The sequence below is a fragment of the Acinetobacter sp. ACNIH2 genome (assembly GCF_002934965.1).
In the GTDB taxonomy this organism is placed as follows: Bacteria; Pseudomonadota; Gammaproteobacteria; order Pseudomonadales; family Moraxellaceae; genus Acinetobacter; species Acinetobacter tandoii.
Window position 1 is genome coordinate 3,513,293 of sequence record NZ_CP026412.1, and the last position, 55,869, is coordinate 3,569,161.

66 protein-coding genes, 1 tRNA gene and 1 pseudogene (2 of these 68 only partly in view) are annotated in these 55,869 nt (G+C 38.4%); 28 read left to right on the forward strand and 40 right to left on the reverse strand.

Annotated elements, in window-relative coordinates; all coding sequences use genetic code 11:
• A protein-coding gene (locus tag C3F34_RS16685) for an amino acid ABC transporter ATP-binding protein (protein WP_044740672.1) crosses the window boundary here: on the forward strand, nucleotides 1-257 show its end. The gene continues 532 nt to the left of window position 1, outside the view; the window shows 257 of its 789 coding nt (coding positions 533-789); the start codon falls outside the window, past its left edge; its stop codon occupies nucleotides 255-257.
• A gap of 182 nt (nucleotides 258-439) precedes the next feature.
• Entirely contained in the window at nucleotides 440-1,612 is a 1,173-nt protein-coding gene (locus tag C3F34_RS16690) for a cysteine desulfurase family protein (protein WP_104442143.1), read from the forward strand.
• 294 nt (nucleotides 1,613-1,906) lie between these two features.
• On the opposite strand, the gene C3F34_RS16695 is transcribed toward C3F34_RS16690, so the two are convergent.
• Both C3F34_RS16695 and lipA read right to left on the reverse strand, forming a co-directional pair.
• Nucleotides 1,907-2,998 (reverse strand): helix-turn-helix domain-containing protein, encoded by a 1,092-nt coding sequence (locus C3F34_RS16695; protein WP_104442144.1) that lies wholly within the window; start codon nucleotides 2,996-2,998, stop codon nucleotides 1,907-1,909.
• Nucleotides 2,999-3,231: 233 nt separating this feature from the next.
• Entirely contained in the window at nucleotides 3,232-4,206 is a 975-nt protein-coding gene (lipA, locus tag C3F34_RS16700) for a lipoyl synthase (protein WP_104442145.1), read from the reverse strand.
• Between the two features lie 342 nt (nucleotides 4,207-4,548).
• On the opposite strand from lipA, the gene C3F34_RS16705 reads away from it, so the two are divergent.
• The 9 genes from C3F34_RS16705 (at nucleotide 4,549) to C3F34_RS16750 (ending at nucleotide 14,635) form a co-directional block, all read left to right on the forward strand.
• Nucleotides 4,549-5,511, forward strand: coding sequence for a thiamine pyrophosphate-dependent dehydrogenase E1 component subunit alpha (locus C3F34_RS16705; protein ID WP_044740668.1), 963 nt, complete (start codon nucleotides 4,549-4,551; stop codon nucleotides 5,509-5,511).
• 15 nt (nucleotides 5,512-5,526) lie between these two features.
• A complete protein-coding gene (locus C3F34_RS16710) occupies nucleotides 5,527-6,546 on the forward strand; it encodes an alpha-ketoacid dehydrogenase subunit beta (protein ID WP_004979604.1) in 1,020 nt (339 codons plus the stop codon).
• 1 nt (nucleotide 6,547) lies between these two features.
• Nucleotides 6,548-8,080, forward strand: a complete 1,533-nt coding sequence (locus C3F34_RS16715) for a 2-oxo acid dehydrogenase subunit E2 (protein ID WP_104442146.1) — start codon at nucleotides 6,548-6,550, stop codon at nucleotides 8,078-8,080.
• Between the two features lie 11 nt (nucleotides 8,081-8,091).
• Nucleotides 8,092-9,492: a dihydrolipoyl dehydrogenase gene (gene lpdA / locus C3F34_RS16720; protein WP_104442147.1), complete on the forward strand. Its 1,401-nt coding sequence runs from the start codon at nucleotides 8,092-8,094 to the stop codon at nucleotides 9,490-9,492.
• 11 nt (nucleotides 9,493-9,503) lie between these two features.
• Complete coding sequence (locus tag C3F34_RS16725) at nucleotides 9,504-10,289, forward strand: acetoin reductase (protein ID WP_104442148.1); 786 nt, start codon at nucleotides 9,504-9,506, stop codon at nucleotides 10,287-10,289.
• A 21-nt stretch (nucleotides 10,290-10,310) separates the two neighbouring features.
• Nucleotides 10,311-11,369, forward strand: coding sequence for a 2,3-butanediol dehydrogenase (locus tag C3F34_RS16730; RefSeq protein ID WP_044740664.1), 1,059 nt, complete (start codon nucleotides 10,311-10,313; stop codon nucleotides 11,367-11,369).
• 453 nt (nucleotides 11,370-11,822) lie between these two features.
• A complete protein-coding gene (locus tag C3F34_RS16735; RefSeq protein WP_044740663.1) occupies nucleotides 11,823-12,995 on the forward strand; it encodes a Fic family protein in 1,173 nt (390 codons plus the stop codon).
• Nucleotides 12,996-13,654: 659 nt separating this feature from the next.
• Nucleotides 13,655-14,209: a TetR/AcrR family transcriptional regulator gene (locus tag C3F34_RS16745; RefSeq protein WP_044740661.1), complete on the forward strand. Its 555-nt coding sequence runs from the start codon at nucleotides 13,655-13,657 to the stop codon at nucleotides 14,207-14,209.
• A 132-nt stretch (nucleotides 14,210-14,341) separates the two neighbouring features.
• The gene (locus C3F34_RS16750) at nucleotides 14,342-14,635 is read left to right on the forward strand and encodes a hypothetical protein (protein ID WP_044740750.1); all 294 of its coding nucleotides are present in this window, start codon (nucleotides 14,342-14,344) and stop codon (nucleotides 14,633-14,635) included.
• Nucleotides 14,636-14,939: 304 nt separating this feature from the next.
• On the opposite strand, the gene C3F34_RS16755 is transcribed toward C3F34_RS16750, so the two are convergent.
• Complete coding sequence (locus C3F34_RS16755) at nucleotides 14,940-15,176, reverse strand: VF530 family DNA-binding protein (protein WP_044740660.1); 237 nt, start codon at nucleotides 15,174-15,176, stop codon at nucleotides 14,940-14,942.
• A 255-nt stretch (nucleotides 15,177-15,431) separates the two neighbouring features.
• On the opposite strand from C3F34_RS16755, the gene C3F34_RS16760 reads away from it, so the two are divergent.
• The gene (locus C3F34_RS16760; protein WP_044740659.1) at nucleotides 15,432-16,076 is read left to right on the forward strand and encodes a TetR/AcrR family transcriptional regulator; all 645 of its coding nucleotides are present in this window, start codon (nucleotides 15,432-15,434) and stop codon (nucleotides 16,074-16,076) included.
• Nucleotides 16,077-16,157: 81 nt separating this feature from the next.
• On the forward strand, nucleotides 16,158-17,135 hold the full coding sequence (locus C3F34_RS16765) for an MDR family oxidoreductase (protein ID WP_044740658.1): 978 nt from the start codon (nucleotides 16,158-16,160) through the stop codon (nucleotides 17,133-17,135).
• Nucleotides 17,136-17,392: 257 nt separating this feature from the next.
• On the opposite strand, the gene C3F34_RS16770 is transcribed toward C3F34_RS16765, so the two are convergent.
• The 3 genes from C3F34_RS16770 to C3F34_RS16780 are packed head-to-tail and all read right to left on the reverse strand — an operon-like array spanning nucleotide 17,393 to nucleotide 19,085.
• Nucleotides 17,393-17,710 carry a hypothetical protein gene (locus C3F34_RS16770; RefSeq protein ID WP_104442149.1) on the reverse strand — a complete coding sequence of 106 codons (318 nt, stop codon included), beginning with the start codon at nucleotides 17,708-17,710 and terminating at the stop codon, nucleotides 17,393-17,395.
• Nucleotides 17,710-18,867 (reverse strand): replication initiation factor domain-containing protein, encoded by a 1,158-nt coding sequence (locus C3F34_RS16775; RefSeq protein WP_104442150.1) that lies wholly within the window; start codon nucleotides 18,865-18,867, stop codon nucleotides 17,710-17,712. The genes C3F34_RS16770 and C3F34_RS16775 overlap by 1 nt, the downstream gene beginning before the upstream one ends.
• Complete coding sequence (locus tag C3F34_RS16780; RefSeq protein WP_104442151.1) at nucleotides 18,867-19,085, reverse strand: hypothetical protein; 219 nt, start codon at nucleotides 19,083-19,085, stop codon at nucleotides 18,867-18,869. The genes C3F34_RS16775 and C3F34_RS16780 overlap by 1 nt, the downstream gene beginning before the upstream one ends.
• A 111-nt stretch (nucleotides 19,086-19,196) precedes the next feature.
• Between C3F34_RS16780 and C3F34_RS16785 the strand changes: the two genes are divergently transcribed.
• On the forward strand, nucleotides 19,197-19,391 hold the full coding sequence (locus C3F34_RS16785) for a hypothetical protein (protein ID WP_104442152.1): 195 nt from the start codon (nucleotides 19,197-19,199) through the stop codon (nucleotides 19,389-19,391).
• A gap of 236 nt (nucleotides 19,392-19,627) precedes the next feature.
• On the opposite strand, the gene C3F34_RS16790 is transcribed toward C3F34_RS16785, so the two are convergent.
• The 10 genes from C3F34_RS16790 to C3F34_RS16835 form a co-directional block, all read right to left on the reverse strand.
• Nucleotides 19,628-19,816, reverse strand: coding sequence for a hypothetical protein (locus tag C3F34_RS16790; RefSeq protein ID WP_104442153.1), 189 nt, complete (start codon nucleotides 19,814-19,816; stop codon nucleotides 19,628-19,630).
• Between the two features lie 127 nt (nucleotides 19,817-19,943).
• Complete coding sequence (locus C3F34_RS16795; protein ID WP_104442154.1) at nucleotides 19,944-20,198, reverse strand: hypothetical protein; 255 nt, start codon at nucleotides 20,196-20,198, stop codon at nucleotides 19,944-19,946.
• Nucleotides 20,199-20,290: 92 nt separating this feature from the next.
• The gene (locus tag C3F34_RS16800) at nucleotides 20,291-21,448 is read right to left on the reverse strand and encodes a zonular occludens toxin domain-containing protein (RefSeq protein WP_104442155.1); all 1,158 of its coding nucleotides are present in this window, start codon (nucleotides 21,446-21,448) and stop codon (nucleotides 20,291-20,293) included.
• Between the two features lie 68 nt (nucleotides 21,449-21,516).
• Entirely contained in the window at nucleotides 21,517-21,792 is a 276-nt protein-coding gene (locus tag C3F34_RS16805) for a DUF2523 family protein (protein ID WP_104442156.1), read from the reverse strand.
• Nucleotides 21,785-23,068, reverse strand: coding sequence for a virulence factor TspB C-terminal domain-related protein (locus tag C3F34_RS16810; protein ID WP_104442157.1), 1,284 nt, complete (start codon nucleotides 23,066-23,068; stop codon nucleotides 21,785-21,787). The genes C3F34_RS16805 and C3F34_RS16810 overlap by 8 nt, the downstream gene beginning before the upstream one ends.
• Before the next feature lie 120 nt (nucleotides 23,069-23,188).
• Complete coding sequence (locus tag C3F34_RS16815; protein WP_104442158.1) at nucleotides 23,189-23,440, reverse strand: hypothetical protein; 252 nt, start codon at nucleotides 23,438-23,440, stop codon at nucleotides 23,189-23,191.
• Between the two features lie 2 nt (nucleotides 23,441-23,442).
• Nucleotides 23,443-23,640 (reverse strand): hypothetical protein, encoded by a 198-nt coding sequence (locus tag C3F34_RS16820; protein WP_104442159.1) that lies wholly within the window; start codon nucleotides 23,638-23,640, stop codon nucleotides 23,443-23,445.
• A 211-nt stretch (nucleotides 23,641-23,851) separates the two neighbouring features.
• Nucleotides 23,852-24,169 (reverse strand): hypothetical protein, encoded by a 318-nt coding sequence (locus tag C3F34_RS16825; protein ID WP_104442149.1) that lies wholly within the window; start codon nucleotides 24,167-24,169, stop codon nucleotides 23,852-23,854.
• A complete protein-coding gene (locus tag C3F34_RS16830) occupies nucleotides 24,169-25,326 on the reverse strand; it encodes a replication initiation factor domain-containing protein (RefSeq protein ID WP_104442150.1) in 1,158 nt (385 codons plus the stop codon). Before C3F34_RS16830 ends, C3F34_RS16825 begins: the two co-directional genes overlap by 1 nt.
• Nucleotides 25,326-25,544, reverse strand: coding sequence for a hypothetical protein (locus C3F34_RS16835; protein WP_104442151.1), 219 nt, complete (start codon nucleotides 25,542-25,544; stop codon nucleotides 25,326-25,328). Before C3F34_RS16835 ends, C3F34_RS16830 begins: the two co-directional genes overlap by 1 nt.
• A 111-nt stretch (nucleotides 25,545-25,655) precedes the next feature.
• On the opposite strand from C3F34_RS16835, the gene C3F34_RS16840 reads away from it, so the two are divergent.
• Nucleotides 25,656-25,850, forward strand: a complete 195-nt coding sequence (locus C3F34_RS16840; protein WP_104442152.1) for a hypothetical protein — start codon at nucleotides 25,656-25,658, stop codon at nucleotides 25,848-25,850.
• A 301-nt stretch (nucleotides 25,851-26,151) separates the two neighbouring features.
• Here C3F34_RS16840 and C3F34_RS16845 read toward each other — a convergent pair whose 3' ends face one another.
• The 5 genes from C3F34_RS16845 to C3F34_RS16865 all read right to left on the reverse strand — a co-directional run bounded on the left by C3F34_RS16845 (nucleotide 26,152) and on the right by C3F34_RS16865 (nucleotide 29,890).
• Nucleotides 26,152-26,913, reverse strand: a complete 762-nt coding sequence (locus tag C3F34_RS16845) for an alpha/beta fold hydrolase (RefSeq protein WP_104442160.1) — start codon at nucleotides 26,911-26,913, stop codon at nucleotides 26,152-26,154.
• Nucleotides 26,914-27,058: 145 nt separating this feature from the next.
• Nucleotides 27,059-27,940 carry an MBL fold metallo-hydrolase gene (locus C3F34_RS16850; protein WP_044740648.1) on the reverse strand — a complete coding sequence of 294 codons (882 nt, stop codon included), beginning with the start codon at nucleotides 27,938-27,940 and terminating at the stop codon, nucleotides 27,059-27,061.
• Nucleotides 27,934-28,359, reverse strand: a complete 426-nt coding sequence (locus tag C3F34_RS16855; protein ID WP_044740647.1) for a YeeE/YedE family protein — start codon at nucleotides 28,357-28,359, stop codon at nucleotides 27,934-27,936. The genes C3F34_RS16850 and C3F34_RS16855 overlap by 7 nt, the downstream gene beginning before the upstream one ends.
• Before the next feature lie 2 nt (nucleotides 28,360-28,361).
• Nucleotides 28,362-28,775 (reverse strand): YeeE/YedE family protein, encoded by a 414-nt coding sequence (locus C3F34_RS16860; RefSeq protein WP_104442161.1) that lies wholly within the window; start codon nucleotides 28,773-28,775, stop codon nucleotides 28,362-28,364.
• Between the two features lie 215 nt (nucleotides 28,776-28,990).
• Nucleotides 28,991-29,890, reverse strand: a complete 900-nt coding sequence (locus tag C3F34_RS16865; protein ID WP_044740645.1) for a LysR family transcriptional regulator — start codon at nucleotides 29,888-29,890, stop codon at nucleotides 28,991-28,993.
• A gap of 101 nt (nucleotides 29,891-29,991) precedes the next feature.
• Here C3F34_RS16865 and C3F34_RS16870 point away from each other — a divergent pair, with 101 nt between their 5' ends.
• Together C3F34_RS16870 and C3F34_RS16875 are read left to right on the forward strand one after the other, a co-directional pair.
• A complete protein-coding gene (locus C3F34_RS16870; protein ID WP_104442162.1) occupies nucleotides 29,992-30,426 on the forward strand; it encodes a CidA/LrgA family protein in 435 nt (144 codons plus the stop codon).
• Complete coding sequence (locus tag C3F34_RS16875; protein WP_104442163.1) at nucleotides 30,423-31,118, forward strand: LrgB family protein; 696 nt, start codon at nucleotides 30,423-30,425, stop codon at nucleotides 31,116-31,118. Before C3F34_RS16870 ends, C3F34_RS16875 begins: the two co-directional genes overlap by 4 nt.
• An 18-nt stretch (nucleotides 31,119-31,136) precedes the next feature.
• Here C3F34_RS16875 and C3F34_RS16880 read toward each other — a convergent pair whose 3' ends face one another.
• From C3F34_RS16880 to ybaK, 12 genes are all read right to left on the reverse strand, one after another.
• A complete protein-coding gene (locus C3F34_RS16880) occupies nucleotides 31,137-31,895 on the reverse strand; it encodes an adenosylcobinamide-GDP ribazoletransferase (protein WP_104442164.1) in 759 nt (252 codons plus the stop codon).
• Nucleotides 31,892-32,509, reverse strand: a complete 618-nt coding sequence (locus C3F34_RS16885) for a histidine phosphatase family protein (protein ID WP_104442165.1) — start codon at nucleotides 32,507-32,509, stop codon at nucleotides 31,892-31,894. The genes C3F34_RS16880 and C3F34_RS16885 overlap by 4 nt, the downstream gene beginning before the upstream one ends.
• 10 nt (nucleotides 32,510-32,519) lie before the next feature.
• Nucleotides 32,520-33,572 (reverse strand): nicotinate-nucleotide--dimethylbenzimidazole phosphoribosyltransferase, encoded by a 1,053-nt coding sequence (cobT, locus tag C3F34_RS16890; RefSeq protein WP_044740640.1) that lies wholly within the window; start codon nucleotides 33,570-33,572, stop codon nucleotides 32,520-32,522.
• Nucleotides 33,569-34,090 (reverse strand): bifunctional adenosylcobinamide kinase/adenosylcobinamide-phosphate guanylyltransferase, encoded by a 522-nt coding sequence (gene cobU, locus C3F34_RS16895; RefSeq protein ID WP_044740639.1) that lies wholly within the window; start codon nucleotides 34,088-34,090, stop codon nucleotides 33,569-33,571. Before cobU ends, cobT begins: the two co-directional genes overlap by 4 nt.
• The gene (locus tag C3F34_RS16900) at nucleotides 34,072-34,716 is read right to left on the reverse strand and encodes a 2'-5' RNA ligase family protein (protein WP_044740638.1); all 645 of its coding nucleotides are present in this window, start codon (nucleotides 34,714-34,716) and stop codon (nucleotides 34,072-34,074) included. The genes cobU and C3F34_RS16900 overlap by 19 nt, the downstream gene beginning before the upstream one ends.
• A gap of 106 nt (nucleotides 34,717-34,822) precedes the next feature.
• Nucleotides 34,823-36,964, reverse strand: a complete 2,142-nt coding sequence (gene mtlD, locus C3F34_RS16905; protein WP_044740637.1) for a bifunctional mannitol-1-phosphate dehydrogenase/phosphatase — start codon at nucleotides 36,962-36,964, stop codon at nucleotides 34,823-34,825.
• Nucleotides 36,965-37,222: 258 nt separating this feature from the next.
• On the reverse strand, nucleotides 37,223-37,459 hold the full coding sequence (locus C3F34_RS16910; RefSeq protein ID WP_016167907.1) for a hypothetical protein: 237 nt from the start codon (nucleotides 37,457-37,459) through the stop codon (nucleotides 37,223-37,225).
• A 336-nt stretch (nucleotides 37,460-37,795) separates the two neighbouring features.
• Nucleotides 37,796-37,872 (reverse strand) — tRNA-Met (locus C3F34_RS16915).
• A 181-nt stretch (nucleotides 37,873-38,053) separates the two neighbouring features.
• On the reverse strand, nucleotides 38,054-38,263 hold the full coding sequence (locus C3F34_RS16920; protein ID WP_016167826.1) for a cold-shock protein: 210 nt from the start codon (nucleotides 38,261-38,263) through the stop codon (nucleotides 38,054-38,056).
• Between the two features lie 170 nt (nucleotides 38,264-38,433).
• Nucleotides 38,434-38,655, reverse strand: a complete 222-nt coding sequence (locus C3F34_RS16925; protein WP_104442166.1) for a transposase — start codon at nucleotides 38,653-38,655, stop codon at nucleotides 38,434-38,436.
• 249 nt (nucleotides 38,656-38,904) lie between these two features.
• The gene (locus C3F34_RS16930) at nucleotides 38,905-39,672 is read right to left on the reverse strand and encodes a hypothetical protein (RefSeq protein WP_104442167.1); all 768 of its coding nucleotides are present in this window, start codon (nucleotides 39,670-39,672) and stop codon (nucleotides 38,905-38,907) included.
• 110 nt (nucleotides 39,673-39,782) lie between these two features.
• Nucleotides 39,783-40,250 carry a Cys-tRNA(Pro) deacylase gene (gene ybaK / locus C3F34_RS16935; protein ID WP_044738488.1) on the reverse strand — a complete coding sequence of 156 codons (468 nt, stop codon included), beginning with the start codon at nucleotides 40,248-40,250 and terminating at the stop codon, nucleotides 39,783-39,785.
• Between the two features lie 156 nt (nucleotides 40,251-40,406).
• On the opposite strand from ybaK, the gene C3F34_RS16940 reads away from it, so the two are divergent.
• Genes C3F34_RS16940 through C3F34_RS16965 form a run of 6 tightly spaced genes read left to right on the forward strand, consistent with a single transcriptional unit; the run spans nucleotide 40,407 to nucleotide 46,275 of the window.
• Nucleotides 40,407-41,057, forward strand: a complete 651-nt coding sequence (locus C3F34_RS16940) for a CDP-alcohol phosphatidyltransferase family protein (RefSeq protein ID WP_044738487.1) — start codon at nucleotides 40,407-40,409, stop codon at nucleotides 41,055-41,057.
• A 22-nt stretch (nucleotides 41,058-41,079) separates the two neighbouring features.
• Nucleotides 41,080-42,834, forward strand: a complete 1,755-nt coding sequence (locus C3F34_RS16945) for a bifunctional alpha/beta hydrolase/class I SAM-dependent methyltransferase (protein ID WP_104442168.1) — start codon at nucleotides 41,080-41,082, stop codon at nucleotides 42,832-42,834.
• 6 nt (nucleotides 42,835-42,840) lie between these two features.
• On the forward strand, nucleotides 42,841-44,193 hold the full coding sequence (locus tag C3F34_RS16950; RefSeq protein ID WP_104442169.1) for a phosphatase PAP2/dual specificity phosphatase family protein: 1,353 nt from the start codon (nucleotides 42,841-42,843) through the stop codon (nucleotides 44,191-44,193).
• Nucleotides 44,190-44,633: a hypothetical protein gene (locus tag C3F34_RS16955; protein ID WP_104442170.1), complete on the forward strand. Its 444-nt coding sequence runs from the start codon at nucleotides 44,190-44,192 to the stop codon at nucleotides 44,631-44,633. The genes C3F34_RS16950 and C3F34_RS16955 overlap by 4 nt, the downstream gene beginning before the upstream one ends.
• Nucleotides 44,634-44,647: 14 nt before the next feature.
• A complete protein-coding gene (locus C3F34_RS16960) occupies nucleotides 44,648-45,334 on the forward strand; it encodes a lysophospholipid acyltransferase family protein (RefSeq protein ID WP_104442171.1) in 687 nt (228 codons plus the stop codon).
• Nucleotides 45,331-46,275, forward strand: a complete 945-nt coding sequence (locus C3F34_RS16965) for a phosphatidate cytidylyltransferase (protein WP_044738482.1) — start codon at nucleotides 45,331-45,333, stop codon at nucleotides 46,273-46,275. Before C3F34_RS16960 ends, C3F34_RS16965 begins: the two co-directional genes overlap by 4 nt.
• 333 nt (nucleotides 46,276-46,608) lie before the next feature.
• Here C3F34_RS16965 and C3F34_RS16970 read toward each other — a convergent pair whose 3' ends face one another.
• Nucleotides 46,609-47,085: a CinA family protein gene (locus C3F34_RS16970; protein WP_035302324.1), complete on the reverse strand. Its 477-nt coding sequence runs from the start codon at nucleotides 47,083-47,085 to the stop codon at nucleotides 46,609-46,611.
• A 140-nt stretch (nucleotides 47,086-47,225) separates the two neighbouring features.
• On the opposite strand from C3F34_RS16970, the gene C3F34_RS16975 reads away from it, so the two are divergent.
• Together C3F34_RS16975 and C3F34_RS16980 are read left to right on the forward strand one after the other, a co-directional pair.
• A complete protein-coding gene (locus C3F34_RS16975; protein WP_044738480.1) occupies nucleotides 47,226-47,456 on the forward strand; it encodes a hypothetical protein in 231 nt (76 codons plus the stop codon).
• Between the two features lie 222 nt (nucleotides 47,457-47,678).
• Nucleotides 47,679-47,936, forward strand: a pseudogene (locus C3F34_RS16980) (TetR/AcrR family transcriptional regulator); the annotation flags it as partial.
• Between the two features lie 17 nt (nucleotides 47,937-47,953).
• Here the strand turns inward: C3F34_RS16980 and C3F34_RS16985 are convergent.
• Nucleotides 47,954-49,044, reverse strand: a protein-coding gene (locus C3F34_RS16985; protein WP_104442269.1) for an IS4 family transposase whose coding sequence is annotated in 2 segments (ribosomal slippage) — nucleotides 47,954-48,504 and nucleotides 48,504-49,044 — 1,092 coding nt in all. Because the reading frame shifts where the segments join, the coding sequence is not laid out codon by codon here.
• Nucleotides 49,045-49,125: 81 nt separating this feature from the next.
• On the opposite strand from C3F34_RS16985, the gene C3F34_RS16990 reads away from it, so the two are divergent.
• The 3 genes from C3F34_RS16990 to C3F34_RS17000 all read left to right on the forward strand — a co-directional run bounded on the left by C3F34_RS16990 (nucleotide 49,126) and on the right by C3F34_RS17000 (nucleotide 51,109).
• Nucleotides 49,126-49,518, forward strand: coding sequence for a TetR/AcrR family transcriptional regulator C-terminal domain-containing protein (locus C3F34_RS16990; protein WP_158654370.1), 393 nt, complete (start codon nucleotides 49,126-49,128; stop codon nucleotides 49,516-49,518).
• A 106-nt stretch (nucleotides 49,519-49,624) separates the two neighbouring features.
• A complete protein-coding gene (gene argF, locus C3F34_RS16995; protein WP_016167814.1) occupies nucleotides 49,625-50,545 on the forward strand; it encodes an ornithine carbamoyltransferase in 921 nt (306 codons plus the stop codon).
• 90 nt (nucleotides 50,546-50,635) lie between these two features.
• A complete protein-coding gene (locus C3F34_RS17000) occupies nucleotides 50,636-51,109 on the forward strand; it encodes a hypothetical protein (RefSeq protein ID WP_016167813.1) in 474 nt (157 codons plus the stop codon).
• Between the two features lie 6 nt (nucleotides 51,110-51,115).
• Here the strand turns inward: C3F34_RS17000 and C3F34_RS17005 are convergent, their stop codons facing one another.
• From C3F34_RS17005 to argC, 5 genes are all read right to left on the reverse strand, one after another.
• Nucleotides 51,116-51,469 (reverse strand): YnfA family protein, encoded by a 354-nt coding sequence (locus tag C3F34_RS17005; protein ID WP_044738478.1) that lies wholly within the window; start codon nucleotides 51,467-51,469, stop codon nucleotides 51,116-51,118.
• Between the two features lie 99 nt (nucleotides 51,470-51,568).
• Complete coding sequence (gene clpA / locus C3F34_RS17010) at nucleotides 51,569-53,845, reverse strand: ATP-dependent Clp protease ATP-binding subunit ClpA (RefSeq protein ID WP_016167811.1); 2,277 nt, start codon at nucleotides 53,843-53,845, stop codon at nucleotides 51,569-51,571.
• Between the two features lie 9 nt (nucleotides 53,846-53,854).
• A complete protein-coding gene (gene clpS, locus C3F34_RS17015; RefSeq protein ID WP_016167810.1) occupies nucleotides 53,855-54,268 on the reverse strand; it encodes an ATP-dependent Clp protease adapter ClpS in 414 nt (137 codons plus the stop codon).
• Between the two features lie 14 nt (nucleotides 54,269-54,282).
• Nucleotides 54,283-55,035: a DUF6776 family protein gene (locus C3F34_RS17020; protein ID WP_044738477.1), complete on the reverse strand. Its 753-nt coding sequence runs from the start codon at nucleotides 55,033-55,035 to the stop codon at nucleotides 54,283-54,285.
• Between the two features lie 78 nt (nucleotides 55,036-55,113).
• A protein-coding gene (gene argC, locus C3F34_RS17025) for an N-acetyl-gamma-glutamyl-phosphate reductase (protein ID WP_044738476.1) crosses the window boundary here: on the reverse strand, nucleotides 55,114-55,869 show its 3' portion. Its footprint extends 294 nt past the window's final position; 756 of the gene's 1,050 nt are visible here — the last part of the coding sequence; the start codon falls outside the window, past its right edge; its stop codon occupies nucleotides 55,114-55,116.

Consider the following 55,869-nt stretch of genomic DNA (forward strand, 5'->3'; position numbering starts at 1 on the left):
AAGTAATTTTATTTGATGAGCCAACGTCCGCCTTAGACCCTGAGTTGGTAGGTGAAGTCTTGAATGTAATCAAAAACTTGGCTAAATTAGGTAAAACCATGGTGATTGTGACGCATGAAATTGCCTTTGCACGGGAAGTTGCCGACCATGTGGTATTTATGGATCAAGGTAGAATTGTTGAACAAGGAACGGTTCAACAGGTTTTAGAACAACCCAAAGAAGAACGTACCCAAAACTTTTTATCTCGGGTTTTATAAATTTTCGTCTTATTTTTTAATGATATATATTTTAGTTTTATATATTAAAATCGTTGGTGAATGATAAAACTAACGATTTTTTATAAGTTTAATTTTGTTGATAAGGTATGATTAAATCCATATAAATAGAATAAATTTCATCCTTTATAATCATTTTAAATTTATTTTTAATAGTGATTGAAATGAGCAGATTAATTTATTTGGATTATGCAGCAACAACACCTATTCTTCCTGAAATTACGCAAGCGATTATTCGATGTTTGTCTGTAGACGGCGATTTCGGAAATCCTGCTTCTCAGTCCCATCATTATGGTTGGGATGCTGCCAAGCATATCAGTACATCTAGACAGCATGTGGCTGATTTAATCCATGCCAATGCTCAAGAAATTATTTGGACTTCTGGTGCGACAGAGTCAAATAACCTTGCGATCAAAGGCACTTTAGATCGTTATAAAAATCAAAATAAACACATTATTACCAGTAAAATAGAACATAAAGCAGTGCTAGATACCTGTGCCGAATTAGAAAGTCTCGGTTTTCAGGTCACTTATTTACAACCTGAGTTGGGTACAGGCGTGATTCGCCCAGAACAGGTAGAACAAGCCATTCAGCCCAATACGGTTTTAATTTCGCTCATGATGGTGAATAACGAAATTGGGACATTAACCGATATTCAAGCGATTGGTCATATTGCACATCAGCATCAGGTTTTATTTCATGTCGATGCCGCCCAAGCCGCAGGAAAGACAGAGATTGATGTTCAGGCGATGCATATTGATTTACTCAGTCTATCTGCACATAAAATATATGGACCTAAAGGTATAGGTGCCTTATATGTGCGTCATGAAGTACAAAAACAAATCAAGACGCAAATTCATGGCGGTGGACATGAACAAGGTTTACGTTCGGGAACTTTAGCCACACATCAAATCGTTGGAATGGGTGAAGCTTGCAGACTGGCAAAAATAAACTTAGATAAAGAACAACTACGTATTCAAAAATTGAGAAATAAATTTTTAACTCGCTTAGAAGAGTTAACGCCTATCAAACTGAATGGCCATCCTACCGAACATGTTGCCAATTACTTGAATATCAGTTTCTTAGGGGAGCGAGCAGACTCTATTCTATCCGCTATTAAACAAGTTGCCGCTGTTTCAAGCGGGTCTGCCTGTAATTCGCACCACGCAACGCCATCACATGTGTTAAATGCTTTAGGGCTTACTGAAGAACTCGCAGCAAATACTGTCCGCTTTAGTTTTGGAATGTACACTATTGAAGAACATATTATTACGTTGTTGGATAAGATTTCATTAAGCTTAAAATACAATCATCTAAAATTTAGTGTTTCTGTGTAATATCATTTAAATTCAGCGAACTCTTTCTTTTCTTCAAAGGGTAAAAGTTTATATAAATAAAAGGTGTATTCAGAAAATAAAAAAATGATTCTCAACCTAAAAAGTCATCATCAGTATGTAGTCTAGCTTCTCGCAAGAATAAACTGGGCTTTAGAACAAGTACATGACCAAAAGCCTGATTGGCTGCCTTTAGTTGTACATAAAAGGAAGTATGGACACCATGCTTCCTTTTCTATCCGCTACACAATAAAAACTTATACAATGACGCTTTGGCATTAAAGCCATAGATCAGATTTAAATCAGATTTAAAAAATAGCTACGGTGGGCGCTATCTTGCGGTAAGAATTCTAATAAGCGTTGTATTGCATCAATACGATCGTGAGTTTGACCAATAATTCGCAATAATTGATCGATATCTTTTATTTGATAAATCATTTGGCTTAAACGAGCGTCAAAACAATGTCTCCAAGTACTCAATAAAGGGCTTTCTGATTTAGATAAAAAACTCCCTTTATATAACGAAAATGTACTGGCAATAAGATTCGCATTTAAAGATTGTTCAGCACGTAAAAAATCACATTGAACCTCACAGGTCAGTCTATAAATACGAGCTTCAATACAGTGTGGTAGTAGAGTACGTAATTGTGAAAGCTCAGCCTTTAGGGTTTTTAGGCTGACACTGCGTTCACCATAAAGGGCATAGTGTAACTCTTCTAAACCAATACCATAGGGATGCAAAGCTAAAATGCAAAGTATTTCAATTTGACGGTGAGTCAAGTTTAAAGTTTGTCCATTAAATTGAACCCAAGGTGAACCTAGCGCTTTAATGTATAAAAAATTTTGCTGCTCAAATTTTATGGCACGCTGTATTAAATCTGCACAGCGTTCAACTGCGAGCAACCCTAAAGGCGTATGTTTTTTATATTTTGTGGAAAGGTTAATAATGCCGTGAAATTGTCCTGATGTCGGATCCCAAATTGGTGCGGCATAACAAACCCAATCACGAACACTGTCCATTTGGTTTTCATGAGAATAGACGCAACTTGATATTTGGCTGTTTAACGTCATACCAATCGCATTGGTTCCAACTGCCTGTGTAGACCAATGTCCGCCCTCAATAAAATGAACTTGTTCAGCAGAAGAAAGCATGGCTGAACTACTCCATGTCCATAAGAGAGTCCCGTGATGATCTGTAAGACCAATCGCCATATCTGAATCATCCGCTATTTTGAGTAAATCTGCATAATTATGTTGAATAGAGCGGCGAAATAAAGACGTTTGATCGTCTTGAGGCAATGCTAAAACAGGGGCAGCATGCACAGTAGTTTGATTAATTAAATGGGTTGTTTGCAGCTTTTTTACAGATGGTGTATTGAACAGGTTCATATCATATTCCTTTATGATGAGACTGTAATATTTTTAAACTTTAGAAATGAGCTTCCAAATTTATAGTCATTTACGTCATTTCTTCTTGCTTCGATTTTAAATGCTTTTATCTTTGCTTGGTTAAATCATATCTTTTGGCTTTACCAGTCCTTGAGTTACTTTAAAAGTGTTCGTATGAGCTGAAAATGACTATTTCCATCTGAAATGTTAATAAACGTAAATAGGATAAAAATTCATTCGCTCATGTAAGGGTTAGGCACAGCCTCACCATGATACTGACGATCGGCAAAATAACTTGATCGTACCAATGGCGCACTCCAAATATTTTTAAACGCTAAGCGCTCTCCATGTGTTTGATAGTGCTTAAACTCTTGCAACGTAACAAAACGATGAATTGGCGCATGAGACTTAGATGGCTGTAAGTATTGACCGATAGTGACATAGTCAACGTGGTAATCTTTCAAATCATTCAATAACACAATAACCTCAGCCTCAACTTCACCTAAACCGACCATCAAACCACATTTGGTTGGGATGTCAGGACAGTAGTGTTTAAATTTTTTGAGCAAATCCAATGAATGCTGGTAGTTAGAGCCTGGTCGCATGGCTTTATACAGACGTGGAACGGTTTCAATATTATGATTAAAAACATCGGGTGGGTTTTGGCTCAGAATCTTCAGGGCAATATCTGCACGACCACGAAAATCAGGAACCAAAATTTCAATCAAAGTATTTGGGCTAATCTCACGAATTTCTCGAATGCAATCGGCAAAATGCTGTGCGCCACCATCTTTTAAGTCGTCTCGATCAACCGAAGTAATCACGACATACTTTAAGTTTAAATTCTTGACTGTTTCAGCCAGATGCTTTGGCTCATTAATATCTAGGATATTAGGACGACCATGAGCGACATCGCAGAATGGACAGCGTCGAGTACAGATATCTCCCATAATCATAAATGTTGCTGTTCCACTGCCGAAACATTGCGGCAAGTTAGGACAAGCTGCTTCTTCGCAAACCGTATGTAGTTTTTGTTGCCTTAATAAATCCTTAATGATTTGGACTTCCTCAGGTTGACTAATTTTAGTCCGAATCCATTCTGGCTTTTTCGGTGTCGTTTCCGTTGGAACAACTTTAATTGGAATACGCGCCATTTTTTCAGCGCCACGTAACTTCTTTCCTGTTAATACTGTGTTATTTAAATCCATTTCAAACACTCCGTCGTTTAAAATAATTAATATAGACCCTGATATTAAATGAGCTACTTTAAATGCATTAACAATATTAAAACAGGGCAAAAAACTTATCATATAAAACAAAGGTTGGTTAAAGGTTTGTTTTTTTATGTTATTGAACTATTGTAAAATTTTACAAAAATTTTTAATTTCATAACCTTCTGTTTTTAATATTTATCTCATCTTTTTATGCATTATATTTTTTTAGTCTAATATGAAATTAAATAAAAATATTCTTATATAAATATACGATTTAAAAATCCAATTATTCAATTTTGGGTTTTCTTTTAAGCGTAGTGAATAAGGAACAAATATATGCAATTAACGGAAGAGCAATTGCTAGCAGCATACAAAAGAATGCGCGACATTCGTGAATTTGAGGATCGACTTCACGATGAAAACAATACAGGTGATATCCCTGGTTTCATCCATCTCTATAGCGGTGAGGAAGCTGTTGCAGTAGGGATTTGTGAAAATTTAACAGATAAGGACTTCATTACATCAACACATCGTGGTCACGGACACTGTATTGCTAAGGGCTGTGACATTCACGCCATGATGCTAGAAATTTTTGGCAAAGATGATGGTTTGTGTCGTGGTAAAGGTGGCTCAATGCACATTGCAGACTTAGATAAAGGCATGCTTGGTGCAAACGGTATTGTGGGTGGTGGTCCACCTTTAGCGATTGGTGCTGCTTTAAGTGCCAAAACACTCAAGAATGGTGGTATTGGTCTGTCATTTACCGGTGATGGCGGGTCAAATCAGGGCTTAACTTTTGAAGCCATTAATATGGCTGTGGTGTTAAAGCTTCCTGTCATTTTTGTTTTTGAAAATAACGGTTTTGGTGAAGGTACTGCACATGATTATGCAGTAGGCAGTAAAGACATTGCAGGTCGAGCAGCAGGTTTTGGCTTACCTGCTGAAAAAGTAGATGGAACAGACTTTTTTGCTGTGTATGAAGTTGCACAAAAAGCCATTGAACGTGCCCGCCGTGGCGAAGGTCCAAGTGTGATTGAAACAGTAACCAACCGTTTTTATGGACATTTTGAAGGTGATCCGGGGCTTATCCGTTCTAAAGAGGAACTGGATTATGTCAAAGAACATAAAGACCCATTGAAAATATTCCGTGAAAAAGTCAAAGGCAAAATTGACGAAGCCAAACTGGATGCGATTGATGCCCAGTCTAAAGCCAATGTAGACGATGCCGTTGCAAAAGCACGCGCAGCTAAGTACCCAGAAGTCTCTCAGTTACTTACTGATGTTTACGTCTCTTACTAAAGGAATAGTAGAAAAATGCCAAATAAAAGTTATCGAAACGCAATTAAAGAAGCAATTGAATTAGAAATGCGCCGAGACCCAAGTGTCATTGTGGTCGGTGAAGATGTTCGTGGTGGACATGGTGGTAAAAATACCGATGACAATAAACTGGAAGGTTTTGGCGGTGTACTTGGTGTAACCAAAGGCTTATGGACTGAATTTGGTTCTGAACGAGTCATTGATACTCCAATTACAGAATCTGCGATTATTGGTATGGCGGCAGGTGCTGCTGCAACGGGTTTAAGACCAGTAGCAGATTTAATGTTTATGGATTTTTACGGCGTGTGTTATGACATGTTGTATAACCAAGCGGCTAAATTCCGCTATATGTTTGGTGGCAAAGCCAAAGCGCCACTCGTTGTACGTGGCATGATTGGTGCAGGTTTTTCCGCAGCAGCACAACACTCCCAGTCGCCATATAACGTGTTTGCCTCAGTGCCAGGCTTAAAAGTGGTGGTGCCTTCGAGTGCCTATGATGTTAAAGGTCTGTTAATTCAGGCAATCCGCGATGACGATCCTGTCGTATTTTGTGAACACAAGTTGTTATATGACATTAAGGGCGAAGTGCCAGATGAGGCCTACACTATTCCTTTTGGTGTCGCAAATTACACCCGTGAAGGCACAGATATCACAATTATTGCCTTAAGCCTGATGGTACATCGTGCCAATGAAGTTGCTGACAAGCTCGCAAAAGAAGGCATTTCGGTTGAAGTGGTTGACCCTCGAACCATTTCTCCACTAGACGAAGATGGCATTTTAGAGTCAGTGGCTTCAACAGGTCGCGTAGTGATTGTAGATGAATCTGCAGCGCGTTGCGGTTTCGGACATGATGTAGCTGCACTCATTGCCCAGAAAGGCTTTCATTATCTTAAAGCACCAATCGAGTTAGTCACTCCACCACACTCACCCGTACCATTTTCGCCAGTATTAGAAAAAGAATGGCTACCAAGTGTAGAACGCATCGAACAGGCTGTACGTAAGACGTTGGAGGCTTAGGATGAGCGAAATTAAAACCTTAGAAATCCCAAAATGGGGTTTGTCCATGGAAGAGGGCACGATTGCCCAATGGCTGATTCAGGAAGGTACGCAATTTAGTAAAGGACAGGAAATTTGTGAAATTGAAACCACAAAAATCGTCAATGTTCTGGAAGCGCCTTTCGATGGCTTGCTACGAAAAATTATTGCTAAAGATGGTGACACGCTGGTCGTAGGAGGAGTCATTGCAATTTGTGCAGACGCTCAAGTTTCCGATGCAGAAGTTGAAGCATTTGCACAGTCCTTAGGTGGAACACCTGCTGTAACTGAAAATAAAGCGGTAGCAGCGGTTCCTGAAAAAGTAGCTGTAGCTCAAGTTGAAACCAAAGTACAAGCTGCTCCTAAACAGAACAGTGTTGGTCATGTATCAAAAGCGGTGACTCAGGGCGGATATTCTATTCCTGCTGCGTTACAAGGCTATCAACAAAGCAATGATATTTTTGCAACGCCACATGCCTTGAAATTGGCTGAAAAGCATAATGTAAACTTGTCTCAGATTACGGGTTCTGGACGTGAAGGTCGTATTAGTGTTCAAGATATTCAGGCCGCAGTTCAAGCTGCTGGTGGTTCTTGGCCAGATGTGCGTCATCAAGCCAGTACGAAAGCCGCGAAATCTAAAGCAGATGATAGTGATGTTCTAGCAACACCTGTTGCTCGCCGTTTGGCAAAACAATGGGGCATTAATTTGCATGATTGTCGTGCATCGGGTTCACGTGGACGAGTCTGTAAGGAAGATGTTGAAGCTGTATATCAACGTGAAAACCCTGTACAAGCTCAACATGATCATGCGCAACCAACAGAGTCAGTAAAATTCACTACTGTGGCTATGAATGGTATGCGTAAAGCAATCGCTTCACGGCTACAAGCGGCAAAACGCAATGCACCACATTTTCGCTTAACGATAGACTTAAATGTTGAGTCGGTTCAGGCTTTGCGTCAGCAAATTAACAGTACCGTACCGCAAGTCAAGCTGTCCATTAACGATATGCTGATTAAAGCGGCAGCGGCTGCACTGATCAAAGTTCCACAGGTTAACGTTCAGTTTGATGAAGAAAATCAGCAGATTTTACAGTTTGAACAGGCTGATATTTCGGTTGCTGTGGCCATCGAAAACGGACTGATCACGCCAATTATTAAAGCAGCGAACCGTAAATCTTTAGCGCAAATTTCCAATGATATGCGTGATCTGGCGACACGTGCCAAAACTGGAAAATTAGCGCCTGATGAGTTTCAAGGCGGCAGTTTCAGTATTTCCAATTTGGGAATGCTTGGTATTCAACAGTTTGATGCCATTATTAACCCACCTCAAGGTGCAATTCTGGCCTTAGGTGCAGCAGAGAAACGTGCTGTCGTCGAAAATGATGAGATTGTTGTTCGTGAAATGGTGACAGCAACATTGTCTTGTGATCATCGTGTCATTGATGGTGCGTTGGGTGCTCAATTCTTATCGGCATTTAAGCAGTTTGTCGAAAATCCTGCATTAATTTTGGTGTAGGAGGAATAGCCATGTCAGATACACAATTTGATCTTGTGGTTATTGGTGCTGGTCCTGGAGGATATGTCGCTGCGATTCGCGCAGCGCAACTGGGATTAAAAACTGCAATCGTTGAAAAACAACACTTAGGCGGAGTGTGTCTTAATTGGGGATGCATTCCAACCAAGGCATTATTGAGCGGGGCTGCGCTTGCGCAGCAGTTCAAACATGCAGGGCAGTTTGGCTTTACGCTTAACGCGATTGATTTTGACATTCAAAAACTGGTCCATCATAGCAGACAGGTTTCTGAACAACTGGTACAAGGTATCGGTCAACTATTGAAAAAAAATCAAATCACTGTTTTTAACGCAGCAGCACAATTTATTGCCAAAGAGCAATTAGAGCTTACAGATGCGAATGGTCAAAAACAGCAGATTTCTGCGCCGCATATTATTGTCGCAACAGGTGCACGTGCGGCCAATTTGCCTCATATTCCTGTAGATGGTGATCAGGTCTGGAGTTACAAAGAGGCTTTAGTTCCAGAACAATTACCAAAATCTTTACTGGTTATTGGTTCGGGTGCTATAGGCAGTGAGTTTGCAAGCCTATACCAAGACTTAGGCTGCCAAGTCACCTTGGTTGATATAGCCAAGCAGATTCTCCCTAGCGAAGACATTGAAGTTGCGAAGTATGTACAAAAGCAATTTGAACAGCAGGGTATGCGGATTTTAACCGAAGCGACCGTAAAAAAAATAGAAACTGATCAAGCTCAAATACATTGTCATATTGAAACTGCCACAGGTGTGCAAATCATTAGCGTTGAAAAGGTACTTTCGGCTATTGGAGTGAAACCAAATACTGAAAATCTGGGACTAGAAGCTTTGGGTATCGAATTTGAGAATGGTTTTATTAAAGTCGACTCATGGTGCAAAACCAATGTTGTGGGCGTTTATGCAATTGGCGATGTTGCAGGCGCGCCGTGTTTGGCACACAAAGCCAGTCATGAAGCCATTCTTTGTGTGGAGAAAATTGCAGGTCTAAGTCATGTACATGCTTTAGATCGTACACAAATTCCGGGCTGTATTTTTACTCATCCTCAAGTTGCCAGTATTGGTTTGACAGAACAGAAAGCGAAAGCTGCGGGCTTGAATATCAATGTGGGTAAGTTCCCTTTACAAGCCAATGGTAAAGCATTGGCTTTGGGCGATAGCGCAGGATTTGTTAAAACCATTTTTAGTCAGGAAACGGGTGAATTGTTGGGTGCTCACATGGTCGGACATGAAGTCACCGAACACATACAAGGTTTTGCCATCGCAAAATACCTAGAAGCGACGGATGAAAGCTTAGCGCAGGTCATTTTCCCTCATCCTACTTTGTCCGAGGCGATGCATGAGTCGGTCTTGTCGGCGATGCAACGTGCAATCCATATTTAAGGAGTCGCAACATGCCTAGAGGTTTAAACAATAAAGTTGCATTAATTACGGGTGCGGCACAAGGCATTGGACGCGGTATTGCCTTACGTTTAGCGCAAGAAGGTGTTCATATTGTCTTGGTCGATCTTCATCAAGAAAAGTTAAATACTGTTCAAAAAGAAGTTGAAGCCTTTGGCGTAAAAGCCACCACATTTATTTCGGATATTTCAGATCCAATACAAGTCAGTCATGCAATTGATCATGCCGAATCGACACTTAATGGTTTTGATATCATGATCAATAATGCAGGTATTGCGCAAGTTAAAGCTTTGGCAGAAGTAACGCCAAGTGAATTTAACAAAATTATGAACATCAATGTTGGTGGTGTACTTTGGGGGATTCAAGCCGCAGCAAATAAATTTAAACAACGTCAACAGGCTGGAAAAATTATTAATGCGTGCTCAATCGCAGGTCATGAAGGTTTTGCTTTACTCGGTGTTTATTCGGCAACTAAATTTGCAGTTCGTGCATTGACGCAAGCAGCGGCTAAAGAATATGCCAGTGCTAAAATTACTGTAAATAGCTATTGTCCGGGTGTTGTAGGTACAGACATGTGGATCGAAATAGATCAGCGTTTCTCAGAAATTACAGGCGCACCAATTGGTCAAACGTATAAAAAATATGTAGAAGGTATTGCTTTAGGACGTGCTGAAACACCAGATGACGTGGCTGCGTTAGTTGCATTTTTAGCCAGTGCGGATGCAAACTACATTACAGGTCAGTCTATTTTGACAGATGGTGGAATGGTTTACCGTTAATATCAACATAAGGAATACATAATGAAAGCAGCTCGTTTTTATGACCGAGGGGATATTCGGATTGAAGATATTCCTGAACCGAAAGTACTTCCAGGCACAGTTGGAATTCAAGTTGCATGGTGTGGTATTTGCGGTACCGATTTACATGAATTCATGGAAGGCCCTATTTTTATTCCACCTTGTGGTCATCCACATCCAATTTCGGGAGAATCTGCACCTGTAACGATGGGACATGAATTTTCAGGTGTGGTTTATGCAGTTGGTGAGGGTGTAGATGATATCCAAATTGGGCAACATGTCGTCGTTGAACCCTACATTATTGCTGACGATGTGCCGACTGGCCCGAATGATAAGTATCATTTATCAAAAAATATGAACTTTATTGGTTTAGGCGGACGTGGTGGTGGTCTTTCTGAAAAAATTGCGGTTCAACGACGTTGGGTGCATCCTATTTCAAATGATATTCCCTTAGATCAAGCAGCGTTGATAGAACCTTTATCTGTCGGTCATCATGCCTATGTCAGAAGTGGTGCAAAAGCTGGTGATATCGCACTGGTTGGTGGAGCAGGCCCAATAGGCCTACTTTTATCAGCCATTTTAAAGGCCAAAGGTCTTATGGTCATCATTACTGAACTGAGTGCAAAACGTAAAGAAAAAGCGATAGAGGCTGGTGTTGCCGATTATGTACTCGACCCATCTCAGGTTGATGTGGTTGATGAAGTAATGAAAATTACTGAAGGCCGTGGTGTAGATGTCGCTTTTGAATGTAGTAGTGTCAATAAAGTCATGGATACACTCGTTGCAGCAATGAAACCAACTGGCGTAGTCGTTATCGTCTCTATTTGGAGCCATCCTGCCACAATTAATGTGCATAGTGTAGTGATGAAAGAGCTAGATATTCGTGGCACGATTGCTTATGTCAATGACCATCAGGAAACCATCCGTTTAGTCGAGCAAGGTAAGATTAATCTAGAACCTTTTATTACCCAACGTATTGCATTAGATGATCTTGTTTCTAAAGGCTTTGAAACGCTGATTCATAATAATGAGTCTGCTGTAAAAATTATTGTTCATCCCTAATGTGTTGCTAGACCATTTAGCAAAACTAAGATGCAATAGATGCAACGTCTATTGCATCTTTTTATTTTAAATCGTTAAGTTCGCCGTAAGTAACTCTGCCTTGTTCAAATGAGCAAAAATATTCACAAAAGTGTTTTTATAGTATTTTTTAGAAAAATTATTACTCATTGATAGCAATCAAAAAATCATAATACCAACCTATTACTGCGTTTTTAACTTACATAACTGTGCCTTTTTAACTTACATAACTGTGCCTTTTGGCTAAAAGAAGTAAATGAGCCGAATAACCCGTATATTTGGCTCACTATATGAGCTGTTTAAGCCATTTATTCGGCTCATAGTATCGTTTTTATCAGGTCACAAATCATAAAATGAGCTGAATAATTCAATTAATAAGCTCACAAAATGAGCCGAATAGATGTTACAATCGGCTCATGCAGTAGGGGAATGCTTATGAAAAAATGGGTATGGCAAAAAGCAAACTGGACTAAATTTAAATGGGATGAAGCACTCGTCACGGTAAAACTACGTTTAATTCATAAGAAGATAGGTCAATTGGTCGGAGAGAGCAAAGCATCACCAGATGCTGAGGCATTACCATTAGATACACTGCTCACAAACCTAGTCGCATCCTCACTCATTGAAGATGAGAAGTTGAATATTCGTTCACTCAAATCCTCATTAGCTCGGCGTTTAGGGGTAACAGAAGAAAATCCTGCACCTATTCAGGATAAAACTGAAGGCTTAGCCAATATCATGATGGATGCAGTGAGCAATCATCATGCGCCATTAACCATGGAGCGCTTGTTACAATGGCATAACTGGCTTTTTCAAACCATAGAACGCTTCGATTATGCTGCCCAAAAAATTAAAGTAGGAGAAATCCGTGATAATGAGGCACCAATGCAGGTTGTTGGTGGTTCTCCTTATGGCACTACAACCAAGGTTTACTTTGAAGCACCAGAGGGTGGAGAGCATTTACAGGGACTAATGAATGAATTTATAGAATGGTTCAATAGTTCCAGAGAAGATGTAATGCTTGATCCGTTATTGCGAGCTGCACTTGCTCATTTCTGGTTTGTGACATTACATCCATTTGAAGATGGTAATGGTCGTATCACTCGTGTCATTACAGACTTAGCATTAGCCCAAATGGATCACCAAAGTATCCGTTTATACGCCATGTCCGTGGCCATCCATGAAAATCGTAGTAGTTATTATGAAGTTCTTGAGAAATGCCAGAATAATACCTATACGATTAATGAGTGGTTGGTCTGGTTCTTAGATACTTTAGAGAAAAGTATAGATAGGTCTTTACTACGACTTGATCGAACGATTGCAAAAGCGAAATTTTGGAGCTCTTATTCTCATATCGAATTCAATGAAGCCCAGAATAAAGTTTTAAATCGTTTACTCAATGGCGAAGAGAATGATTTCCCTCTAGGCATTAATGCTTCACAGTATCAAAAGGTCACTGGAGTAAGTAAAGCTACAGCAACACGTCACCTAACCGAACTTCTGGAAGGAGATGTACTGCATAAACTTGAAGGTGGTGGACGTAATACCCGCTACGTGTTGAAAGTTGATAAAGAAAAGTTTACTCAAAATACTCAAGTTGAAGCTTAACTAATATTAAACCTCAAAAACCTCGCTATGGCGGGGTTTTTGTTTTAATGCGGAGGATGATTAATAGATACCCTTAAATATGTAATTAAATGAAAAATAACAACTATTTAAATATTTTCTAGTCAGTCCTACATTGACACCATAAATATTGAAGATTAACATTTATATGCTGGCCACATTGCCAGTCGGTTTTGACAGACCGTTTCACTCACATATCAGAACTATTCCTTCTGAGGGATAGTTTTGCGTGTATATCTCGTTCCCTCCCGTTGCGGTAGGACGGGAGAGGGACACCTTCGGGTGTGCTAGTTGAGTGACTAGTCTGTCAACCCTCTTTCGTTCTGCCACCATAAATGTCTTATGCTCTGGCAGAACTCCAAATATAAGGAGTTGACTTTGCACATTCATATTTTTTTGGCAACCATGGCCAAAGTACACTATAACGACACAACTTAAACTTTTTACAAGGGTTTGATCGCCGTTCGGCTGTTCAGGCTTTCATTTGTTATTACTAAAAAACTTAGATCAACAATAAAACTTGAGATGTGTTAGGCACAGTCTTTACGGCTTTGCTATGCCTTTTTTTCACCTTAAAAAAAGTAAAAGGCTTTTATATCTCTTTTATATACAACAAGAATTTATTTTATAACGGTAAAACCATGACAAATTTAATTCTCTCATTTCGTGCTTTAAGTGTGCTTCATACTTCAAGGTTTCTTTTTAATAAATATGGCTTTCACAATGTCGGATTAGACCAAATTATTGAAGCTGCAAAAATCCCCAAAGCGACATTTTATAATTCCTTTCACTCAAAAGAACGTCTTATTGAAATGAGTTTAACTTTTCAAAAAGATGGTCTTAAACATGCAGTAATTTCGATTATTTACGTTGATAAAGAATTATCTATGGCTGAAAAACTTCGCAAAATTTTCTTTTTACATGCCAACTTTGAAGGACTTTACCATTTACCGTTTAAAGCTATTTTTGAAATATCGAAAACATATCCAAAGGCGTATCAGCTTGTAATTGACTACCGAAACTGGCTGATGAATGAAATCTATAATTTGCTTTTAACGACTAATTCGAATGCTTTAAAACAAGATGCGCACATGTTTTTGTTTGTGATAGACGGGGCAATGGTTCAGCTTTTAGACCCGAACAAACCAGATGAACGGGAGAGGTTGCTTGAGTATTTTTTGATGGGGTTGGGGTGAGGGGGATCATTTATTCACCTTATCCTTTAAAGTTTGCTTAATATCATAAATATGAGTTTAAAGAGTCTATGTCCACTAAAGGTATTAAATTAGTGCATGAGAGTTGGTCTAAATAGTATAAAAGTGAGTAGTATGGAAAATAATTTAACAGATGCTAGAAATGGGTTATTAATGCTTGAGAAGCAAGATCAAAATGATGATTTTGATCTTTTAAATAATGATAATAAATTAGAGATATTAAATTTTGCTCTAACACGAAGTGTAAGTATATATTGGCCAAACTTAGCATTAAATTGGATAGAAAAAAATCCTAATATTATTAATGATGCCCTTAAAGGCACACTATTGATGTCAATTAATGAACCTTGGGCTAAACAGGATTTTAAACAAAAGGTTAAACGTGTTCTGAGAGGAAACTCAAATTAAACTATCATATCTAGCGCATGAGATAGCGAAGGATTTGGCATAACGAATATTGTGTTCATTCACGTTCACGTACTCGGCATCATGAATATAATTTTGTAGATTCATGATGCTGAGCTTTTGGTTCATGAACCTAGCTATGAATACATAGTTTCCTACTAAAAAGTCTTAAGAATAGACTAAATTTGTCTAGGAGAGCGGTGGACTACCACCACTAACTAACAGGTGTCTACAAAATCGATGGCTATTTAATAAGTGTAGCTTAGTATTTGGTATAAAATATTATGCTGAGGTTGGGTTTTGATAGCTACGATTTCTGTTTGGCTTTTTGGCGTAAGACATACAAATATAAGTTTTCTACTTTTTCACGTGCCCATGGTGTGGTACGCAAGAATCGCAATGATGATTTAACACTTGGATCTATACAAAAACATCTAATTTCAATTTTACGACTTAAGCCTTCAAAGCCACCGTAGTAATCCAATAATTCATCCAAAATGTCAGCAAGTTTTTTGCCGTGTAGAGAGTCATTGGAGGCGTTCATAATAGATCAACCATATTTTGGAGGCCATTATTATAACCTGAGCAAGTTAGAAAATGGGAGCGTTGGAATTTAAACGTAATTAACATAGAAAATTACAGCTTTTCAAAAATGAGTTCATGAACTCATAGAATTTTTAAGTACATTTATATAAAAGGCTAAGTTCTCCCAGAAAAGAAATAGATGCCGTTTAGATAAAATTTTCAATCAAATAATTTTATTATTGATATTTCTAGTCACACAGTCTATTTTTATTTTATGAATTATTCTCCCTTACCCAAAAGACCACGTGGTCGACCAACCAAACATGGTTGTAACTATGCAGACACTAAAGAAGTGTTAATCCGCCGAGGTATCGAGTTACTGACCGAACGTGGAATGAATGCTATGAGCTTAGACGATCTCATGAAATCAGTCCAAGTTCCTAAAGGGTCTTTCTACCATTATTTTGCAAATAAAGAGGCTTTTATTTTAGAAGTTCTAGATGCTTATGAGCTTTATTTTGTGAAGCGATTGAATTATTTTTTAAGTCAAACTAATCTTTCACCATTAGAAAGGCTGCAAAATTTTGTAAAAGATGCGGGTGAAAAACTGCAAAAATATGATTTTAAACGAGGTTGTATTTTAGGTAACTTAGGACAAGAAGTTTCGTATTTGCCACCGGAGATCATCGCCCGAATTGAAAGTATTTTTAAAGTATGGGAGAAAGTAGTTTCTGATTGCCTACATCAGTCAAATTCACAATATAACGTAACTGATTGTGATGAAGCTGCTTATCAGTTTTGGATTGGATGGGAAGGTGCAGTTCTAAGAGCACGTTTGGTCAAATCAACAAGTCCTTTAGATGCATTTTATCGCTTGTTTACTTTAGCTGTAGAACAACAAAATCACTTAAAAAATTAATTAAAAAATAAATGCAGATGTCTGCATTTATTTTTTAATTAATTCTAGACAAGTAGTCCAATTAAATAGAGAGGAAGTTCTATGTACAAAGGTATAGTAATTACTAAAGATGATGCAGGTTACACATCAAAAATTACTGAGATTGCATCAAAGCCTTTAGAAGAAGGCGAGGTTAGAGTTGAAGTCAAATATTCAACTTTGAACTATAAAGATGCTTTAGCCATTACTGGGCGCTCTCCAGTAGTTCGTAGTTTTCCGTTAACACCGGGTATAGATTTTTCAGGTGTTGTGATTGAATCAAAACATCCAGCATGGAAACAAGGAGATGAAGTTTTATTAAATGGTTGGGGTGTTGGCGAAAAATATTCTGGGGGATTAGCTGAGCAAGTTACTGTTTCAGGCGATTGGCTCATACAAAAACCTTCTGCTTTTTCTTTTAAGGATACGATGATTATTGGTACAGCAGGTTATACCGCAATGCTGTGTGTCATGGCTTTACAAAAACATGGTATTAAACCAAGTGATGGGAAAATTTTAGTAACAGGTGCAAATGGTGGTGTTGGTAGTATTGCGATTATTATTTTGAACCATCTTGGTTACGAGATTACAGCTTCAACTGGTCGACCTCAAGAGTCAGAATATTTAACCTATTTAGGCGCAAGTGAAATTCTTGATCGTATTGAATTATCTTCGCCAGGAAAGCCATTAAACAAAGAAATTTGGGCTGGCGTGATTGATACTGTTGGAAGCCATACTTTAGTCAATGCATGTGCTAGTACAAAATATCGTGGTGCAGTTGCTGCGTGTGGTTTGGCAGGTGGAATGGATTTTCCAGCGACAGTTGCTCCATTTATTTTGAGAGGGATTACGTTATATGGAATTGATAGCGTGATGGCACCAATTGAATTAAGAAAAGAAGCATGGGAACGTTTAGCTACAGAATTAGATCAAACAAAATTAGAAACAGTAACGACTGAAATTCAGTTAACAGATGCTTTAAATATTTCAAATGAAATTTTAGATGGAAAAATTCGAGGTAGAGTTGTTGTAAAACAATAATACGACAAAATGAATCATGCATAAAATGTTTGTAGAACTTTGGAGAGCCATTTTATTCGTGGTTATAGGTACATGAGTCAAAGGATTTTGACCTAACGAATATTATGTTCATTCACGTACTCAGCATCATGAATCTGCAAAATTATATTCATGATGCTGAGCTGTAGCAACAACTGTGTTGTGTAGGCTACAGTCTTTGATATGTCATTTAACATAATATACATTATACGAAATATAGTATTGTAAGCCTTTGAAAGTTAAACTGTTTTTGGTGGCGGACTTGGAAGCTTCACATCCATAACAACATATTTAACGGCTTTACCAGTTGTAACCATGTCAAATGTAATTTCCGCAGTAATTGGAAAATCTTTTTGTTTGAATTGACGCAATAACGCCATATTCGATGAATCCTGCCAATTAAAAGTCTCACAACCGTTACCAATAGCCGTACCTGTAGATAGATCCATAGGAATCTCGCAATAAAGAGCTACATGGTCATAGTGACGACCAGATTTGTCGTCAGGTTTAAAATCAACAGATTTAGCACCTAAGATTTTTACAGTTGATGTATGCATTACATTCTCCGAGCAGTAATAAGCACATGATCTAATCGCTTGGGATATGCAAGCGGATCTGCACAGCAAATTAAATTGATGAGTTCTTCAGGCTCGAATACGTCCTTGAAGATATTGATGTACTTGCCATATTGATGTTTAAGATTATCAATGGCAGTTTGGAAATTGATTTGAGCTGTTTTTTTAATAGTTTCAATGCGTTCAGGCTGTAAATGTTGAGCCAAATCTCTGAAACATGGATATGCAGCAATAAAAAATTGAGATGGAGCCAAGAGCATGTCAAACGGTAGAACACGGTCAATTGCCTTGAATTCAACTTCTGCACGTTGCCAGTTGTCATCTGGATCACCTTCGGCACGACCTTTTTCGTATAAACGAAGGTATTTTCCTGAGTCTCGAGAACCGATACAAAGTGTACGGCCACGACCATTAGGCCGTTTCCAATTGCCTTTATGTTCTATGTTTGGAGCACGATTACCGAGTTGAAAGCCCCCTAGTCCGTCTTGCATATTGCCCCAGTCAACATTGACGTTTTTACCTTCAAAGTCATCATGAGCAATATCAACACGCGTTAATTTAGCGCGCTTAGCACGAGTTACTAAATAATTGTAAAGTCTTAATTCCCAACCACTTTTAGCAAAGTTACAACCACGACCATTAATCATGATTAAAAGCGTATTGCGTTGACCACCGATGCATACAAAGCCGAAATCTTCACCTAAAACGTAACTTTGCTCATAAAAGTTAAGACCTTTGTTACGGCAAGATGACGTTGTAAAACCAAATATATGTTGCAAATCAATATCTAATGCATCAACAGCAGCAGTCCAGCGGTGTGAATCAAGTATGTATTCATCTTCCTGCCAGTATTTATCACCCATTGTTTCAATTCCAATGGTGAAATTTACCCAGTCAATCACTGCAATTTCATTGTCAGCAGGCATTCTGTACTCGACATGCTTTACACCGTCATTGGTCATAAGCATATGAGTTCGAGGGATGGTATATAGCGAATGCTCTTGGAACGGGAGATCGGCATCTTGAGGTTGTGTATCAAATTTCGTTACCCCCATCTTATTAATGGGGGTTTTAACTGCTTCCTTTTTCAATCCCCCCGATAATACAGTGGGGATTGGTTGTTTTTTATACTTATCCATTAGCAGATCCCCATTGAGCGGAAGTTGTCATTCTCTGATTTAAGTGAATCGCAATATTCAGCAACTTTAGGAGACTTGTAGCCCCACTCTGTCATCGTATCTTCAATGTAAAAAAGAACAGCTTCCGACTCGAAAGCAGGACTGCCCCCTATGATGAGTTGTACGCCACGGTCAAAAATGACCTTAGCTACAATTTCGAATGCTTGTTCTCTTTCCATTTGTCATATATCACAAATTACATTTGATCGTTTTATAACATTTAATTTGTGATTTTACAACATATCATAAAATATAAATCTTATATGATTTCGAATTTTGGAGAGCAAATCATGGCTGTAACAGTAAGACTTAGAGATGAAGAAGAAGAAATGATCAAAGAAGCAGCTTTGGAAATGATGTTTGAAACCAAAATCAGAATTAAAGAATCTGATTTAATTCATGCACTTATAAGAAAACACCTAAAGGATATGAAAACCTCTGATGTAATGAAATACAGATCAGAAGTGTTAAAAAAAGACGATTAATAGTTATAGATGCTGATGAAGTGGGATAACCGAGCAGTATCCCCTTTCACTGGATACTAAAAAAAGGGCGAACTGCCCTTTTTTAGATTCTACTTAGATAATTTATGCTCTGCTTAGGCTAAATTTCGACCTCGTATAATGCAGATTGATGTTAAATAACGCCGATTTGCCCCTGAAATTGTTGCAAATCGCCTATGTAACATAATCCTGCACACATTATACGAAATCTCAGCCTATTATTTTTTATTGTACCAAGAGCGATATTTTTCTAAATAATTATTAAATTCCACAATGAAGAGATGAGCACTAGCTTCATCATCTAAAAGCTTCTGCAAAACTTCAATACTGATAGAGACATCTAATTTCCCCTCTAAATGCTGTTTAGCAACCTTTGCAGCTTCATCAAAAATTTGTTGTGATAACATTTTAAACCCTCAGTTCGCGCCCATTCGGGACGCTCTAATTTTACCGTTTGTATTTTAAAGGGAGCTTGTAATCAGGGAAAGAAGGTTTTAAATCATATTTCATCAGTTCGCAGGCACTCCGCCTGCTCTATTCAGTCCATTCACAAAAAGCAACTATGCAAGCAAAAATAATAGAACCTAGAAACAATAAAATAGATAAAGAAGCTACAAGTTGTGCTACAGGTTCAATAAAGTAATTACCAAGAAAAGAAACATAAAGATCAGTAAAATGACCCATTGATATAACAGCTTGAATAACAAGCCAAGCTATTAGGGGAACAACAAAAAGAAGTGAGAAAGATAATAGAATAATTGGAAATATTTGTTTAAAAACTTTTTTCATAAGAGAAGCCTAGAAAATTGGAATAATGTAATAACCGTAAAGAAAAACAACACCAACAAGAGCAATCAAAACCATAGCAACATCTTCAAATTTCATATCAACCCCTCCATTTTCGCCTGTTCCATTTTCGCCTGTTCCTGAACAGTAGGTTGATCAGGTTGCGTATTATCTGTTTGAGTATGTATTCCAACATTGTTATTTACCTGTACTGGTGCCTTTGTGTAATCGAAAAGACGTTCACCATTAAGCCAACGTTTACAATCAGATTGTGAAATTTTAGGCATAACATTGCCTTGTTGATCAAAACCAACATAGCGACCTTGTAGATCACGGGCACATCCACTTAGTCGCGGATAATCCTTAACTTCAATTGCGTGAACTGGTGCAAAATCATAAGGATTATTTGAATCGTATTGAACTTGCTGAACAGGTTGAACAGATGCATTAGAAGTAGATAACTTATTAAACCATTCAACACATTCAGGACGTTCTACATTGACACCTTTACGACATTCTTGATCTAAATTTTCTAAAGGTTTATTAGCAACTTTAGGAATATCAGTCTTAATTGAAGCGGTTTCTTTTTCTGAAAGCCCAACAGCCTCATCTGGTTTTTGTTTGAAATAAAGCCAAGCTGTAACACTAATTACCAAAAATAGCATCCAAACAGCATTAATAATCTTCATTGGAATTTTAATTTTGCCGTGTGAATCATCACCACCAGCAGAACTTTTATACATGCCAAAAAGAGCTTTAGGATAAGAAAATGTACCCGTATCCTCTGCATCAGCCTTACTAGATTTGGTATTTGGATTTAATTGGTGGTATTTCCATAGCCACCAAGTTGCCATTTTCATGCCCATTGGACGATGTAAATGATAGTGAGAACCGACCATATCAAGAACATCTGCATTCAATAAACGTGGTGCTTGTGTAATAAAAATGATATCTAGAAATTCTGCATGTCGGTGAACTTGCAAAAATTCAACTTCTGGATGATTTTCATTTTTTACAGGATGCTTATACTTTTTAGAAAAATGGGCAATCTGTTGTGCTTCATCAATTACAACCAAAGAACGAGGAGGATAATCCGTAAATTTATCTTTAAGCGGTTGAGCAGTATCAAGCTTTAAGCCATCAATATTTGAAAAGATATTCCAAGATTCAGCTTCATTAACTCGCTTGAAAATCTCATTTACTGCCCATAATGTTTTGCCAGAGCCTGGCGTCGCTGTAATCAAATAAATCATTTATATTTCCTCGTTGCTGTCGTCGTTGTCGTCCTCGTACCTCGTCCTCCTCCTCCTTCAGCTCCTCGTCATGTTTTAGAGAAGGAAAGACTTGTAGTCGTTATCATGGCTCTGGCAATCATTCCTGATATGACAATAGAAATACATTGATCTAAACCAGATACACCAACCAAAGAAGCAAGGTCACCAACAACAAAAAAATCAGATAAAAACTTGTTCACTAAAAAATTAATAACAGAGAGAATAACGGTCCCTGATACAAGGCTTATTCCTGCACCTTTTATTAGTTTTGAAAGAAAGCCCTCAGCGAAGCTATCTAGAAGTTGTTTTAGCAAATTACCCATTTCTAGCAGCTCCTACGACGATATAAGCTGCATATAAATAGGAACAAGCTACTAAAGCAGGTCTAGCGAATTCGAGTACCTGGCAAAGCGGTGTAAGATCAAAAGAAAAATTTACTGAAACACCTGAAAGTGAAATAGTGTGTTGCTCAGGAACAGGACATTGACGAGAAACAGAAAATCTGTCTGTAGAGAAAACAGAAGTGTCGAACTCGTCAGGCTCTTGAATATCAATTTCATCTTGATCTAGATCAGGCGGTTCCTGTGACCAATCAAAAAAATCAGTTACTTTTTCAAAGAATGTCAGATTTTGTTCTATCTGATCTTTTTGATTTTGCTTTATTTCTTTATTGTCTTGTTTTTGAACTTTGAAAAAGTCACAAACAGCAGGTGCCCAACTACAAAAGTTTGGTAATGTAAATTCTGACTTTTCAGTTGTTTCACCTGTTTCTGGGTCAGTTTCGGTCTTAGTTTCAGATTCACCTTTTGGTGGTGAATCAGGTTCTGGATTGGCTGAATTTAAAGCGTCATCTGTAGCTTTTGGTGCAGGTTCACCTAAGCCAACAGGATTATTAGGATCGTATGCTTGAGTTATAATGCCTGTTTCAGGTGTAGGACGTGAATTGGGTTCAGTACCATTACCCATAATTTCATCACCTAGTTCTTGATCAGAAACGGGAATGTATCGAGGTTCTAAATTAGGATCGTAATTTGGATTAGTTTTCCTCTGTATTGAGAAAGAACCAATTTTTGTATTAGATTCAGACATAACATCAACTGATACAGATGTAAGAGAATTGATAACAAAGTTTGAAGCTGTGCATGTACCTCGACCATAAGCTTTGCAATATACTTTGGCAAAAAGATTACCTGACTTTACATAAGTATCAGCAGTTGATTCAGTCCAACCACCAGTGATCCAAATATAGGGAGGATTAGGTGGTTGATCAGGGTCTAATTTTTTTATTGTTTTTGAACCTTCGTCAATAATCCAACCGACTGCACCAATTAATGCTTCCAATGCAGCTACTGCGACACCTGTCCACAACATTGATTTTGCAGTAGCTCCCAATACAGAGGCATTAACAGGAACTTGAACTTTATAACGGCCAGAGTTGGCAGCTTCTTGAGTAATTTTTCTTGCAGTTACATTAACTCGTTGTGAAGATTGGTCATAGACATTTTCTAAAATTTCCCATTTTTCTGCAGCACCAGCCCAAAGAAAAGTAGGTGTAAAAGTTATTGTCAAAGACAATAAAAACACAATGATTTTTCTCATTTTTATTTCCTTAACAACAAAAGAATACAGACAGACATTAAAATCAGATAGAAGAAACCGAACGACATATAGACCCCCTAAATAAAATGGGGAGCGAACTCCCCAATTTATGTATGTAAATTAGGTTCGATTGAACGCTTGCTTCACATAACCCCAGACTTGAATTGTTGCGTTAGGAACAATCTTTGCTGCACCAACAAGGGCAATTACAGCAACACCACCCGCAATAACAGCAGTACCTGCTGAAACATCAACATCAGCAGCGTTAGCAGAACCAGCAAGGGCAATTGCGCCAGTAGCTAAAGTTGCGCGTTCAGCAAGAGTTAAACCGCGTTTTTGTGGAGCTTGAACTTCGATTAGTTTTTCATTCATGTTTATTTACCTTTTAAAGCATCATTTACGATGTTGTAGACAAAAACCGTTGCAAAACAAGTAACTACCTGTGAAAGCAGTAAATTTGCATCTGCAACAGAGATATTCAGCAAATTGAACTCAGGTTCTTTTTGCAGAATCCATGCGACACATGTCTGCACCCCATTGACGAGTTCAATCGATTCGCAGAGATATGCCATAAATTAAAAAACCTTTATCCGTTACACTTGGATTGATGAAACGGTAAATATTGGGAATGAAAATATGAGCCACAGCTAGGACACATTTTTTCGTTTGAACCCATCACTTGATATATTTTCATTACCCTGCTATCCTTTAAAATAATGTAAGTTATTGATTTATTTACATATTATACATTATACGAAATATAGTATTGTAAGCCTTTGAAAGTTAAACTGTTTTTGGTGGCGGACTTGGAAGCTTCACATCCATAACAACATATTTAACGGCTTTACCAGTTGTAACCATGTCAAATGTAATTTCCGCAGTAATTGGAAAATCTTTTTGTTTGAATTGACGCAATAACGCCATATTCGATGAATCCTGCCAATTAAAAGTCTCACAACCGTTACCAATAGCCGTACCTGTAGATAGATCCATAGGAATCTCGCAATAAAGAGCTACATGGTCATAGTGACGACCAGATTTGTCGTCAGGTTTAAAATCAACAGATTTAGCACCTAAGATTTTTACAGTTGATGTATGCATTACATTCTCCGAGCAGTAATAAGCACATGATCTAATCGCTTGGGATATGCAAGCGGATCTGCACAGCAAATTAAATTGATGAGTTCTTCAGGCTCGAATACGTCCTTGAAGATATTGATGTACTTGCCATATTGATGTTTAAGATTATCAATGGCAGTTTGGAAATTGATTTGAGCTGTTTTTTTAATAGTTTCAATGCGTTCAGGCTGTAAATGTTGAGCCAAATCTCTGAAACATGGATATGCAGCAATAAAAAATTGAGATGGAGCCAAGAGCATGTCAAACGGTAGAACACGGTCAATTGCCTTGAATTCAACTTCTGCACGTTGCCAGTTGTCATCTGGATCACCTTCGGCACGACCTTTTTCGTATAAACGAAGGTATTTTCCTGAGTCTCGAGAACCGATACAAAGTGTACGGCCACGACCATTAGGCCGTTTCCAATTGCCTTTATGTTCTATGTTTGGAGCACGATTACCGAGTTGAAAGCCCCCTAGTCCGTCTTGCATATTGCCCCAGTCAACATTGACGTTTTTACCTTCAAAGTCATCATGAGCAATATCAACACGCGTTAATTTAGCGCGCTTAGCACGAGTTACTAAATAATTGTAAAGTCTTAATTCCCAACCACTTTTAGCAAAGTTACAACCACGACCATTAATCATGATTAAAAGCGTATTGCGTTGACCACCGATGCATACAAAGCCGAAATCTTCACCTAAAACGTAACTTTGCTCATAAAAGTTAAGACCTTTGTTACGGCAAGATGACGTTGTAAAACCAAATATATGTTGCAAATCAATATCTAATGCATCAACAGCAGCAGTCCAGCGGTGTGAATCAAGTATGTATTCATCTTCCTGCCAGTATTTATCACCCATTGTTTCAATTCCAATGGTGAAATTTACCCAGTCAATCACTGCAATTTCATTGTCAGCAGGCATTCTGTACTCGACATGCTTTACACCGTCATTGGTCATAAGCATATGAGTTCGAGGGATGGTATATAGCGAATGCTCTTGGAACGGGAGATCGGCATCTTGAGGTTGTGTATCAAATTTCGTTACCCCCATCTTATTAATGGGGGTTTTAACTGCTTCCTTTTTCAATCCCCCCGATAATACAGTGGGGATTGGTTGTTTTTTATACTTATCCATTAGCAGATCCCCATTGAGCGGAAGTTGTCATTCTCTGATTTAAGTGAATCGCAATATTCAGCAACTTTAGGAGACTTGTAGCCCCACTCTGTCATCGTATCTTCAATGTAAAAAAGAACAGCTTCCGACTCGAAAGCAGGACTGCCCCCTATGATGAGTTGTACGCCACGGTCAAAAATGACCTTAGCTACAATTTCGAATGCTTGTTCTCTTTCCATTTGTCATATATCACAAATTACATTTGATCGTTTTATAACATTTAATTTGTGATTTTACAACATATCATAAAATATAAATCTTATATGATTTCGAATTTTGGAGAGCAAATCATGGCTGTAACAGTAAGACTTAGAGATGAAGAAGAAGAAATGATCAAAGAAGCAGCTTTGGAAATGATGTTTGAAACCAAAATCAGAATTAAAGAATCTGATTTAATTCATGCACTTATAAGAAAACACCTAAAGGATATGAAAACCTCTGATGTAATGAAATACAGATCAGAAGTGTTAAAAAAAGACGATTAATAGTTATAGATGCTGATGAAGTGGGATAACCGAGCAGTATCCCCTTTCACTGGATACTAAAAAAAGGGCGAACTGCCCTTTTTTAGATTCTACTTAGATAATTTATGCTCTGCTTAGGCTAAATTTCGACCTCGTATAATGCAGATTGATGTTAAATAACGCCGATTTGCCCCTGAAATTGTTGCAAATCGCCTATGTAACATAATCCTGCACACATTATACGAAATCAATGTAATCTTCCCATACAAACACAGAGTTACGCGACCTTGCACAAACAAAGTCGCTGTAGAACATAATCTTTTTATTTTAAAAAGTTAGAGATCTCTAATAAAACTTCATTTGTCTTTTCAGCGTGTAGCCAATGTCCTGCATTCAAAACCTCTTTTATTTCAGCAACTGGAAACTGTTTCTGAATAGCATCAAAATGTTCAGGCTTATGAATGTATGGAGATAACCCACCACGTAAAAATAACACCGGCTTTGTATAAGGCTTTATCTCTTGCCAAGATAATATCTCTGCATAATGTGCAAAAATGGCATTTAAATTAAAACGCCATTTGCCTTGCGTAAATGATTTCAATAAAAACTGAATCACCATATCTTCTTGAATAAATTTCTTCATGATTTCAGTAGCTTGTAATCTAGATGCTGGTGCAGCTTGCTGTACAGCAAATAATGCTTTAAAAATTTGTTCGTGATGATTTTCTTGATAAGCAAATGGTGCAATATCTAACACAATGAGGCGTACCAGACGATTTTCGGCCTTCTCTGCTACTTTCATGCTTATTTTTCCGCCCATGGAATGTCCAATAAGGGAAAATTTTTGAATCTGTAGATGATCCAAAGTTTCTAGTACATCCTGTGCCATCAAGTCATAGTTCATGTGTTCACTATGTTTAGATAACCCATGATTACGTACATCTAGCTGTATTACAGTACGTTGATCAAAAGCCCGAGCCAACATGCCAAGGTTGCTCAAACTGCCGAATAACCCATGAATGAGTACAACAGGTTCTAATTCGCTTGGATTTGCTGGTTTCTGTATTTGATGATTAAGGATCATTAGTGCTTCTACTAGGTATTTTTATATATATAGTGGCTTTTTAATTTTTAAGAATCAATAAATTCGCTTAGGCTATTTTTAGAAATGCAAAAAAACAGAGATAATAGTGATGTATTATCCTGATTTTTCTGCATTTATCTCATGTTTATATGTTAGATTTGAAAAAATTAAATGGAATTTTCAAATAACGAATCCCGTTTTCTTCAGGCTCAGGGAATTGTCCAGCCTGCATATTGATTTGTATAGAAGGTAAAATCAGTTTGGGCATTGCCAAAGTTGCATCACGTTGATTACGCATTTGGACAAAATCTGCTTTTTCAGTACCTGCATGAATATGAATGTTATGCTGTTTTTGTTCCGTAATAGTGGTTTCATAAACAAAATGATCGCGACCCTCAGGCAGATAATCGTGGCATAAGAACACTCGGGTTTTATCATCTAAAGCATATAATTTTTGTACCGAATCATACAGAATGTCCGCACTGCCTTTAGGAAAATCACAGCGTGCTGTACCATAATCAGGCATAAATAGCGTGTCACCGACGAATACAGCATCACCAATCACGTAGCTTAGGCAAGCTGGCGTATGTCCTGGTGTTGGAATGTTATAAGCATCTATTTCACCAATTTTGAAATGTTCGCCATCTTTAAATAAATAATCAAATGAACGTGTCGTATTAAAATATTTGGGTTCAAGGTTGTAAATTGCGCTAAAGGTTTCCTGCACAACCGCAATTTTCTCACTAATCGCAACCGCTCCCCCCACCTTCTGTTTTAAATACTGTGAAGCTGTTAGATGGTCAGCATGGACGTGCGTTTCTAAAATCCAATTTATGCTTAGGCTATTTTGCTGAACATATGAAATTATTTCATCCGCCAAAGTTGTCTTTGTCGTTGCAGATGCAGCATCATAATTCAGTACACTATCGATAATCGCAGATTGGCGACTCTCTGGGTCCGTGACTACATAGCTAAAAGTATTGGTTTCTTTATCAAAAAAAGCCTTAACGATTGGTTTTATCAACATGATTTAGCTCCCATCGTTTTATTGAATATAAGTACACCTATTATCATAGCAAAAATAAAATAGAGTGCTTGATAGTGCCCTAGACCAATTAAAGTAAGACTTGGTCCTGGACAAATACCTGCTAAGCCCCAACCAATACCGAAAATAGCACTACCTGTGATTAATTTAGGATCAAGTTGCGTGTTTTTAGGCAGTAAAATCGGCTCATTAAATACCGTTTTAGGCGCTTGCTGTTTTGATAATACTTGAAATGGAATAAATGCCACTGCAATTGCACCCATCATCACAAATGCCAAACTTGCGTCCCAAGTTCCGAATACATCAAGAAAATTCAGTACTTTCTGTGGATTCGCCATACCCGAGAACATTAAACCTGTGGCAAATAAACCACCAAAAATAAAGGCAAATATATTTTTCATGTTTATGCTCCCAAAATATGACGCATTACAAATACAGTCGCAGCGCCCGTAAGCATAAAGGTTGCTGTTGCAATGAGTGATCGTTTCGATAAACGGCTAATCCCGCAAATACCGTGACCACTGGTACATCCAGAACCGAGTCGCGTACCAAATCCAACCAACAAACCCGCTAAAATCATAATGAACGGTGAACTTTCAATCTGAATCTGCGGTTGCATAAATGCCCCATATGCAAATGGTACGATAATGAGTCCCAATAAGAACCAAATTGCGGGTGTACTGAATAAGGTTTTCGGGCTAAGGACTTGTGAAATTAGGCCGCTAATTCCTGCAATACGACCATTGACCCACAAATAACCCACGGCGGATACACCAAGTAGTGTCCCACCGATAAAAGCGGTTAGATAGTCATGCATTTTCTGCGTTCCACTTAAAACAATATATGTTTTTATAATATATTTATTTATAAATTATTCAAGAGCAATTTTGTATAAATTTTATGCAAACCCACCTTGCAAATTCGCTTGAGGTGATAATGAATAATCTTTGATGTAGATTCCCTAGAATCATTTTAGCCAATAAATATACGGATTCTAGCTTGGGACATCATTGATATAGTTTTTTTCTTCAACTAAAAATGAATACTTTCCAGATTATTTTCAATAATATTTAACCAAGCGCGTGTTGCTGGTGTCATCGCAACAGTACTGTTCCATGCCATTTTTAAGTTCCAATTGATCTTCGGCTCTGCCAGTAAAGCAATATGAAACTCTTCTCTATTTAGTCGCTCACAATAGGCTTGTGGCAATAATGCAATTCCCACATTCGACTCCACCAGCTTAGCAATAAAATCCCATTGACTACTCCGACATGCCACTTTGGGCTCAAAACCTACAGACTGCGCCGCCTGAATAATCACGTTGTTTAGCGTAAATGTATTGGCGTACAGTAAAAAAGATTCCTCCTTGAGTTCAATCAATTTAATTTCTTGTTTTTTACGCCAATGTGAGCTTTTCTTTGCCAGTAGACAAATCGGTGAGTTGATAATTTCAAATCCACTCAGTAAAGGTTTTAGCTCTCCCATCACCACCCCAGCATCAACCTCTTTACGTAAAATAGCCTCCTCAATACCTGTCGCTCCGACTTCCAGAAAGTTCAACTCGATATGCGGATATTGACTATGAAATTTGGCAATCACGGTACTCAGCATCATAGCTGCCAAAGGTGGTAGACCAATCGTCAGCTTACCTTTCTTTAAACCTCTGACTTGTGTCACCGTATCAAAAATACGTTGCTGTTCATTCAGAATAATTAAAGCGTGTTCATACACTTGTTGTCCCACATAGGTCAAAGCTACGCCGCGTTTGCGTCCTGCCTCCCCTTTATGCAGCAGCATAACGCCTAATTGTTCTTCTAGACTGCGCATCGCTTTACTAATGGTCGGTTGGGTTAAATTTAGCTGTTCAGCGGCTAAAGTGAAACTCTGCGTTTCAACAAGAGTGACAAAAACTTGTAGACTTTTAATATCCACACCCAATATTCCATATTTGCATAATTATTATTTTATTATTCATAATCCATACGACAGGTCAATTTTAAAATACCCTCATGTTGTTTAAACCTGTTTGTATCATGTCCTCTCCTTATGCATCAAAAATTCACAATCTCCTAAAAGTCACCGCTCAATTGCTATTTTTAATTGGACTCTGGTGGGTTGGTTCTTTTATTCAGCAATTTTTTCATCTTCCAATTTCTGCGGGCGTGATTGGACTCATTCTGCTTCTATTTGCCCTGATGTCAGGCATCATGAAATTGGTGTGGATTAAATCAGGGGCAGATTTCATTCTTGCCGAATTGGTGTTGATGTTTATCCCCTGTGTCGTGGGCTTAGTCAAATATAAACAACTCTTTATCACACAAGGCTGGCAGCTCATTCTCGCAGTTGTACTTGGAACCGTCTGCGTTATGGTAATGACCGCATACAGTGTTCATTTTGGTTTTAAGTTAGAACGTAAACTTCAGCAAAAACATAATCATCATAAAGCCAAATTGGAAGCACACTCATGAACTTCACGGCGCTATTTTGTTTCATTACAACCATTATCGGGTACGTTTTGGCGAAAAAACTCTATCGTCGTTATCCCTATATGTTGCTGTCCCCTGCCATGCTCGTTCCTTTTGTGCTGATTTTAATCTTACTGGGATTCCATATCTCCTATGATACCTACATGACCGATAACCACTGGATTGTTTGGATGCTTGGACCTGCAACCATCGCCTTTGCCATCCCTATCTATGAATATCGTCAACTGATTCGCGAACATCTGTTTTCAATTAGTCTGGGTATTGTGATTGGAATGAGTGCTGGTGTAATAAGTGCCTTTTATTTAGCAAAACTGTTTCATTTTGACAGCCAAACCACTTATAGCCTCATGTCACGCTCTATCTCTACCCCTTTTGCCATGGAACTCACCGCGCATATTGGCGGCTCAGTTGAACTGGTGATTTTATTTACAATGATTACAGGGATTGCAGGCGTACTTTTGGGAGATACTGTTTTACTACTGTTAAAACTAAACTCTGCCTTTGCACAAGGCGCTTCGCTAGGCAATGCAGCACACGGCTTTGGTACCAGTAAAGCATTCATGCGTCATCATGAAGAAGGTGTAATTGCTTCCCTAACTATGATTTTAGCAGGTGTATTTATGGTGATCCTCGGCCCGAGCTTAATTCATCTGGTATTACGTTGCTTAGGCTAATTTTTGGATCAAGAATCCTTAAAACAGTGTATCTATCGGTAGATAACTCAGACCAATGACGAACGCCAGTAAACAAACTGTTTCGCTCAGCTCTATACTGGCACCAATGGTATCTCCTGTAATGCCTCCTAGACGTTGCAGGAACTTAGTCCGTAGATGGATAAATGTTAAAACCCATGCCAGTGCTGTAAGCAGACCTAAGCCTAAGAAATACATAACAAGGCTTAGACTCAAGCCAATGACCCAATAGACACGGCGCTTATGCAAATGTGCTGCAATACTCGAACCTAATCCATTGGAACGCACATACGGTGTACTCACAAAGAGTGCCAAAGGGATAGTTCGCCCAAGCGCGGGAAAAAGTAATAAAGCCAGTGCTGCTTTCTGCTCTAGCAATACATATAAGGCAGCCCATTTTAATACGCAGACAATAATTAAACTTAAAACCCCAATTGGTCCACAACTCGGGTCTTTCATAATACGTAGTGTGCGCTCCTTGTCTCCAAAACCTCCGACCCATGCATCAGCAGTATCCGCCAATCCATCGAGATGTAAACCTCCTGTTAACCAAATCCAAAGCACCAGAATTAAACTTGAGAGTAGAACTATAGGCAATCCAGACAACAACAGCGCCACGACATATAAGATCAGCCCGATAATCAGCCCCACTAAAGGATAAAATAAAATCGAGTTTGCATTCTGCTCAGCCGTCGGCATTTCTTTAAGTTGAATTCGTAACGTAGTCAAGAACTGTAAAGCAATCAGAAATGGAGTCATATTAACTCCTTTAAAGCCAGCACCTGTGTAGCCGCATCCCAATGAAAAGAATTGAGTTGCCCCAATTCAGCCGACATTTTCAACACATCATCCAAGGGTTGCCGTAACACCATACATTTTAACAGTTTAATTACGCCGCCATGTGTGATCACCAATGCCGATTGCCAACCATTGAGCTGCATCCGCTGCTGTATGTTCGACATCGCTGTACTGACTCGGAGATGAAACTGATGCATAGTTTCCGCATTGGGAAGTGTAGTCTGCGTTGGTTTTTGCCAGAAATCTGCCAAAGTTTCAGGAAATTGTTCATATAGCTGTTGTATCGACTGCCCTTCCCAATCGCCAAAATGCATTTCTTGCAGACTTTCATCTAAAATTAACGGTATATCCTGCTCTTTCACGATGTGTTCCGCAAATATACGACAACGCTGTAAGGGTGAGGAAAAGACCACATCCCAGTGCTGAGACTGAGATAGAGACTGCGTTTGCGATTGATCGATACTACTGAGCATCTGTTGCCAACCTTGAGCCGTCAGCGCATCATCCAGTGAACCACGTAGGGTATGACTCAGTTCACTTTCGCCATGTCGTAGTAGATCAATCTTTAAATGCATAGCAGATTTCCTAAATTTTCTCACCAATCACGGCGGCTTCTGCAAATGTCGCCATTTGATTATGTAAATGACATGCCAGTTTAATAATGCCGAGTGCTGCACCTGCACCACTGGCTTCACCCAAACGTAAATTCAGTTTTAAAATTGGTTCTGCGTTTAACTCTTGCAATAAGCGTTGATGCCCATATTCAGCAGACTGATGTCCGAACAGCATCCATTCACGTACCGCAGAATTCAGTTTGACTGCAACCAGTGCAGCAGCCGTACTAATAAAGCCATCAACAACCATTGGTAGACCTAATTGCGCACAACGGATATATGCACCGACCATCGCGGCAATTTCTAAACCACCTACTGCACAAAGTGCTTTAAAGGCATCCTGCTGCACATATTCACGATGTAATGCCACAGCACGATCAATCACTTGTTTTTTATGTGCTAACTGTTCTGCACGAATGCCTGTACCGACACCTGTAAGTTGTTCTGCCGCTTCATTGAGTAACATACATGCCAGAGCGGAAGCCGAACAGGTATTGCCTATGCCCATTTCACCCGCAACATAAATAGAGGCTTTTTCCTTTATGGCACTTTCTACGCTTTGCTTACCCAAATGCATGGCTGCAATACATTGTGCTTCAGTCATTGCAGGCTGTTTGGCAAAGTTGGCTGTGCCTGGAGCAATACAATGGGTTTCTACGTGTGGATATTGATAAGTATCTCCCACCGTACCACAGTCAATCACTTGTAAAGTCGCAGCATATTCCTTGGCAATGACACTAATACAGGCACCACCCGTGGTGAAATTTAGTAACATTTGACGGGTCACTGCTTGAGGATAAGCCGAAATATTCTCTTCCATCACCCCATGATCGCCAGCAAAAATACTAATCCACGGCGCTTGAATATCGGGTTGATCTTTATTCTGCAAACTTGCTAATAAAATTGCGATATGTTCTAACTCAGACAAAGAACCGGTAGGCTTGGTGAGTTGTAATTGGCGCGCTTCTGCACGTTGTTTCGCTGCATCATTCGGTTGTTGACACGCCTCTAACCACCAGCTCATGATTTGTCTCCTTTTAATTGCATTGATAATCCCGCCACACAAAACAGTACTTTATCGGCAAGTTGAGCCAGTTGTTGATGAAGTCGCCCCGATTCATCCACAAACTTACGGCTTAACTCTCCCATAGGCACAACGCCTAAACCTGTTTCATTACTCACCAGAATAATTGTGGAAGATAAAGTTGGTAAAACGTCGAGTAATTTTTGCATCTGCTGTGCCAATAAGTTTTGATCATCTGCCAATAAGAGATTAGTCATCCATAAAGTCAGACAATCCACTAAGATCAGTTGTTCTGGCGCATCTATACGCTGCAAACAATCGGCCAAATACAGCGGCTCTTCGCTGAGTTGCCAATGTGATGGACGTTGTGATTGATGATGTTGAATACGTTGCTGCATTTCAACATCTAAAGCCTGAGCGGTTGCCACGTAGTGCACCTTAAGCCCCGAATCTTGTGCAATCTGTTCAGCCAAACGACTTTTACCTGAACGAGCACCCCCTAATATGAGTTGCAACATACGTCACCTAATGAAATGTTCTGTAGAGTATGTAAAGGACCTTGTAAGACTTGGGCATGATAATAACCAAACTTGATCTGGCTAATGTCAATTTCAAACTGCTGAGCAGGAAATGTAGCGATTTTGTCTAGAATACTTTGGCTGGGATACGCAGCGTTATATAGACCCACAGTAATATGTGGGCAATAGCTTAATGCCGCAACTTCATCACTAAACTGCGCACAGTGCACTCTGATTTGCTCTAAAGCCGAGTCTGTATCAATGACTTCAAGATATAAAGCACTACTGAAACTATTCAGAGCACCTATTTTCAGTTTAAATTTTTCTGGTCGGCTTAACTTCAACTGCGCATATTGTTGTTGGAATTGCTGCTGCGTGAAGTCATCATCAAAAATGGCTTGATCTTGTGCTAAAAAACCACAAATAAACAATGTGATATGAAACTGACGTGTATTGGGAAATAACAAATATTCGGAGAAATAATCTTTGACTTGATTAAGATACAAAATCAAGTCTGGATTTTGAATTTCAATATACCACAGTGCATAGTGCTCGCGACCATGATGCCATTCAGGATAATCACGGCGAATTGTGGGAACAACATGACAAATGTGATCTAAAAACACGTTTAATATCACTTTAAACTGCAAAGTGATATTAAAACACGTTCTTTGCCAGACTCATGCAAGGCAAAGTTTATAAATATTCAACTTGTGCTGAAAATGATTCAAATTATGCACAAACGGCAGACGTATCACTTGAATGAATTGAAATTCGTTTAGGATCAAACTGATCTGGATGCTGAAGCAGATCAGCTAAACCACGCTTTAATTGCATCAGTAACGCTTGTTGCTGTGGAATGCTAAGCAACATGTTTTCTACTTCATTTTGCATCGCTCTCATTACATCATCTATAGCTATCTGATCATGCAAAATAGCATAGGCATAACCCAATACTGCACCCGCAATCAATTGATCATAGGCTTGTCCACTCAAGATTTGCTGCTGAATAGAAGATAAAACCCGTTCACCTGACTTCAGTTTACGTAAGGGATCTCGCGCTACCCGTGAACAAGGGTCTTTAAAGGCAAATTTACAGGAGTCGATAAAACTCTGCGCTAAACGGTTTAAATCAGCTCCCCGATGTGGAAGTTGCTGAAACAAACCAGACTTTACTTGATTCAAGAGATTCTGACTAAACAACTGAATACGTGCATCCCCCATAGCAATCCCAATTGTTTCATATCTAAGCAAGTGGGCATACCACGCCAACATGGCATGGGTTCCGTTCCACAAACGGTTCTTAATCAACTGAATCTCGGAAATATCATCGACCAAAACCATTTGTCGCATTTTACTGAGTAAAGGGCTTTGGTTTTCCACATAAATTGGCATATCCAATTCTGCATGAAACAGGATTAAATCCATACTTTGTAAAATATGACTCGGTTGGAAATTACGGCGCAAATCTTCAATATACACAGCAGCTTGATGCTCTTGGGTCGAATCTAACTGAATGCTTTCATCTAAATCAGCATTTTCAGTTTCGACTTCTTCCTGAAACTGTTTAAAAATGTTGTATTTAATTTTCAGTTGACGATATAGATTTTTCTGGCTTAGTTTCGACACCATACGGTTGACTACGGTATCGCAAAAATAATGCTGTTGTAGAATCTGCTCGGTAATGGCCACACTGGTGAGTTCATTTAAGGCTTGTCGTAAATAATCAAGGAAAAGTTGTTTGGCATTGACCTTGTTCAAGATAATCAAAAAGGTCAGCGGTTCTTTAGCTTGACCTGCTTGATGTGTATGGCGCTCATACAATCCTTTAGCAATCATCTTAACTTCGTGTGCTAAGGCACTTTCAGGCAAACATACGGCGATCAAACTAGATTCAACATACATCTCCGTCATTTGTGCTTCATCATCTGCATCAATGACGGTCATATTTTGAATTGACTCATCATAAGAGATTTGTCCATAGCGAATGCAGTAACCACCAAAAGCGTTTACCGCCTCACGAAACAAAGCATTGCGCGTCGAAGCTAAGATACGCTTAGGTCGCGTGTAGCCATCCCAATGCGACAAGATTTGTGCTAAATAACCACCACCAATTGCCCCAAAACCATGAATACCCACAGTCAATTGATTCAGCGTTTGCGGAAAAGATTCTTGTAATTGAGGTAAATCCTGTTTGTCCGTAAAAACATCTAAATCTGCCAAACAGTCATACATACACTGATAATAATAATTCGCTTTGGCTCGCATATTGGCATTTGCGGGTTTAATATCTTTCAATAAAACCGTAATACCTTTGGCTTCAAATGCTGAAGTCACGCCATTTTCCGAATCTTCAAACATTAAACAATGTTCAGGGTTAAGATTCAGCTGTTCCGAAGCATTTAGAAAAATTTCAGGATGAGGCTTACCTTTCTCCACCTCATCACCACACACCACCACATCAAAGAATTTATACACATTCGCATTAATCAGATATTCTTCAGCAATCGCACGGCGACTAGATGTTGCAACTGCCATACGCAAACCTGACTTTCTTAAGCGTTCCAAAACTTGAACCAATCCTTTTTTAATAGGAACGCCACAGCTCCGTACAGATTCTAATTCCAATTCATCGGCACGTTTACGGATTTCCGCATAAGGAATATCTACTCCATAAGTTTCCTGTGCCAAAGCATGTGCAGTTTTGGCACTTAAGCCTAAACATGCCATTAAATACTCATTGGAAAATGATTGCCCAATCAGTTCTTGAGATGCCTGTTTCAATGTTTGAAACCGAAGACGTTCAGTATCAAACATTGTTCCATCCATATCAAAAATTGCACCCAGTATCACATCATCATGAAATTTCAGCATTTATGCTCCTCAAATTATTGTTATGTACAGCTTTTAGCCTAATCAAAAACACAATAGCTGAGTAAAAATGACACGATATGAAATAATTTTGATCAAAAATCACTCAAAACAATCAACATTCTCTTGGTTTTTGTTTCTTTTATTTAACACTAAGTAACTTTGTGTAAAGTTAGTATTGATCTCTGGATTTCTAATACACTGATAATAAAAAACCTACTGCATATTGAGTAGGTTCAAAAATTAGCTCACAAGAACTGATTAATTTTTCATTAAAAATGTTAACTCTTCATCATCATGGGTAATTTTAACTCTTACGCCTCTATACGAACGCTTATCAGGGTCTAGCGCTGAATTAATGACTTCATCTGCAAACTTTTGATCTGCCATAAATTTCGCATAGAGCTTATATCCAATCCGAATTTTCTTAATTTTTTTGCCTTTCGCTTCGTACTTATCTAAGGTTTGGTCTAAAATTTCTAAACTTAAATCATCCACGTATTTATCCTCTATTGTTCTACTATATGCCTTGCTTACTTGTACCTGAATTTACATCAAATAACCAGTTATAAAAAACCTAACATATGATGAAACAGCTCAATGCTAAACAACTTAGTCATTAATAAGTAACGAAATAATAATTTTCTGTTTCTGGTTTATCATTATTCTTCAAATATTCAAAGCGTGGCTATATGCTTTTTTTATGGTTTTCTTTTTCAACCCAATATTAATCATGCATGTATTTTCGGATATCTCACCCAAAGTCCAAATCAAATAGGCATAAAAAAACCCAATCTAAGAAGACTGGGCTATAAACTTTGAATCTTTTCTCGTTGGTAGCGGGAGCTGGATTTGAACCAACGACCTTCGGGTTATGAGCCCGACGAGCTACCAGACTGCTCCATCCCGCATCAACGAGTTGACTTTATACGCCCTAATGCGCAATAAAGCAAACTTTATTTTAAATAAATAACGTATTCATTAATAATTCACTATATTTGCATTAAAACAGTTGAGTTTTACCTATTGAATTAGGCAAGAAAAAAGCCCGCTTAATGCGAGCTTTTTTTGACAAAAACAACTAAGTCAGACTTAGATTGCTGTGATGCCGCTAGCTTGAGCACCTTTTTTCCCTGCAGTTACAGTGAATTGTACTCGTTGACCTTCTTGCAAAGTTTTAAAACCGTTGGTTTGAATTTCGCTGAAATGTGCGAATACATCTTCACCATTGTCAGCAGCGATAAAACCAAAACCTTTAGTTTCGTTGAACCACTTTACAGTACCAGTCGTTAAATTAGACATAAGATATTTCCTATAAGATTAAGCTGAGAATAGAAAATAATTTATTTAACATAAACCTTTAATACAATGAAGGATGAAAATCAACAACACAATAAAATCAGTAAACACAATAAAATTATTCTTCTAGTATGTATAAATATATACGTTTTATTGACGAAATGATAGCTGATTTAACTCTTTAACTTGTAAAGCTTGTTCAACTCAGTATAAAACGATTTGCCATCGAGATTAAGAGCGCATTTTTCGCCAGACTCAAATTCAACCTGTTTACCCACTTCGACCCAGCTCACACCAGATAAATTACTTTGTTTGCGCTTGAGAGGGATAATTTTCACACGTATTTCATCGCCATTTATAGCTCTTGCTGTCGTCCAGCCATTTAAAAAAATCAATTTAATTACTCATATATTGAGCCTTTGCAAACAAAAAGTATTTCATAAATAAGACCATTCGGGGAGTTTGGAGTTTATTCTATAAAGCGGCATTGTGCCTATGAACTTATAATATTTACATCAGCAAAGCATGTAGAATGGATATCAAAGCGTATCCAACTTTGGACTTACATACTACGCGATCTTGACATACGAAGCAAACCGCACAAAAAAGCCCATCTGATGATGGGCTACAGTGCTTTTAAAAACTTATGATTTCGTCCCTTTACAAACAATATCTGCTATTTTTCCAGCAGGCTCATTAAAAATGTAGATCAAATTTGGATCTGTAGCACATACCGAAGCTTGAAATAAATCTCGAACGAACAACCAAATATTAAATTCTTTGGCTTCATCTGAATTTGCTATGTTTGAATTCGCCTGCTCATATTGCTGAGCTGCCTGAGTAAATATAGAACTCCAATTTCTTCCGAATTTTTCCAAATCGGTAGTAGAAGTGCCTCTTAAATCAATAATCTGATCTATCTGAGAAGAGTTAGGATTGTATACGGCGATAAAAGGACCCGTTGAATAGAGCAACTTAGGATTAAGCTTAACCAATTCACTTTCCGCAAGATTATAGTCATATACTCTTAAAATTAAATCGCAATCACGAGTATTTTGTGACAAATCCGTTGTTACAGGAACTTTGGTTACAACCTGATTCTCAATAGCGACGCCTTGATTGGATTCAACATCTTGAGCTGTTTCTAATTGTACAAATCCCTTACACAGCGCTTTGTTAAATTTTTCTGCATTCACACCTTTATTAAAAAAGATCACGGCGGAAGGTCGGGTACTATGTGCAACTGGAGTTAAATCGGCCAGTGATGTCGTAAATTGTCGAGTCATAACATCTGAATCATGAATAGGTATCATGGCAACTGGTGGTGGTGGCGCTGTTACAGGTGCTACAGAACACCCCCATAAAGGCAAAAGACTCATGCATAGCGTTGCTATAATCCAAAATTTCCCCATCTTACTTCATCCCTGTTCGCTACTGATTAAGGTCGCGCATATTATCATTCTGACTTTATCTAAACAAATCAGATCATTAAATAATATTTACATCTCCCTTTAATGTATGATTATTCATCAACAACATCTGCAAAAATAGCGCCTAAAACTTCACTCAGGTCTTGTGGCGCTAAACCAATATCCAAACCGCGTTTTCCACCACTCACGTAAATCTTGGTCAGGGTTTGAGCACTTTTATCAATTACAGTTTTAAGTCTTTTCTTTTGTCCAATTGGACTAATGCCTCCAACCAAATAGCCTGTTAAACGCTCGGCATCTTTAGGATCGGCCATATGCAGTTTTTTTGCCCCGACTGCTGTTGCCACTTTTTTTAAGTTTAGTAAATGATGTACAGGTAAAATTGCAACGTAATAGCTCTTATCATCGGTGACTAAAAGTGTTTTAAACACTTCCTCTACTTTTAAGCTCAGCTTTTCTGCTGCTTCTAAACCAAAACTTTTCGCATTGGCATCATGCTCATATTCATGAATAGAAAAGTCAACTTTTTTGCTTTTTAATAATTTGCAGGCTGGCGTCATCTTGCTTCTACAATTGAAATAAACCGCGTAATTATAGGCATTTCATAATTAAAATGTGAATTCCACTTAGGCTATTAGTTTCGAAATTCATCTAGCTTGAATTCAACTTCCTGAAATGGGTACAATTCAAGCAAAATACGATACTTAAAAAAGCCAATGCCTTCTATTTATCAGCTTAAACCAGCTTTTCAGAATTTTTTACGACCTTTTGTTCGTCGCTTATATCAACATGGTATTACTGCAAATCAGGTAACTTTGTTTGCAATGTTGATTTCTTTGCTGATCGCAAGTTTCTTGGCTTACACATTCCACGCGCAACCGATGGCAAATGCCGCATTTTTTTTACTTGTTCCAATCTGGATGCTTATACGGATGGCATTTAATGCAATTGATGGCATGTTGGCACGCGAATTTAATCAACAATCACAATTAGGTGCTTATCTAAATGAATTGTGTGATGTGATTTCAGACACGGCGCTATATTTGTGCTTTATCGTTTTAGGCTGTATATCTGCACCCTTATTGTTAGGCGTTGTATTCTTAGCCATCCTCAGTGAATACGCAGGAGTCATGGCACCTGTGATTGGGCAAGAGCGCCGTTATGATGGCCCTATGGGAAAGAGCGACCGTGCATTCTGGTTTAGTGTGTTAGCCGTCTTTTACGTACTCAGCCAATATTTTTCAGCACATATCACTTTTAAGCTACAAGAATTAATAAGTAATGGGTTATTAGCAATCATTACACTTTTACTCGTGATTACGATCTATAAGCGTATACGTAATGCAATTGAAAAGACTTCAAATTAATTGATCATTAGGACAATAAAGAATGCCTTATAACAATAGTCAGCAACATTTCACCAGCCATGATGGCACATCCTTGTTCTATCAACATTGGGCCTCATCGCACAACCCAGAGAAAAAAGCCATTGTGATGTTTCATCGTGGGCATGAACATTCGGGTCGTATGGCGCATTTGGTGGAAGAGCTAGACCTGCCTGATTTTGATTTTTTTGCATGGGATGCACGCGGTCATGGTGAATCACCTGGTGAACGTGGCGATGCACCCAGTTTTTCGGCTTGTGTGAAAGACATTCAATATTTTGTTCAGCATATTGAACAGACCTATGCCATCCCACCTGAAAATATTGCAATAGTTGCTCAAAGTGTCGGAGCTGTATTAGCAGCGACATGGGTACATGACTATGCACCTAAAATTCGTGCCTTATGTTTAGCATCGCCTGCCTTTGACATTAAGTTGTATGTACCCTTTGCCAAACAAGGTTTAACGTTACTGAATAAATTACGCGGCAATTTCTTTATCCAAAGTTATGTCAAAGCCAAAATGCTGACGCATGATTTAGACCGTGCCCAGCAGTATGATCATGACCCGAAAATTGCCAAAGCCATTTCTGTACGTATGTTACTGGGACTATATGATGCTGCCGAACGGTTGGTTAAAGATGCCCAAAATATCTATGTACCCACTCAAGTCCTATGTTCAGGTGCCGACTTTGTGGTGCAGCAAAAACCGCAACGCGACTTTTATGAACGTTTGGCACATCCAAATAAAGAATTTCATGTTTTAGAAGGCTTTTTTCACGATACTTTAGGGGAACAAAACCGCGAGATTGCCGTTAAAAAAGTCCGTCGCTTTATTCAACAATGTTTTGCACATCCTTATGATATGCCAGACGTTTTAAATGCCGATAAAATTGGCGCAAGTTGCTCAACTGCTGAACAGTTCAGTCAAGCACTACCAAAAACATCTCTTAAAAAACTGTTTTGGGATTTGACTCAACGTCAACTCAAATTTGGTAGTCAGTTTTCTAAAGGCCTTAAAATTGGTGAACAAACGGGTTACGACTCTGGCAGTACCCTAGACTTTGTCTATCGCAATCAATCAGAAAGCCAAAATTTACTGGGTAAAGTCATTGATCAACAGTATTTAAATGCGATTGGCTGGCGTGGCATTCGAGCTCGTAAACAGAATATCGAATCTCTACTGGAAAAATATGCCGCATTGTTGGCTAAAAAACGTAAACCAGTTCGTATCTTAGATATTGCGGCTGGACATGGGCGTTATATTTTAGATGCAGTTGCACAATTACCTAGACAACCAGAATCTATTCTGCTACGTGATTATAGCGAACTCAATGTTAAAGCTGGACAAGCACTCATTCAAGAAAGAGGCCTAAACGAAATTGCAACTTTTGTTCAAGCCGATGCCTTTGATACAGCATCTCTCGCAAACATTAAACCCAAAGCAACCTTAGCTGTTGTTTCAGGACTCTATGAGTTGTTTAGTGATAATGATTTATTACGTCAATCTCTAACTGGACTATATAAAGCCATGCTCAAAGATGGCTATCTGATTTATACGGGACAAATTTGGCATCCACAGCAAGAGTTTATTGCCCGCGCACTCACTTCACATCGTCAAGGTGAAGCATGGGTCATGCGCTTACGTTCACAGGCAGAGATGGATGCTTTAGTCGAACAAGCTGGATTTAAGAAAATTGATCAATGTATTGATGAGTTCGGCATTTTTACGGTTTCTGTCGCGCAAAAGATCGAGCCGTAACATTCTATGCAGGCACTCATACATCAGGCAGGTACATGGAAATGGGGAATACTCTGTCTGTTATTTCTTGCCCCTTTTTTCTTTTTAAGTTACGGCTTTGCCAATCATTATGCTGCGGGGCTAAATTATGTTCCAAGCATTGTGTTCACTTGGGAAAAATATATTCCGCTATGGCCATGGACAATTGTTCCTTATTGGTCAATCGACTTATTTTATGGACTTTCACTGCTGCTGTGCTGGAATAAATTTGAACTCAAACAGCATGTGTTTCGACTTTTCAGCGCACAACTGATTTCTATTGGCTGTTTTTTATTATTTCCACTGAAATTCAGTTTTGAGCGCCCCGAACTACAAGGCTTCTTTGGTGTTTGGTTTGATATTCTCATGGGTTTTGATAAACCATTTAATCAAGCCCCATCCTTACATATTGTCCTATTAATGATCTTGTGGGATTTTTATCGTCGACATGTACCTTCCTCTTATCGCTGGTTTGTCGATCTTTGGAGTTTTCTCATTGGTGTATCGGTACTAACCACATGGCAGCATCATTTTATTGATATTCCGACTGGCATTTGGATTGGTGCATTCTGTTTGTGGTTGTTTCCGTTGTATGCATCATCTCCATTACAAACACAAAAAGTACAGCAACGAACTTTAAAGCATTTTAAATTAGCTAGTTATTATCTTATTGCCGCACTCCTTCTCGCATTTTTAGCTGTGTTTTTTAAAGGATGGATGCTCTGGTTGGCTTATCCCGCAAGCAGTTTATTCTTGGTTGCTTGCGCTTATAGCCTGAATCGTCGACATTTTTTTCAGAAACAACCCGATGGCACGATCAGCATTGCAGCGTGGGTTTTATTTGCACCTTATTTTCTTTTAGCAAAGCTCAATAGCCGTCTCTGGACCAGAACACATCCCAACGATTCTTTAATTCTGACCAAAGAGAATACTCAGATTTTTCTAGGCAGAATTCCTTCAATTCAAAACATGCAGCAGTATGATAGTTTATTTGACTGTTGCGCAGAACTGCCTTTAAAACCACCATATGATTATCAGCAATATCTAAGTCTTGATCTCGTTCCCTTACAAGCACAACAGCTAAATCTTGCCGTACAAGCATTGAATCAATTGCTGTCTTCACAATACGGCAATACGAAAGTTCTGATTTTTTGTGCCTTAGGATATTCACGCAGTAGCAGTATCCTTGCTGCATGGTTGCTCCAAACTGGACATGCTCATCAAGTTGATGATGCCATTCAAATCATTCGTCAGGCTCGACCTTGGATTGTACTGAATTCCCAGCAACTCGCAGCGATAGATACCTATCAAAAACAATATTTACAGCAGGTCAAGACATGAAATTACTGCTTGTCGCCAAGTTACTACAAAATACAGATGGCATTCGTATTGCAGGTTATATTGCATTTACACTTTCCGTGCTTTGCTATTTTTTTTACGCTTGGCAGTCGATTGGTGTCTATCTATCGCTCATCGTTATTTTTATTTTATGTCTACTTCAACATTATCTGAGTATTCGAATTAAGTTCGATGCCGAGCTGTTAAGTTTGATAGGGACTAACTCTGGGCACATTGAAGATGCACAATCTATCGTTCAGAAAACGCAAATACTTGACCAGAGTTTACTCGAGTTAGGACTCATTCCTACTGAAAAATGTCAGCGTAGCTGGGATATTCGTATTCAAGGCTGTATGCGCTTATTTAAGCTTCATGTATTTCTGGTCTTATGCCAATATATCGTTTTAATATCGCTCATGATATTTTTATTACAACAAAAATAAAACTCGGTGACGTTATGCAAAGTACAAATTCTTCCTCAACTGAAACCGATCATAAAGCCCATTTTCTTTCTCAGTCACTGGCACGTTTTATTGCTTTTTTAACCCGTCGTAGTGCACGACTGTTAACAGGTGCACGTAGTCGATGGGTTGGTTGCAAGCCTGCTACCAAGCAGCGAATTTATTATGCCAATCATAATAGTCATATTGACTTTATATTATTATGGTCGTCACTACCAACGCCTATACGCCGCAAAACCCGCCCTATAGCCGCATCAGATTATTGGCTGAAAGATGGCTTTCGACGCTTTCTGATTCATGACACCTTTACAGGGGTGACGATTCAAAGAAGCCATAATGGTCAATCAGACCCACTTGAACCGATTAAAAAAGTACTTCAGCAAGGTGACTCTATTATTTTCTTCCCCGAAGGAACGCGTAACTTAAATGATGATGTCGAACTATTACCCTTTAAAAGCGGGCTTTATCATTTAAGTCAACAATTTCCAGATGTTGAAGTTATTCCTGTTTGGATTTCGAATCTTAAACGTGTTATGCCTAAAGGAGCTTTAGTCCCATTACCCTTATTATCGACTGTGATTTTTGGTGCTCCATTAACATTCACAGCCCATACAGATAAAAATGACTTCTTATTACAAGCACAGAAAGCATTATTAGAATTGAAAGAGGTTGAGTTCCAATGACAGCAACCAACTTACAGCAAACCTATTTGCTCTTTGCAATTTTTACTGGAATATTGGTCTTTGCTTCAACCGTTGGTTGGATCTTAAAGAAACGGACTGCTCAGCAAATTTCACCTGTCATTGATAATTTAAACGCACGTATCAATGCTTGGTGGGTCATGCTCATTGTGCTTGCTACAGCGATATTAATGGGAAAAGTTACTTTTATTTTACTTTTTGCAATTATCTCACTTTTTGCACTCAGAGAATTCATTAGCTTATTGCCGACCCGACGTGGTGATTATTTTCCGCTATTAATCGCTTTCTATTTTGTTATTCCTTATCAATATTATTTGGTCTATATCGATTGGTACGGTCTATATTCCATTTTTATTCCATTGTATGTTTTTCTGTTAATCCCAATCGCTAGCTTGAAACAGGAAGATACCAAACATTTCTTAGAACGAAGTGCCAAAATTCAATGGGGACTCATGGTTTGTGTGTTTTGTATTTCGCACGTACCAGCCCTCATCAATTTAAAATTACCTGGCTTTCAAGGTGAAAAAATCTGGCTCGCCATTTGGTTAATTATTGTGGTACAAGCCTCTGATGTACTGCAATATGTCTGCGGTAAACTATTTGGAAAACATAAAGTTGCTCCGATACTTTCACCATCTAAAACCATTGAAGGGCTTTTAGGCGGTATTTTTCTGGCAACCTGTCTCGGCATACTTATGAAATGGCTAACACCTTTTAGTTATTGGCAGGCAGCTCTCATTGGTTTAATTGTGTGTATCTTTGGCTTCTTTGGCGGTCTGGTCATGTCTGCGATCAAAAGAGATCGCGGTGTCAAAGACTGGGGGCAATTAATTCATGGCCATGGTGGCATGTTAGACCGTATAGATTCAATCTGTTTCTCAGCGCCGATTTTTTTTCATATTTTGCGTTATTGGTGGAGCTAAAGAAAAGCATTCATTTTCATCGCTCACAGCATAAACCCTAGTTATAAAACTAGGGTTTATCTAACTTTTAAAAATAAGATGATATTTTCAAAGTCATTAATGCATCATTTGCCCAAAGGCATAAACTACTATCATCAACATCACAACCGACGATGACGTTATTAATAATTCTAAAGCTTTCATACCCCACCCCCATTTCTTAAGAGGTAGTTCTATTTAGACATGTTTAAACTACATTTACAACCCAAAAGTGTGACATTTTTTGACATTTATAGACAAAAAAGAAACATTATTAATCAAACATCACACTCTTTTTTATTCATGAGATAATTTTCAGTCTGTCGTAATTAATAACAAAACCGACGTAGCAACTTTTTCTGTTAGTTCATTTAACCTTTGTAATGGTGTGCCTGTAATCAAATAACGGTAATCATATAATTTTCCAGCAAATAGGATGGTTATAAAAAAAGTTCCTTCTGGCTTTTCTGCTGTTGCACTTCCACCAGGTTTTAACAAACCTGTACACGCGACAATCACATCAGCATGTGTAAATAGTTTCTGTCCGGTCTTTGCCAATGCCTGCGTAACTTCTGCAGACTCCGCTGTATACTGTTCAATTAATTTTGGATCAAGATGCAACACTTGTAGCTTAATGCTTGGATCGTAACAAACCAAACCACCCAATAATATTTCTGCACCACTATGTTTATAAATCGAAAATTGGCTGCACAAAAAACCAGAACTGGCACTTTCTATGAATGCTATTTTGAGCTGCTGCCGCTCTAATTCATTACAACATTGCTTGAGCATAATTTCCCCATAATGCCTCATGAGCTTATTTAGGTGTTATTTGTCCAATTCGTAATCAAACCCTAAGCATAACGGTTTATTCTATGCTTAAAAACTGATACAACTAAAAATAAAGCATAGAAACAAAGGTAGAGATTACAATGAAAACAACCGTCAAATATGTGGTTTTAAAAAGTAAAGATTACCAACTTGGCACACCACTGTTTGAAGAAGAATTAGATGTCGATGGTCAATATTTTGATCAAATCCCATTAGTTATTCACTTTCAAAATCGAGATTTCAAAGTGAAAAGTAAAGAGTTGCAGCGCAAACAAATTCAAGATGACTTTGAAGAAAGCCAAACCATTTTAGTTAAAGTTATTGCACAATAAGCTTAAGTCACTAAGCCACAACACCTTAAATAACATGGAGAAACATTACTCCATGTTATGATTGATCCAATCTAAAAGTGAATGCATTACAACAATAGATAAATATAGTGTTATTAATTAATCTCATAACAGCAGAAATACATATAAATACTATGGATTAAATAAATTTGTACAAACTTTTGCTATAATTTCAAGTGATTTTTAAAGATACTTTTCAGAAACATGCATGATATAGCAGATTTAGAACCTATTGCACGCGACGTGCCACATACCAAACGTGGTCATGAGCGTTGTCTTGCGCTTTTATTGAGTGCAAACGACTTGTTCTTAAAACATGGCTATGATGCTGTTTCATTAGATGACATCGTCAATCATGCTGGTGGCTCCAAAGCCTCTATCTACAAATATTTCGGGAATAAAGAAGGTCTATTTACTGCAATCTGTGACTATCGTCGTGAGCAATTTTTTAAAGATATTTGCTCTGTACACGACAAATTTCATAGGGCCCTTGTCCTATCAGGCTTTTTCTTTCTTAAAATTGCTAGCACTTTCTTAAATTCTTCTTTTTTTCCAAAACCAATCAAACGTAGAATAGCCATCTGAACATAGTCCAAACCGTAGCGAAATAAACTTACTGAAAGTCGTCCATGCTTCTTTAGTTTTATCGCTTTTTTTCGATCATGTTGCCATTCACCTGTTAAATAGCACCAACAGAAACCGATCGCTAGCACTGCTATCAATTTCTTGACTCGTCTAGGGTCTGTTAAACGAGTATTTTCAAGATTGAATCCACGTCCTTTGAGACAACTAAATAAGGTTTCGATTTCCCAGCGTAATGCATAATCACCAATAGCAGAAGCATTAAACATAGGAGAAACAACAAGTAAAAGTTCTCCATCTTCTAATCGTAGCGCACTAATATACAGTTTCACTCGACCAACCCAAATACGTCGTTTACGACATTCTGTTTGACCAACTTGAAGATGACGAAATAAATCACTAATTTTATGATTCTTGGCTAAGTGATTGGTCACAATAAAGTTTTTTTAACACGTATACAGAAGTTAATGTCATTTTCAATTAACCATGTAAACCATTTCTCACCGATAAATTCTCTGTCTGCGAACACATTCACAATACGATCTTTACCAAAAATGGAGATAAAGCGTTGAATCAAAGCAATACGCTCTTTTGTATCTGAATTTCCACGTTTATTGAGCAATGTCCAAACAATAGGTATCGCTATTCCACGATAGACGATGGCTAACATCAAGATATTGATATCTCGTTTTCCCCATTTCCAGTTGGTTCTATCCAAAGTTAATTGGACTTTATCGAATGAAAATATATTGAAAATTAACTGAGAAATTTGACGATAATCGAAATACTGATCTGCAAAGAAGCGTTGTATACGTCGATAAAATGATTGTGGTAAGCACGTGATGGGTAAGGCTTTAGATGCAGAAGAAAGATTACATGTCTGTTTTACAATTAATGCCAGCATAATCAGTGTAAAACATTTTACACGTGACTTGTTCCACTTTAGATATTTGTTTAAGATGAGATGTAACTCATTGAAATGTGTCATCATATTCGTCGTCAGAAAACAAGTATTATGCCATTATTTCAATGAGTTGTCTTTTTTTGTCGTGTACAAAGAGATATTTGTATGCCCTTCAATATTGAGAAAGATGACTTACGCAACTACCTCATCCAGACTTTACTGAATTTACAAATCCATCTCGTCTTACCTGAAAATGCTTCTTTTTTTCGTCTTATCATGGAACAAACCCAGCGTAGTAAGCAGCTTGCTCAACATATCCATGAACAGGGTCCAAAACATATTCAAAATGCAATTGCTTGTATATTAACAAAAGCCAATGAACTTGGACTCATTACATGTGAAGAACCTGAATATTCTGCACAACTCTTTTTTGGCATCGTGCGTAATTTAGAATGGCAAGTGCTCATGAATATCTATGTGCAGGAAAATGAGCAAGAAAACTTAAAATATATTCATTATTGTGTCGATCGCTTCTTAGAAGGTCATCAAAAAGTCTAGTTTTTTTGCATTTCCTAACATTTTTAGTATATAACTGTTAGTCTTTTCTTTTAACCAACCAACAACTAATTGTTGTACTTGAAACAGCAATTATTGTGGAGTAACCATGGCTCTACGTCACTTTCTTACTTTACGCGATTTATCAACTTTAGAACTCAATCAAATTTTGCATCGTGCAATCGAATTGAAACGAAAACAGCACGACAACGAAATTTTTCAACCTTTTGTTGGTAAAGTTATGGGCATGATTTTTGAAAAATCGAGCACCCGAACACGCGTGTCGTTTGAAGCAGGCATGAGCCAATTTGGTGGTAGCGCAATATTCTTATCTCCACGTGATACTCAGCTTGGCCGTGGTGAACCTATTGAAGATTCAGCACGTGTTATTTCAAGCATGTTAGATATTGTGATGATCCGAACTTTTGGGCACGATATTGTTGAACGTTTTGCTTCTTATTCAAAAGTCCCTGTAATTAATGCTTTGACAGATGACCATCATCCATGCCAATTACTTGCGGACATGCAGACTTTCCTTGAACATCGTGGTTCAATCGAAGGCAAAACCGTCGCTTGGATTGGTGATGGTAATAACATGTGTAATTCTTACATCGAAGCTGCACATATGTGGGGTTTTAAATTAAAGATTGCAGCGCCAAAAGGTTATGAACCACAAGAAAAATTCTTATCTGAGTTTGCTCACTGTGTTGAATTAGTTGACTCTGCGGAAGATGCGGCCGTCAATGCTGACCTGATCGTAACCGATGTCTGGGCAAGCATGGGACAAGAAGAAGAGCAAAAAATCCGTGAAAAAGCTTTTGCTGATTACCAAGTCAATGAACGCTTAATGAATCTTGCTCACCCAGACTGTCTATTTATGCATTGCTTACCTGCTCATCGTGGTGAAGAAATTTCTGAAACCATGTTAGACCATTTAAATGCTGTAGTCTGGGATGAAGCTGAAAATCGCTTACATGCTCAAAAGGCATTGGTTGAATTTCTTATAAATGAAAATCTTAAAAAAGACTAAGAAATCCATCTAAAAAAAGCACCTCTGGGTGCTTTTTTTATTTAGGCGACGATATAATCAAAACCATAATGTCTATAAGTGATTAAACATATGCAATTAAAAACTATTATTCTTGGTGTATTCACCACGACTTTCACCATGTTTGCTTTGGCACAACCTACAGATTTAGATCAATATTTATTAAAGAAAAAGATCGTCGATACAAATTACACAGTTAAAAATTCAACTGCACTGAATGAAATCTTAGATTATATTAGTGATGAAGATTCTCGTACGATGCCCTATCAACTTGATCAAAACATCGTGATTGAAAAAATGCGCTTATATGCAAATCGCATGGAAATATCAGGGCTAATTACTTCGCCAGACTTTAAACAATTCGCCCAAGACATTGGTGATGATCAAGTTCATGAAATGATGAAAAAAACATTAGTGCATAGTTGTCCTAAATTTTTCGAACATCAATTCCAAAGAGTAAATCCATATCAAGTTCAAATTAAACTCACTTCAGAACAAAAAAATTATAATCTTACTTTAAAGAACTCAGACTGTAATTTTGAATAACATACTTTAACGAATGAGTCCTTGGGGCTGCATAATAATAATTGCTGCCCCAGCCAATACAATGACCCCACCCAATACATCCCATCTTGATAGCATAACTTGATCGACATATCGTAACCACATAAGTGCAGTGAAAATATAGATTCCTCCATAAGCAGCATAAATCCGCCCAGAAGCTGCGGGATGTAAAGTCAGTAACCACACAAAAATAGCCAGACTGAGCGCCGTTGGGATCCATAACCAATAAGAACGCCCTTGATTTAAAATTAAATATGGAAAATAGCAACCTAAAATCTCAGCAATTGCTGTAAGGACAAATAAGAAAACTGTGGTCAAAATTTTAATTAATGGCATATCCATAGAGATATTTGTCACCGTCAGAAAACTATAAATAGAGTGCTACTAAAAAATGAGCAAAAAATAACCCGTGTAAACACGGGTTATTTTCAAAAAAGTAAATTAAGCAGGTTCAGCAGTTTGATCTTCAAACACTTCAAGTTTCAAACCAACAGCTTCACCATTTTCCATTTTCACAGAAACTGCTACGTTGCCACCATGTTCTGCCAGCTCACCAAATAAAATCATTTCAGCAAGTGGTTTTTTCAAATGCTCTTGAATCAATCTTTGCATTGGTCGAGCACCCATGAGGCGGTCATAACCATGTTCAGCCATCCACTCACGCGCACTTTGATCGACTTCAAGCATGACTTTCTTATCATCGAGTTGCGCTTGCAGCTCAGTCAAGAATTTATCTACCACACTCTCAATAACAGTCGTAGGGAGTGCTTTGAATTGAATCACACCATCCAGACGGTTACGGAATTCTGGAGAGAATGCTCGTTTCATCGCTTCCTGATTATCACGACTATTGTCTTGTTCCATAAAACCAATACTGACACGAGAAATGCTTTCTGCACCAATATTCGTGGTTAAAACCAAGATCACATTGCGGAAATCTGATTTACGACCATTATTATCAGTTAAAGAACCATGATCCATAATTTGTAATAACAAATTAAAGACATCTGGATGTGCTTTCTCAATTTCATCAAGTAACAATACACAGTGCGGATTCTTATGGATCGCATCGGTTAATAAGCCACCTTGATCAAATCCTACATAGCCTGGAGGCGCACCAATCAAACGTGAAACTGCATGACGTTCCATATATTCAGACATATCGAAACGAACCAGTTCAACACCGAGCAACTTCGCCAACTGTTTGGTAACCTCTGTCTTACCGACCCCTGTAGGGCCTGCAAAAACAAAGCTTCCGACAGGTTTGTCTGGAGATTTTAAACCCGCGCGTGACAACTTAATGGCAGAAGACAATGCATCAATTGCTTCATCTTGACCAAATACCACACGTTTTAAATCACGTTCAAGATTTTCCAGAACTGTTTTATCATCTTTCGATACTGTTTTTGGTGGAATACGGGCTATCTTGGAAACAATATCTTCAATATTTTCAACAGTAATCAAGCTTTCATCTTGTTCTGCTTTCAAACGACGCTGTGCGCCTGCTTCATCAATTACATCAATCGCTTTGTCTGGTAAGAAGCGATCATTGATAAATTTCGCAGACAGCTCTACCGCTGAAACCAGTGCTTTATCGTCATATTTCACGTGGTGGAAATCTTCAAATTTAGATTTTAAACCACGTAAAATATCAATCGTTTCAGAAATGGATGGCTCATTAACATCGATTTTTTGGAAACGACGTGACAGTGCATGATCTTTTTCAAACACTTGGCGATATTCTTGGAATGTGGTTGAACCAATGCAACGCAACGATCCATTCGCCAAAGCTGGTTTGATCAAATTCGATGCATCCATTGTACTCCCCATACTTGAGCCAGCACCAATAATCATATGAATTTCATCAATAAATAAGACAGCCTCAGGTCTTTTCTTCAACGCATTTAACAATTGTTTTAGCCGTTTTTCGAAATCTCCACGGTACTTAGTACCAGCCACTAATGCACCAATGTCCAGACTAAAAATTTCAGCATTTGCAAGCGGCTTTGGTGCCTTACCATTAACAATAAGCCAAGCTAAACCTTCCGCAATCGAAGTCTTGCCCACACCTGGATCGCCAACCAATAATGGATTATTTTTACGGCGACGGCATAAAATTTGTGCCGCACGTTCAATTTCTTTTTCACGACCAATCAGTGGGTCGGTTTTACCTTTTTGTGCTTCATGATTCAGGTTGGTCGTGTAAAGCTCTAATGGACCTGCATTGGCTGAAGATGCGGACTCTCCATCCAATTCCTCAGCTTCTTCTTCAACTTGCACTTCGTCTTTACGCGTACCATGCGACAAGTATTGCGTTAAGGTTAAACGGTTAATTTGATGACGTTTTAATAAATAAACTGCAAATGAATCCCGTTCAGAATACATTGCAACTAAAATATCTGCCCCTTCTACAGTACGGTCACCGCCACTCGATTGTACGTGGAAAATGGCACGTTGCAGAATACGATCAAAACTTTCAGTTGGATGTGGCGCCTGATCGCTGTTTTCACCAAGTTTCGGAGTATGTTGTTCTACGTATTCTTCTAATTCTTTCCGTAAGACGATGATATCTGCGCCACATGCTTTTAATGCATTCACAGCAGAGTCATTATCCAGTAATGCCAATAATAAATGCTCAACTGTTAAGAACTCATGTCTCTTTTGACGAGCCATGCTTACAGCCAAACGTAATGATACTTCTAATTGACGACTGAGCATGTAACCCCCTTAATCTTTTGGCTCAATCTGACAAAGTAGTGGATGACCTTGAGATCGAGCGTAATTATTGACTTGGTTCGCTTTGGTTTCCGCGATGTCTCTTGGATATACGCCTGCAATACCTTTACCTTCGTAATGTACTGTTAACATTACTTGAGTGGCTTGGTCAAGATTCATTGCAAAGTATTGTTGTAAAATTTCAATTACAAAGTCCATTGGGGTGTAATCATCGTTCATTAAAACGACAGCATACAAAGATGGACGCTTTAATTCAGGTGGCGCAGTTTGTACAGCAACATCCCCATGCTCATCGTGCTGAGGTTCATCCACTAAACGCGGATTAAAATGCCAGTCCACTAAACCAGACTGATAAAAACTACTTTTAATGTCGTTTAGACAAATTGGGCGTTTCGAATTTCGCATATGATCATTTACAACTATTGAGCATTCGCTTCAGCTTGAGGGATTTCAGAGATATTGGCAGATGGTGACTCAACTGCATTCCCTTTCGCCCAACTAAAGCGTTTAATTACAGGTGTATTCGTTCCAGTTAAACGAACTTCTACAAATTGCGGGGTAAAGCCTTTAGGCATTGTCCAACGTCCAGTCAAACGCTCATATTCATCAAAGTTAAAGTTTTTATCTTCCATTGGAACAACCAAAACTTCAGTGCCTTGAATAAGATGTAAAGCTACTTCCCCAGAAGTATTACGTTTACTTGGGCTGACTTGTACTAAATCTAGCTGATATTCAAAAGCATTTTCAGGTAAAGGCTTAATACTTAAATTTTGTACAGTAAGGCTTAAACCACCACGTTGACGTAATATTTCCCGATATAGTGCACTTAAACTTCTAGCCTGAGTTTCACTGTCTTTCGCCTGATTGAGTGCGGTGAATAAATCATTTGAATTACTGACTGCAACATCACGCTCTTGCACTGCGGTGTTCATGCTTTTGTTTAAGCCTTCAAGCGTTTGTTTTTGCTTTTGCACAACTTCAACCAGTTGTTCGGCATCTGCATCATAACCAACCACTGTTAAACCCTGCCGATGTCCGACCGAATAGCCAATAAATCCACTTCCGAGCACCAAAACGGCAGCACCAATCACCAAAGGTAAATTGGTTTCGAAAAAAGGCTTTTTGACAGGTTCATTCGATTGTGACGTAGTGTTCGAGTCAGTATTCTGCATCGTCATCTCTTATTTTGAATTATTCAAAACACACATTTAAATCTAAATTTAAATGTGTGTGAAGGTATTTAATAAGTTTTATGGTAATAAACCAATGCCTTCTAGACCTGCTGTTTCATCAAAACCGAACATTAAGTTCATATTTTGAACAGCCTGACCAGCAGCACCTTTAACCAAGTTATCTTGCGCAATCAAAACCACTAATTTTTTAGGTTGTGGTTTATATAGAGCAATGCGCAATTGATTGGCTCCACGCACTGAGCGGGTCTCAGGTGAACTATTTTCAGGCATCACGTCTACAAAACTTTCATTTGCATAGAATTGCTCATACCATGCTTGTAAATCGACAGCAGCACCTGCATCAGTCAAATCCACATAAATAGTGCTGAGCATGCCACGAATCATGGGTACTAAATGCGGAACAAACAAGATCTGATCAAAAACACCAGTTTGACCTGAAATATTTTCTAAGGCTTCTACAATTTCAGGATGGTGACGATGTCCTGCGACGCCATAAGCTTTAAAGTTATCAGCGTTTTCAGTGTAAATCATACCCATACTTGCTTTACGCCCAGCACCTGAAACACCTGATTTCGCATCAATAATAATACTCTCAGGTTTAACCAATGTGTCACTGTGCTTAAACAATGGTGCCAAACCAAGTTGTACTGTTGTAGGATAACAACCTGGGTTACCAATCACATTTGCCTGCTTAATTTTGTCACGGTTTAGTTCAGATAAACCATACACAGAATCTTTAAGCAGCTCAGGGCATGCGTGTTGCATACCGTACCATTTTTCAAATTGCACCAAATTTTGCAAACGGAAGTCAGC

Coding starts and splice junctions, on each gene's coding strand:
- C3F34_RS17000 (WP_016167813.1), top strand. CDS start 50,636: ATGCAATTAAAAACTATTATTCTTGGTGTATTCACCACGACTTTCACC.
- C3F34_RS16705 (WP_044740668.1), top strand. CDS start 4,549: ATGCAATTAACGGAAGAGCAATTGCTAGCAGCATACAAAAGAATGCGC.
- C3F34_RS16920 (WP_016167826.1), bottom strand. CDS start 38,263: ATGTCTAATTTAACGACTGGTACTGTAAAGTGGTTCAACGAAACTAAA.
- C3F34_RS16960 (WP_104442171.1), top strand. CDS start 44,648: ATGCAAAGTACAAATTCTTCCTCAACTGAAACCGATCATAAAGCCCAT.
- C3F34_RS16750 (WP_044740750.1), top strand. CDS start 14,342: ATGGAAAATAATTTAACAGATGCTAGAAATGGGTTATTAATGCTTGAG.
- C3F34_RS16975 (WP_044738480.1), top strand. CDS start 47,226: ATGAAAACAACCGTCAAATATGTGGTTTTAAAAAGTAAAGATTACCAA.
- C3F34_RS16770 (WP_104442149.1), bottom strand. CDS start 17,710: ATGCATACATCAACTGTAAAAATCTTAGGTGCTAAATCTGTTGATTTT.
- C3F34_RS16860 (WP_104442161.1), bottom strand. CDS start 28,775: ATGCATGACTATCTAACCGCTTTTATCGGTGGGACACTACTTGGTGTA.
- cobU (WP_044740639.1), bottom strand. CDS start 34,090: ATGTTGCAACTCATATTAGGGGGTGCTCGTTCAGGTAAAAGTCGTTTG.
- argF (WP_016167814.1), top strand. CDS start 49,625: ATGGCTCTACGTCACTTTCTTACTTTACGCGATTTATCAACTTTAGAA.
- C3F34_RS16820 (WP_104442159.1), bottom strand. CDS start 23,640: ATGGCATATCTCTGCGAATCGATTGAACTCGTCAATGGGGTGCAGACA.
- C3F34_RS16765 (WP_044740658.1), top strand. CDS start 16,158: ATGTACAAAGGTATAGTAATTACTAAAGATGATGCAGGTTACACATCA.
- cobT (WP_044740640.1), bottom strand. CDS start 33,572: ATGAGCTGGTGGTTAGAGGCGTGTCAACAACCGAATGATGCAGCGAAA.
- C3F34_RS16835 (WP_104442151.1), bottom strand. CDS start 25,544: ATGGAAAGAGAACAAGCATTCGAAATTGTAGCTAAGGTCATTTTTGAC.
- C3F34_RS16790 (WP_104442153.1), bottom strand. CDS start 19,816: ATGTTATCACAACAAATTTTTGATGAAGCTGCAAAGGTTGCTAAACAG.
- clpS (WP_016167810.1), bottom strand. CDS start 54,268: ATGCGAAATTCGAAACGCCCAATTTGTCTAAACGACATTAAAAGTAGT.
- C3F34_RS16715 (WP_104442146.1), top strand. CDS start 6,548: ATGAGCGAAATTAAAACCTTAGAAATCCCAAAATGGGGTTTGTCCATG.
- C3F34_RS16825 (WP_104442149.1), bottom strand. CDS start 24,169: ATGCATACATCAACTGTAAAAATCTTAGGTGCTAAATCTGTTGATTTT.
- C3F34_RS16805 (WP_104442156.1), bottom strand. CDS start 21,792: ATGGGTAATTTGCTAAAACAACTTCTAGATAGCTTCGCTGAGGGCTTT.
- C3F34_RS16800 (WP_104442155.1), bottom strand. CDS start 21,448: ATGATTTATTTGATTACAGCGACGCCAGGCTCTGGCAAAACATTATGG.
- C3F34_RS16755 (WP_044740660.1), bottom strand. CDS start 15,176: ATGAACGCCTCCAATGACTCTCTACACGGCAAAAAACTTGCTGACATT.
- C3F34_RS16885 (WP_104442165.1), bottom strand. CDS start 32,509: ATGCATTTAAAGATTGATCTACTACGACATGGCGAAAGTGAACTGAGT.
- C3F34_RS17020 (WP_044738477.1), bottom strand. CDS start 55,035: ATGCAGAATACTGACTCGAACACTACGTCACAATCGAATGAACCTGTC.
- C3F34_RS16950 (WP_104442169.1), top strand. CDS start 42,841: ATGCAGGCACTCATACATCAGGCAGGTACATGGAAATGGGGAATACTC.
- C3F34_RS16990 (WP_158654370.1), top strand. CDS start 49,126: ATGCCCTTCAATATTGAGAAAGATGACTTACGCAACTACCTCATCCAG.
- C3F34_RS16695 (WP_104442144.1), bottom strand. CDS start 2,998: ATGAACCTGTTCAATACACCATCTGTAAAAAAGCTGCAAACAACCCAT.
- C3F34_RS16930 (WP_104442167.1), bottom strand. CDS start 39,672: ATGGGGAAATTTTGGATTATAGCAACGCTATGCATGAGTCTTTTGCCT.
- C3F34_RS16840 (WP_104442152.1), top strand. CDS start 25,656: ATGGCTGTAACAGTAAGACTTAGAGATGAAGAAGAAGAAATGATCAAA.
- C3F34_RS16940 (WP_044738487.1), top strand. CDS start 40,407: ATGCCTTCTATTTATCAGCTTAAACCAGCTTTTCAGAATTTTTTACGA.
- C3F34_RS16955 (WP_104442170.1), top strand. CDS start 44,190: ATGAAATTACTGCTTGTCGCCAAGTTACTACAAAATACAGATGGCATT.
- C3F34_RS17005 (WP_044738478.1), bottom strand. CDS start 51,469: ATGGATATGCCATTAATTAAAATTTTGACCACAGTTTTCTTATTTGTC.
- C3F34_RS16880 (WP_104442164.1), bottom strand. CDS start 31,895: ATGACTCCATTTCTGATTGCTTTACAGTTCTTGACTACGTTACGAATT.
- clpA (WP_016167811.1), bottom strand. CDS start 53,845: ATGCTCAGTCGTCAATTAGAAGTATCATTACGTTTGGCTGTAAGCATG.
- C3F34_RS16870 (WP_104442162.1), top strand. CDS start 29,992: ATGTCCTCTCCTTATGCATCAAAAATTCACAATCTCCTAAAAGTCACC.
- C3F34_RS16745 (WP_044740661.1), top strand. CDS start 13,655: ATGACAAATTTAATTCTCTCATTTCGTGCTTTAAGTGTGCTTCATACT.
- C3F34_RS16730 (WP_044740664.1), top strand. CDS start 10,311: ATGAAAGCAGCTCGTTTTTATGACCGAGGGGATATTCGGATTGAAGAT.
- C3F34_RS16775 (WP_104442150.1), bottom strand. CDS start 18,867: ATGGATAAGTATAAAAAACAACCAATCCCCACTGTATTATCGGGGGGA.
- C3F34_RS16850 (WP_044740648.1), bottom strand. CDS start 27,940: ATGTTGATAAAACCAATCGTTAAGGCTTTTTTTGATAAAGAAACCAAT.
- C3F34_RS16710 (WP_004979604.1), top strand. CDS start 5,527: ATGCCAAATAAAAGTTATCGAAACGCAATTAAAGAAGCAATTGAATTA.
- C3F34_RS16690 (WP_104442143.1), top strand. CDS start 440: ATGAGCAGATTAATTTATTTGGATTATGCAGCAACAACACCTATTCTT.
- ybaK (WP_044738488.1), bottom strand. CDS start 40,250: ATGACGCCAGCCTGCAAATTATTAAAAAGCAAAAAAGTTGACTTTTCT.
- C3F34_RS16845 (WP_104442160.1), bottom strand. CDS start 26,913: ATGATCCTTAATCATCAAATACAGAAACCAGCAAATCCAAGCGAATTA.
- C3F34_RS16735 (WP_044740663.1), top strand. CDS start 11,823: ATGAAAAAATGGGTATGGCAAAAAGCAAACTGGACTAAATTTAAATGG.
- C3F34_RS16785 (WP_104442152.1), top strand. CDS start 19,197: ATGGCTGTAACAGTAAGACTTAGAGATGAAGAAGAAGAAATGATCAAA.
- C3F34_RS16945 (WP_104442168.1), top strand. CDS start 41,080: ATGCCTTATAACAATAGTCAGCAACATTTCACCAGCCATGATGGCACA.
- C3F34_RS16725 (WP_104442148.1), top strand. CDS start 9,504: ATGCCTAGAGGTTTAAACAATAAAGTTGCATTAATTACGGGTGCGGCA.
- mtlD (WP_044740637.1), bottom strand. CDS start 36,964: ATGCTGAAATTTCATGATGATGTGATACTGGGTGCAATTTTTGATATG.
- C3F34_RS16810 (WP_104442157.1), bottom strand. CDS start 23,068: ATGAGAAAAATCATTGTGTTTTTATTGTCTTTGACAATAACTTTTACA.
- lipA (WP_104442145.1), bottom strand. CDS start 4,206: ATGGATTTAAATAACACAGTATTAACAGGAAAGAAGTTACGTGGCGCT.
- C3F34_RS16795 (WP_104442154.1), bottom strand. CDS start 20,198: ATGAAAAAAGTTTTTAAACAAATATTTCCAATTATTCTATTATCTTTC.
- C3F34_RS16965 (WP_044738482.1), top strand. CDS start 45,331: ATGACAGCAACCAACTTACAGCAAACCTATTTGCTCTTTGCAATTTTT.
- C3F34_RS16830 (WP_104442150.1), bottom strand. CDS start 25,326: ATGGATAAGTATAAAAAACAACCAATCCCCACTGTATTATCGGGGGGA.
- C3F34_RS16855 (WP_044740647.1), bottom strand. CDS start 28,359: ATGAAAAATATATTTGCCTTTATTTTTGGTGGTTTATTTGCCACAGGT.
- lpdA (WP_104442147.1), top strand. CDS start 8,092: ATGTCAGATACACAATTTGATCTTGTGGTTATTGGTGCTGGTCCTGGA.
- C3F34_RS16780 (WP_104442151.1), bottom strand. CDS start 19,085: ATGGAAAGAGAACAAGCATTCGAAATTGTAGCTAAGGTCATTTTTGAC.
- C3F34_RS16970 (WP_035302324.1), bottom strand. CDS start 47,085: ATGCTCAAGCAATGTTGTAATGAATTAGAGCGGCAGCAGCTCAAAATA.
- C3F34_RS16815 (WP_104442158.1), bottom strand. CDS start 23,440: ATGAATGAAAAACTAATCGAAGTTCAAGCTCCACAAAAACGCGGTTTA.
- C3F34_RS16875 (WP_104442163.1), top strand. CDS start 30,423: ATGAACTTCACGGCGCTATTTTGTTTCATTACAACCATTATCGGGTAC.
- C3F34_RS16760 (WP_044740659.1), top strand. CDS start 15,432: ATGAATTATTCTCCCTTACCCAAAAGACCACGTGGTCGACCAACCAAA.